At 73.1% G+C, this 56,825-nt stretch carries 49 protein-coding genes (1 of these 49 running past the window's edge); 20 read left to right on the top strand and 29 right to left on the bottom strand.

Translation table 11 applies throughout. The features are described 5' to 3' along the window. The 4 genes from ilvD to ACWDNY_RS16490 all read right to left on the bottom strand — a co-directional run. Positions 1-1,369: the 5' portion of a dihydroxy-acid dehydratase gene (gene ilvD / locus ACWDNY_RS16505; RefSeq protein ID WP_451646443.1), read on the bottom strand. It extends 485 nt beyond the left edge of the window; 1,369 of the gene's 1,854 nt are visible here — the first part of the coding sequence; the start codon lies at positions 1,367-1,369; its stop codon lies off the left edge, out of view. Between the two features lie 274 nt (positions 1,370-1,643). Further along, positions 1,644-2,249 carry a TetR/AcrR family transcriptional regulator gene (locus ACWDNY_RS16500; RefSeq protein ID WP_451646442.1) on the bottom strand — a complete coding sequence of 202 codons (606 nt, stop codon included), beginning with the start codon at positions 2,247-2,249 and terminating at the stop codon, positions 1,644-1,646. After that, positions 2,246-3,070 carry a sugar phosphate isomerase/epimerase family protein gene (locus ACWDNY_RS16495; RefSeq protein WP_451646441.1) on the bottom strand — a complete coding sequence of 275 codons (825 nt, stop codon included), beginning with the start codon at positions 3,068-3,070 and terminating at the stop codon, positions 2,246-2,248. Before ACWDNY_RS16495 ends, ACWDNY_RS16500 begins: the two co-directional genes overlap by 4 nt. Positions 3,071-3,490: 420 nt before the next feature. Continuing rightward, on the bottom strand, positions 3,491-4,420 hold the full coding sequence (locus tag ACWDNY_RS16490; RefSeq protein ID WP_451646440.1) for a Ppx/GppA phosphatase family protein: 930 nt from the start codon (positions 4,418-4,420) through the stop codon (positions 3,491-3,493). 96 nt (positions 4,421-4,516) lie between these two features. On the opposite strand from ACWDNY_RS16490, the gene ACWDNY_RS16485 reads away from it, so the two are divergent. Next, positions 4,517-5,419, top strand: coding sequence for a hypothetical protein (locus tag ACWDNY_RS16485; RefSeq protein ID WP_451646439.1), 903 nt, complete (start codon positions 4,517-4,519; stop codon positions 5,417-5,419). Positions 5,420-5,560: 141 nt separating this feature from the next. On the opposite strand, the gene ACWDNY_RS16480 is transcribed toward ACWDNY_RS16485, so the two are convergent. Next, the gene (locus ACWDNY_RS16480; protein WP_451646438.1) at positions 5,561-7,252 is read right to left on the bottom strand and encodes a BACON domain-containing protein; all 1,692 of its coding nucleotides are present in this window, start codon (positions 7,250-7,252) and stop codon (positions 5,561-5,563) included. An 812-nt stretch (positions 7,253-8,064) separates the two neighbouring features. Here ACWDNY_RS16480 and radA point away from each other — a divergent pair. After that, on the top strand, positions 8,065-9,474 hold the full coding sequence (radA, locus tag ACWDNY_RS16475) for a DNA repair protein RadA (protein WP_451646437.1): 1,410 nt from the start codon (positions 8,065-8,067) through the stop codon (positions 9,472-9,474). 82 nt (positions 9,475-9,556) lie between these two features. Then, complete coding sequence (gene disA / locus ACWDNY_RS16470; RefSeq protein ID WP_451646436.1) at positions 9,557-10,681, top strand: DNA integrity scanning diadenylate cyclase DisA; 1,125 nt, start codon at positions 9,557-9,559, stop codon at positions 10,679-10,681. Positions 10,682-10,940: 259 nt separating this feature from the next. Here the strand turns inward: disA and ACWDNY_RS16465 are convergent, their stop codons facing one another. Beyond that, positions 10,941-11,768, bottom strand: a complete 828-nt coding sequence (locus ACWDNY_RS16465; protein WP_451646435.1) for a hypothetical protein — start codon at positions 11,766-11,768, stop codon at positions 10,941-10,943. Positions 11,769-12,296: 528 nt separating this feature from the next. Between ACWDNY_RS16465 and ACWDNY_RS16460 the strand changes: the two genes are divergently transcribed. The 5 genes from ACWDNY_RS16460 (at position 12,297) to cseC (ending at position 17,245) form a co-directional block, all read left to right on the top strand. Beyond that, positions 12,297-13,271, top strand: a complete 975-nt coding sequence (locus ACWDNY_RS16460) for an A/G-specific adenine glycosylase (RefSeq protein ID WP_451646434.1) — start codon at positions 12,297-12,299, stop codon at positions 13,269-13,271. Between the two features lie 342 nt (positions 13,272-13,613). Beyond that, entirely contained in the window at positions 13,614-14,153 is a 540-nt protein-coding gene (locus ACWDNY_RS16455) for a SigE family RNA polymerase sigma factor (protein WP_451646433.1), read from the top strand. Beyond that, entirely contained in the window at positions 14,141-14,797 is a 657-nt protein-coding gene (locus ACWDNY_RS16450) for a hypothetical protein (RefSeq protein WP_451646432.1), read from the top strand. Before ACWDNY_RS16455 ends, ACWDNY_RS16450 begins: the two co-directional genes overlap by 13 nt. 377 nt (positions 14,798-15,174) lie before the next feature. After that, positions 15,175-15,876 carry a two-component system response regulator CseB gene (gene cseB, locus ACWDNY_RS16445; RefSeq protein ID WP_451646431.1) on the top strand — a complete coding sequence of 234 codons (702 nt, stop codon included), beginning with the start codon at positions 15,175-15,177 and terminating at the stop codon, positions 15,874-15,876. Between the two features lie 13 nt (positions 15,877-15,889). Then, positions 15,890-17,245 carry a two-component system sensor histidine kinase CseC gene (gene cseC, locus ACWDNY_RS16440; RefSeq protein WP_451646430.1) on the top strand — a complete coding sequence of 452 codons (1,356 nt, stop codon included), beginning with the start codon at positions 15,890-15,892 and terminating at the stop codon, positions 17,243-17,245. Positions 17,246-17,309: 64 nt separating this feature from the next. On the opposite strand, the gene ACWDNY_RS16435 is transcribed toward cseC, so the two are convergent. Further along, the gene (locus ACWDNY_RS16435) at positions 17,310-18,914 is read right to left on the bottom strand and encodes an MDR family MFS transporter (protein WP_451646429.1); all 1,605 of its coding nucleotides are present in this window, start codon (positions 18,912-18,914) and stop codon (positions 17,310-17,312) included. A gap of 169 nt (positions 18,915-19,083) precedes the next feature. On the opposite strand from ACWDNY_RS16435, the gene ACWDNY_RS16430 reads away from it, so the two are divergent. Next, positions 19,084-19,668 (top strand): TetR/AcrR family transcriptional regulator, encoded by a 585-nt coding sequence (locus tag ACWDNY_RS16430; RefSeq protein ID WP_451646428.1) that lies wholly within the window; start codon positions 19,084-19,086, stop codon positions 19,666-19,668. Positions 19,669-19,726: 58 nt separating this feature from the next. Here the strand turns inward: ACWDNY_RS16430 and ACWDNY_RS16425 are convergent, their stop codons facing one another. Further along, the gene (locus tag ACWDNY_RS16425; RefSeq protein ID WP_451646427.1) at positions 19,727-20,443 is read right to left on the bottom strand and encodes a M23 family metallopeptidase; all 717 of its coding nucleotides are present in this window, start codon (positions 20,441-20,443) and stop codon (positions 19,727-19,729) included. A gap of 453 nt (positions 20,444-20,896) precedes the next feature. Between ACWDNY_RS16425 and ACWDNY_RS16420 the strand changes: the two genes are divergently transcribed. Further along, positions 20,897-21,574: an HAD family acid phosphatase gene (locus tag ACWDNY_RS16420; protein WP_451646426.1), complete on the top strand. Its 678-nt coding sequence runs from the start codon at positions 20,897-20,899 to the stop codon at positions 21,572-21,574. A gap of 102 nt (positions 21,575-21,676) precedes the next feature. Here the strand turns inward: ACWDNY_RS16420 and ACWDNY_RS16415 are convergent, their stop codons facing one another. After that, positions 21,677-24,202 carry an ATP-dependent Clp protease ATP-binding subunit gene (locus ACWDNY_RS16415; protein WP_451646425.1) on the bottom strand — a complete coding sequence of 842 codons (2,526 nt, stop codon included), beginning with the start codon at positions 24,200-24,202 and terminating at the stop codon, positions 21,677-21,679. Between the two features lie 430 nt (positions 24,203-24,632). On the opposite strand from ACWDNY_RS16415, the gene ACWDNY_RS16410 reads away from it, so the two are divergent. Next, the gene (locus tag ACWDNY_RS16410; protein ID WP_451646424.1) at positions 24,633-25,238 is read left to right on the top strand and encodes an SCO3374 family protein; all 606 of its coding nucleotides are present in this window, start codon (positions 24,633-24,635) and stop codon (positions 25,236-25,238) included. On the opposite strand, the gene ACWDNY_RS16405 is transcribed toward ACWDNY_RS16410, so the two are convergent. The 10 genes from ACWDNY_RS16405 to ACWDNY_RS16360 all read right to left on the bottom strand — a co-directional run bounded on the left by ACWDNY_RS16405 (position 25,217) and on the right by ACWDNY_RS16360 (position 34,313). After that, on the bottom strand, positions 25,217-25,555 hold the full coding sequence (locus tag ACWDNY_RS16405; RefSeq protein WP_451646423.1) for a histone-like nucleoid-structuring protein Lsr2: 339 nt from the start codon (positions 25,553-25,555) through the stop codon (positions 25,217-25,219). The genes ACWDNY_RS16410 and ACWDNY_RS16405 overlap by 22 nt on opposite strands. A gap of 249 nt (positions 25,556-25,804) precedes the next feature. Beyond that, a complete protein-coding gene (locus ACWDNY_RS16400) occupies positions 25,805-26,338 on the bottom strand; it encodes an amino-acid N-acetyltransferase (protein ID WP_451646422.1) in 534 nt (177 codons plus the stop codon). Between the two features lie 9 nt (positions 26,339-26,347). Continuing rightward, a complete protein-coding gene (locus ACWDNY_RS16395) occupies positions 26,348-26,851 on the bottom strand; it encodes a BlaI/MecI/CopY family transcriptional regulator (RefSeq protein ID WP_451646453.1) in 504 nt (167 codons plus the stop codon). A 331-nt stretch (positions 26,852-27,182) separates the two neighbouring features. Then, on the bottom strand, positions 27,183-27,362 hold the full coding sequence (locus ACWDNY_RS16390) for a hypothetical protein (protein ID WP_451646421.1): 180 nt from the start codon (positions 27,360-27,362) through the stop codon (positions 27,183-27,185). 93 nt (positions 27,363-27,455) lie between these two features. After that, positions 27,456-28,100: a hypothetical protein gene (locus ACWDNY_RS16385; protein ID WP_451646452.1), complete on the bottom strand. Its 645-nt coding sequence runs from the start codon at positions 28,098-28,100 to the stop codon at positions 27,456-27,458. 500 nt (positions 28,101-28,600) lie between these two features. Continuing rightward, positions 28,601-29,398 carry a type III pantothenate kinase gene (locus ACWDNY_RS16380; RefSeq protein WP_361509466.1) on the bottom strand — a complete coding sequence of 266 codons (798 nt, stop codon included), beginning with the start codon at positions 29,396-29,398 and terminating at the stop codon, positions 28,601-28,603. Between the two features lie 5 nt (positions 29,399-29,403). Next, a complete protein-coding gene (gene nadC, locus ACWDNY_RS16375) occupies positions 29,404-30,396 on the bottom strand; it encodes a carboxylating nicotinate-nucleotide diphosphorylase (RefSeq protein WP_451646420.1) in 993 nt (330 codons plus the stop codon). Between the two features lie 5 nt (positions 30,397-30,401). Continuing rightward, positions 30,402-32,273, bottom strand: a complete 1,872-nt coding sequence (locus ACWDNY_RS16370; protein ID WP_451646419.1) for an L-aspartate oxidase — start codon at positions 32,271-32,273, stop codon at positions 30,402-30,404. Next, positions 32,270-33,262 (bottom strand): pantoate--beta-alanine ligase, encoded by a 993-nt coding sequence (panC, locus tag ACWDNY_RS16365; RefSeq protein WP_451646418.1) that lies wholly within the window; start codon positions 33,260-33,262, stop codon positions 32,270-32,272. Before panC ends, ACWDNY_RS16370 begins: the two co-directional genes overlap by 4 nt. A gap of 91 nt (positions 33,263-33,353) precedes the next feature. Further along, positions 33,354-34,313 carry a Rossmann-like and DUF2520 domain-containing protein gene (locus tag ACWDNY_RS16360; RefSeq protein ID WP_451646417.1) on the bottom strand — a complete coding sequence of 320 codons (960 nt, stop codon included), beginning with the start codon at positions 34,311-34,313 and terminating at the stop codon, positions 33,354-33,356. 160 nt (positions 34,314-34,473) lie between these two features. Between ACWDNY_RS16360 and ACWDNY_RS16355 the strand changes: the two genes are divergently transcribed. After that, positions 34,474-35,712, top strand: a complete 1,239-nt coding sequence (locus ACWDNY_RS16355; protein ID WP_451646416.1) for a threonine aldolase family protein — start codon at positions 34,474-34,476, stop codon at positions 35,710-35,712. A 194-nt stretch (positions 35,713-35,906) separates the two neighbouring features. Beyond that, positions 35,907-37,013, top strand: coding sequence for a DUF5937 family protein (locus ACWDNY_RS16350; RefSeq protein ID WP_451646415.1), 1,107 nt, complete (start codon positions 35,907-35,909; stop codon positions 37,011-37,013). A 95-nt stretch (positions 37,014-37,108) separates the two neighbouring features. Here the strand turns inward: ACWDNY_RS16350 and ACWDNY_RS16345 are convergent, their stop codons facing one another. Together ACWDNY_RS16345 and ACWDNY_RS16340 are read right to left on the bottom strand one after the other, a co-directional pair. Beyond that, positions 37,109-37,780, bottom strand: a complete 672-nt coding sequence (locus ACWDNY_RS16345; protein ID WP_451646414.1) for a response regulator — start codon at positions 37,778-37,780, stop codon at positions 37,109-37,111. A gap of 145 nt (positions 37,781-37,925) precedes the next feature. Continuing rightward, a complete protein-coding gene (locus ACWDNY_RS16340) occupies positions 37,926-39,131 on the bottom strand; it encodes a sensor histidine kinase (RefSeq protein ID WP_451646413.1) in 1,206 nt (401 codons plus the stop codon). Between the two features lie 398 nt (positions 39,132-39,529). On the opposite strand from ACWDNY_RS16340, the gene ACWDNY_RS16335 reads away from it, so the two are divergent. Next, complete coding sequence (locus ACWDNY_RS16335; RefSeq protein ID WP_451646451.1) at positions 39,530-40,480, top strand: SAM-dependent methyltransferase; 951 nt, start codon at positions 39,530-39,532, stop codon at positions 40,478-40,480. A 186-nt stretch (positions 40,481-40,666) separates the two neighbouring features. Here the strand turns inward: ACWDNY_RS16335 and ACWDNY_RS16330 are convergent, their stop codons facing one another. From ACWDNY_RS16330 to ACWDNY_RS16320, 3 genes are all read right to left on the bottom strand, one after another. Then, positions 40,667-41,818 carry an NADH-quinone oxidoreductase subunit D gene (locus ACWDNY_RS16330; RefSeq protein WP_451646412.1) on the bottom strand — a complete coding sequence of 384 codons (1,152 nt, stop codon included), beginning with the start codon at positions 41,816-41,818 and terminating at the stop codon, positions 40,667-40,669. A gap of 260 nt (positions 41,819-42,078) precedes the next feature. Further along, positions 42,079-43,407 carry a hypothetical protein gene (locus ACWDNY_RS16325; protein WP_451646411.1) on the bottom strand — a complete coding sequence of 443 codons (1,329 nt, stop codon included), beginning with the start codon at positions 43,405-43,407 and terminating at the stop codon, positions 42,079-42,081. A 121-nt stretch (positions 43,408-43,528) separates the two neighbouring features. After that, the gene (locus ACWDNY_RS16320; protein WP_451646410.1) at positions 43,529-44,656 is read right to left on the bottom strand and encodes an alpha/beta hydrolase; all 1,128 of its coding nucleotides are present in this window, start codon (positions 44,654-44,656) and stop codon (positions 43,529-43,531) included. A 213-nt stretch (positions 44,657-44,869) separates the two neighbouring features. On the opposite strand from ACWDNY_RS16320, the gene ACWDNY_RS16315 reads away from it, so the two are divergent. The 6 genes from ACWDNY_RS16315 (at position 44,870) to ACWDNY_RS16290 (ending at position 50,084) form a co-directional block, all read left to right on the top strand. Continuing rightward, positions 44,870-46,705: a phosphatidylglycerol lysyltransferase domain-containing protein gene (locus ACWDNY_RS16315; protein WP_451646409.1), complete on the top strand. Its 1,836-nt coding sequence runs from the start codon at positions 44,870-44,872 to the stop codon at positions 46,703-46,705. Between the two features lie 143 nt (positions 46,706-46,848). Then, entirely contained in the window at positions 46,849-47,802 is a 954-nt protein-coding gene (gene folP / locus ACWDNY_RS16310; protein ID WP_451646408.1) for a dihydropteroate synthase, read from the top strand. Next, positions 47,799-48,302, top strand: a complete 504-nt coding sequence (locus tag ACWDNY_RS16305) for a nuclear transport factor 2 family protein (protein ID WP_451646407.1) — start codon at positions 47,799-47,801, stop codon at positions 48,300-48,302. Before folP ends, ACWDNY_RS16305 begins: the two co-directional genes overlap by 4 nt. A gap of 251 nt (positions 48,303-48,553) precedes the next feature. Further along, positions 48,554-48,913 carry a dihydroneopterin aldolase gene (folB, locus tag ACWDNY_RS16300; protein WP_451646406.1) on the top strand — a complete coding sequence of 120 codons (360 nt, stop codon included), beginning with the start codon at positions 48,554-48,556 and terminating at the stop codon, positions 48,911-48,913. Beyond that, complete coding sequence (gene folK / locus ACWDNY_RS16295) at positions 48,910-49,521, top strand: 2-amino-4-hydroxy-6-hydroxymethyldihydropteridine diphosphokinase (protein WP_451646405.1); 612 nt, start codon at positions 48,910-48,912, stop codon at positions 49,519-49,521. The genes folB and folK overlap by 4 nt, the downstream gene beginning before the upstream one ends. Before the next feature lie 74 nt (positions 49,522-49,595). After that, on the top strand, positions 49,596-50,084 hold the full coding sequence (locus ACWDNY_RS16290) for a DUF3180 domain-containing protein (RefSeq protein WP_451646404.1): 489 nt from the start codon (positions 49,596-49,598) through the stop codon (positions 50,082-50,084). Between the two features lie 61 nt (positions 50,085-50,145). Here the strand turns inward: ACWDNY_RS16290 and folE are convergent, their stop codons facing one another. The 5 genes from folE to ACWDNY_RS16265 form a co-directional block, all read right to left on the bottom strand. Continuing rightward, positions 50,146-50,751 (bottom strand): GTP cyclohydrolase I FolE, encoded by a 606-nt coding sequence (gene folE, locus ACWDNY_RS16285; RefSeq protein WP_451646403.1) that lies wholly within the window; start codon positions 50,749-50,751, stop codon positions 50,146-50,148. A gap of 144 nt (positions 50,752-50,895) precedes the next feature. Then, positions 50,896-52,935 carry an ATP-dependent zinc metalloprotease FtsH gene (gene ftsH / locus ACWDNY_RS16280; RefSeq protein ID WP_451646402.1) on the bottom strand — a complete coding sequence of 680 codons (2,040 nt, stop codon included), beginning with the start codon at positions 52,933-52,935 and terminating at the stop codon, positions 50,896-50,898. A gap of 186 nt (positions 52,936-53,121) precedes the next feature. Further along, positions 53,122-53,682, bottom strand: a complete 561-nt coding sequence (gene hpt, locus ACWDNY_RS16275) for a hypoxanthine phosphoribosyltransferase (protein ID WP_361509543.1) — start codon at positions 53,680-53,682, stop codon at positions 53,122-53,124. A 76-nt stretch (positions 53,683-53,758) separates the two neighbouring features. Further along, positions 53,759-55,024: a tRNA lysidine(34) synthetase TilS gene (tilS, locus tag ACWDNY_RS16270; protein WP_451646401.1), complete on the bottom strand. Its 1,266-nt coding sequence runs from the start codon at positions 55,022-55,024 to the stop codon at positions 53,759-53,761. 197 nt (positions 55,025-55,221) lie between these two features. Then, a complete protein-coding gene (locus ACWDNY_RS16265; RefSeq protein WP_451646400.1) occupies positions 55,222-56,352 on the bottom strand; it encodes a zinc-dependent metalloprotease in 1,131 nt (376 codons plus the stop codon). Positions 56,353-56,825 lie beyond the last annotated feature (473 nt).

The raw sequence follows: 56,825 nt of genomic DNA, 5'->3' as shown, positions 1-56,825 counted from the left end.
GGCCCTCGAAGGTCCAGATCGACTCGTCGACGCCGGCCGTCTTCACCACGCAGCCGTCCACGGCCAGGTTGCCCCTGAGGACCGCCAGGCCGCCGTCCTTGGAGTACGCGTGCTCGGCGGAGCGGATGCAGCCGTTCTCGGCGTCGTCGTCCAGGGACGCCCAGCGCTCGGACTGGGAGAACGCCTCGGCCGACCGCACGCAGCCCGGGGCCGCGTGCCACAGCTCCACGGCCTCGGCCGACGGGGAGCCGCCGCGCACGTCCCAGGTCTTCAGCCAGTCGGCCAGGGACGGGCTGTGGACCGCGTGGACGTCCTCGTTCAGCAGGCCGGCCCGGTGCAGCTCGCCGAGCAGGGCGGGGATGCCGCCGGCGCGGTGCACGTCCTCCATGTAGTACGTGCGGTCCTTGGCGACGTTCGGGGCCACCTTCGCCAGGCAGGGCACGCGGCGGGAGACCTCGTCGATCTCCTCCAGGCCGAAGGGCACGCCGGCCTCCTGGGCGGCGGCCAGCAGGTGCAGGATCGTGTTCGTCGAGCCGCCCATCGCGATGTCCAGCGCCATCGCGTTCTCGAAGGCGGCGACGGAGGCGACGGAGCGCGGCAGGACGGAGTCGTCGTCCTGCTCGTAGTAGCGGCGCGTGAGGTCCATCACCGTGCGGGCCGCGTTCTCGTACAGGGCCCTGCGGGCGGTGTGGGTGGCGAGGACCGAGCCGTTGCCGGGCAGGGACAGGCCGATCGCCTCGGTCAGGCAGTTCATCGAGTTGGCGGTGAACATGCCGGAACAGGAGCCGCACGTCGGACAGGCGTTCTCCTCGATGCGGAGGATGTCCTCGTCCGAGATCCTGTCGTTGGCGGCGTCCGCGATCGCGTCGATGAGGTCCAGCGTGCGGACCGTCCCGTCGACCAGCGTGGCGCGGCCGGACTCCATGGGGCCGCCGGAGACGAAGACCGTCGGGATGTTGAGGCGCAGCGCGGCCATCAGCATGCCCGGCGTGATCTTGTCGCAGTTGGAGATGCAGACCAGGGCGTCGGCGCAGTGGGCCTCGACCATGTACTCGACGCTGTCCGCGATCAGGTCACGGGAGGGCAGGGAGTAGAGCATGCCGCCGTGGCCCATGGCGATGCCGTCGTCGACGGCGATCGTGTTGAACTCGCGCGGGATGCCGCCGGCTTCCCGGACCGCCTCGCTGACGATGCGGCCGACGGGCTGCAGGTGCGTGTGGCCGGGCACGAACTCGGTGAAGGAGTTGGCGATCGCGACGATCGGCTTCCGTCCGATGTCCGCACCGGGTACACCGGAGGCGCGCATAAGGGCGCGGGCGCCCGCCATGTTGCGGCCGTGGGTGACAGTGCGGGACCTCAGCTCGGGCATCGTCGCTCGCTCCTTCGGAAGGTTCTGCCGTGTGCGTTCCGGCAGATACTGACGAAGTCGAGCGTACGCCGGTCATCCAGGGAGCGGGACGCGGTGTCCGCGATACGGGACACATGTCTCAGCGTGCCACCACCCCGAAAGCGGCGCCCCCGGCACGTCAGGCGCCTGCGGGATGCCACCGGCGCGCTTCTTCACCGCGTCGCGGGGTCCCGGCGTGCCTCACGGTCGCGTGGGGCCCCGGCGCGGCTCACAGCTCCGGTGGTGACCGCGCCGCTCACGGCCCCGTGAGGTGGCCCTGCACCACCGGCGCCACCCGCGCGATGATCTGCTCCAGGTCCGCCGAGGCCAGCGGTTCGACCCGGATCACGTACCGCAGCATCGCGCAGCCCACCAGCTGCGCGGCGGCCAGTTCCGCGCGCAGCTCGGCGTCCGGGGCGTCGACCTGGGCGGCGACGCGGCGCAGCAGCTGCGCGGCGACCAGACGGCGGAAGACGGCGGCGGCGGTCTCGTTGTCGACGGCCGAGCGGACGATCGCCAGCACGGGCGCCCGGGTGGCCGGGTTCTCCCAGACGCCGAAGATGAAGCGGGCCAGCCGCTCGCCGACCCCGTCGAGCGGACCGTCGGCGAGCGCGCCCGGCGCTTGGAGAGCCGGGGCGAAGGCGACCTCGATCGCCGCCTCGAAGACCTGCTCCTTGGTGCCGAAGTAGTGGTGGACGAGGGCCGGGTCGACGCCGGCCGCCTTGGCGATGCCGCGTACGGACGTCTTCTCGTAGCCGCGCGCGGAGAACTCCTCGCGGGCCGCGGCGAGGATGCGCTCGCGGGTGCCGGCGGACTCCGTGCCCGGGGGCCTGCCCCGGCGCCGGCCGGTGGCCTCGCTCATGGCCTCGGCACCTTCACGGCCGACGCCAGGTGGAGCCGGGTGAAGGCCAGCGCCTCGGCCAGGTCCGCCTCGCGCTCGGCGCTGGACATGGCGCGCCGGGTGTTGACCTCGATGACGACGTGGCCGTCGAAGTCTGACGTGGCGAGACGTTCCAGCAGCTCGGCGCAGGGCTGGTTGCCGCGGCCGGGCACGAGGTGCTCGTCCTTGGCCGACCCCTTGCCGTCGGCGAGGTGGACGTGGCCGAGGCGGCCGCCCATGCGGTCGACCATCTGCAGCGCGTCGGTGCGGGCCGTCGCGGCATGGCTGAGATCGATCGTGAAGTGGCGGTAGTCGTGCTTCGTCACGTCCCAGTCGGGGGCGTAGGCGAGCATCTCGCGGTCGCGGTAGCGCCACGGGTACATGTTCTCGACGGCGAACCGGACGTCGGTCTCGTCCGCCATCCGCCAGATTCCGGCGACGAAGTCGCGCGCGTACTGCCGCTGCCACCGGAACGGCGGATGGACCACGACGGTGGTCGCGCCGAGCTTCTCGGCGGCCGCCCGGGCGCGCTGGAGCTTGACCCAGGGATCGGTCGACCACACCCGCTGCGTGATGAGCAGGCAGGGGGCGTGAACGGCGAGGATGGGGACGCCGTGGTAGTCGCTGAGTCTGCGCAGCGCCTCGATGTCCTGGCTGACGGGGTCCGTCCACACCATGACCTCGACGCCGTCGTAGCCGAGGCGTGCGGCGGTCTCGAAGGCCGTCGCCGTCGACTCCGGATACACCGAGGCGGTCGACAGCGCGACCTTCGCATCCGGGATGCGCACCGCTGGTTCTGCCACGAGACACAGGGTACGGGGACGTGCCGGGCCCCGGAGGCCCACGCATCGCGGGGGTGCGGCATCCGGCCACAGCGTCTCACGAGGGCATATGCCCGTTTCAGGCCGCCGCTGCGGGCGGGCGGGGTGTGGCGGGGTTCACGCGCCGACGCCCCGCGGAGGCGGCGGGAGCGAGGGGGAGCCGCACCACCGAGGGGCCCGCCGGGCCCCGCCGGGCCCGTTGTCCGGATCGGGCCGGCTCTTGGGCGCGTGCCTTTCCACAGTCCCGGTCGCGTGCGGCTGCGAGGGCCGGGGGCGCCGGCCATCGAGGTCCGCTCGCGTGCGGCTGCGAGGGCGGAGGGGGCACCGACGCGCAGGGGCGGCAACCGGCCCGACGCGGCGGACGCGCGTGCCGCGACGCCTGAGTGGCCCCAACGGCAGGGCTCAGGCACCCGGCAGGTGGTCGAGCCTCCTGAGGATCACGCCCTCGCGCAGTGCCCACGGGCAGATCTCCAGCGTCTCGATGCCGAACAGGTCCATCGCGCCCTCGGCGACCAGCGCGCCCGCGAGGAGCTGTCCCGCCCGCTCCTCCGCGACCCCGGGCAGCTCCGCGCGCTCGGCGGCCGTCATCCCGGCGAGGCGGGACACCCAGCCCTCCAGGGACTGCCGCTTCAGCTCGCGCTGGACGTACGGGCCCTCGGCGGAGCGTGCGGCGCCGTTGATGCGCGCGAGCTGCTTGAACGTCTTCGACGTGGCGACCACGTGGTCGGGCGTCCCGAGGCGGGTGAACTCCCCGACCGTGCGGGCGATCTCCGCGCGCACATGGCGGCGCAGCGCTCTGACGTCCTCCGACCGTGGCGGGTCACCGGGCAGCCAGCCGGCGGTGAGCCGGCCCGCGCCCAGAGGCAGCGACACGGCCGCGTCGGGCTCCTCGTCGATGCCGTACGCGATCTCCAGGGAACCGCCGCCGATGTCGAGCACCAGCAGCTTCCCGGCCGACCAGCCGAACCAGCGGCGGGCGGCGAGGAACGTGAGCCGGGCCTCCTCCTCGCCGGTGAGGACCCGCAGTTCCACGCCGGTCTCCTGCCGCACGCGCGTGAGGACGTCGTCGGCGTTGCGGGCCTCGCGCACGGCGGAGGTGGCGAACGGCAGCAGGTCCTCGACGCCCTTGTCCTCGGCGGCCTGGAGCGCGTCCTTGACGACCGCGACCAGCCGGTCGACGCCGTGCGGCCCTATCGCGCCGTCCTCGACGAGCTGGGCCAGGCGCAGCTCCACCTTGTGCGAGTGCGCGGGCAGCGGGCGGGCGCCGGGGTGCGCGTCGACCACCAGCAGATGCACCGTGTTCGAACCCACGTCGAGGACACCGAGTCTCATATACGGCACGCTACTGCCCGCCGCGGCGCGAGCGGCCCTCCCTGCGCGACTCGGGACGGTGCCGGGGAACGGCGTTCGGCGGCATACCCTGGACGGGTGCCAAAGACGAAAAAGGCGAAGAACGACAACTCGGTTAAAACGACCACGTCGACAAGGGGGACGGGGGCTGACCAGATGGCCGCGGCGGCCGGGCCGGCCCGGGGTTCTTCGCAGGTGACGCCGCCGAAGAAGGCGAAGAACAAGCCGGAGCCGGACGAGAAGGGCCTGGACTTCGCCCGCGCGTGGGTGGAGTTCCCGGATCCCGCGAACGACGAGCAGGTCTTCCGCTGCGACCTGACATGGCTGACCTCTCGCTGGAACTGCATCTTCGGTAGCGGCTGCCAGGGCATCCAGGCGGGCCGCGCGGACGACGGGTGCTGCACGCTCGGCGCGCACTTCTCCGACGAGGACGACGAGAAGCGGGTCGCGGAGCACATGGCCAGGCTCACCCCGGACATCTGGCAGAACCACGCCGAGGGCACGCGCAACGGCTGGGTCTCCGAGGACGACGAGGGCTCCCGGCAGACCCGGCCCTTCCAGGGGTCGTGCATCTTCCAGAACCGGCCCGGCTTCGCCGGCGGGATGGGCTGCTCGCTGCACATCCTGGCGCTGCGGGAGGGCCGCGAGCCGCTGGAGACCAAGCCGGACGTGTGCTGGCAGCTGCCGATCCGGCGGACCTACGAGTGGATCGACCGGCCGGACGACACCCGCGTGCTCCAGGTGTCGATCGGGGAGTACGACCGCCGGGGCTGGGGTCCGGGCGGTCACGACCTGCACTGGTGGTGCACCTCGGCGACGTCGGCCCACGGCGCGGGCGACCCGGTGTACGTCTCCTACCGGGCCGAGCTGACCGAGCTGATGGGCAGGGCCGGCTACGACCGCCTGGTCGAGCTGTGCGAGGAGCGCCTGGCCTCCGGGCTGCCCCTGCTGGCGCCGCATCCGGCAGATCCGACTGCCTGACCGGCTCCGCGGCGCCGCGGAGCCCCGAGGCCCTGGCAGGAGCACGACGGGGGCCTGGCAACTCGCCGGGACGGCAACCTGTCCGGCGCGTCGCCGCAGCGCGCGTACGCGCCGGTGCGGCCCGACCGGCCGGGCCGGCTCTCAGGACTCGTCCTCCTGCGTCGTGCCGCCGCCCTCGGAGGGCGGATCCGACGCGGCCGGGTCGGACGGCGACGGGTCGCTGGGCGTCGCGGTGGGGCCGGACGTGGGCGGCTCGCTCGGCGACGGCTCAGCGGGCGCCGGAACGGTAGGTGTCGGCCGCGGGCGGGACGTCGGCGGCGGGCTTCCGGGGCGGGTCGGTGCGGCGCCGGAGGGGCTGGGGGCCGTGCCGTAGCCGTCGATGGTCACCACGGCTCCGGCGGGCGCGACGGCCACGCGCGCCCGCCAGCGACCGGCCGGCTCGCGCAGGGGGTCGACGTAGACCTTGATCGTCACCGATTCGCCGGGCCGCAGCGTGCCCGAGGACATGCTGAGGTAGAGCCAGGACGCCGCGGTGGTCGCGGACCAGCGGACCGGCTCGGGCCCGGACGCGGTCAGCGTGATCAGCGTGGTGTTGCCCTGGTTCCCGGCGGTCACGGCGAGATGACCGCCCCGGTCGCCGGCGCCGGCGGCGCTGACCACCTCGACGGAGACGTCGGGCCGGCCGCCCCGGGTGAAACGGGCGTCGGGCCTGGCGGCGGCGTTGCCCGCGTTCTCGTAGCCGGCGGTGGCGCCGTCGGCGTCCTGCGCCTCCTGCGTGGTGGCGGACGCGCCGCCGGGGCCCTCCCCCGTCGGGGTGCCGCGGTAGGCGGCCCACAGCGCCAGCACCGGGGCGGCGACCACCGTGGCGACCACGGTGGTGGTCACCGCACGCGCGCGGAGCCGGTCCCGGCGGGCCGCGCGGTCCTTGGGGTCCATCGGGAAACCGCGCCGGTCGAAGCGGGGCGCTGCGCCCCGCACGCGGGAGTGGTCCGCCATGGCGGCGCGCAGGGCCGCGCGGGGCGCCGGGAGCACCGGCAGCTCGGCGGGCGTGACGGTGGCGCCGGGCCACCGGCCAGGCACCGCGCGTTCGGCGGTGCGGCGGCAGCGCGGACAGTCGTCGACGTGCCGCACGAGCTCGCGCCGCAGTGCCGCGCTGAGCACGAACTGCTGGTCGCCGGTGAGTCCGGCCACACTCGGGCAGGAGCCGGTCTCGACCACGGCCAGGGCCGCGCGGGTGCGTTCGACCTCGCAGGCCGCGGAGGCGAGCAGCTCGCGGGCGACGGTGGCGTCCAGGCCGAGGACCGCGGCGACCTCGTGGGGGGCCAGATGGTGGCGTACGGCGAGTTCGAGCGCCTCGCGCTGCTCGGGGGTGGTGCCGGCGGCCTCCGGCCAGGCGAGCAGGGAGAGTTCGCGCCGCCGCTGTCGCTCGACCTCCTCGGGGACGGGCGGCGCGGCGGGCCCTGAGGAGCGCTGCCGGGCCTCGTCGGAGCGGCCCGCGGCGTGCGCGCCCGGACGTTTCTGCTTGGCCTCGGCCAGCTTGCGCAGGCAGGCCCAGCGGGCCAGCGCGTACAGCCAGGCCCTGCGTTCCCCCACGGTCTCCGGCACCCGGTGCCCGCGCCGCTCGGCGAGCGCGAGGGCGTCGCCCAGGGCGGCGGTCGCCGCGTCGTGGTCGCACAGCACCGACAGGCAGTAGGTGAACAGGCCGTCCAGGTACGAGTCGTGGGGCACGGGGGGACGCTGTGCCAGCGTGCGCGCGGCAGCGCGGTCGCGCGCCTCGCGGTGCGCCCGGTGCGTACCGGTCCTGCGGGTCGAGGTCTCCGGACTGCTGCTCATCACCCGTGCGACCGTAGGGGCCAGGGAAGGGGCCATTCCTCTACCTTGAGCACATTTAATCCGTACGGGTGAAACGATCCCTCATAAGGGGACAGGAACGTTCCCCCACATGGCAGACACGGCCCCCGACCCGGGCCCGCCGTGGGCCCCGCGGGCCGCCGCGAGGCCGGCCCCGGGACCGCCGTCCCGCCGCGGACCCCGGCGGGATCGGTGGGCGCGAGAGCGCCGTCCGGCCACGGGGCCCTGCGGAGCCGGGCGCGGGTCCGCCGTCCCGCCGCCGGCCCCCGCCTCGCCGGTCACGAGACCGCCGTCCCGCCGCCGACCCCTGAGGCACCGGCCGCGGGCGATCGCCCGCTCCGGCGCGATCCGGTTCCCCTCGGCTTCGGCGCCCCGGCGCGGGAGCGGCCCGCGGCCGGTACGGTCCAGGGCGTCTGCGGGCGTCCCCGGCGCGGAAACGGCCGAGGGGCGGTGCCGGTCCCACCGCCCGCCCGTGCCGATCCGGCCTCGCCGGCGAGCCCACACCTCCCCACCCCCGCAGCCGGGCGCCGACCGGCGCACGGGCCCGGCGGGGCACCGGTGCCGGACCGGAGCATCGACGGGCGTCGGCCGGCGTGGGAAGGGCCCGCAGCCGGTGCCGGCCCGGTCTCGCGGGCGAGCCCGCAGCCGGGCGTCGGCCGGCCGCGGAGGGGGCGACCGGCCGCCGGTGCCGCCCAGGCCGTCCGCGGGCGTCGGCCGGCGTGGGCGCGGACGACGGTTCCTGCCGGTTCCGGCTCCGCGGACGGGCTGTCAGTGGTGGCGGTTACGGTTTCCCCATGGCTGCCCGTACGAAGACCACCAAGGACCGCCCGTCCTACCGCTGCACGGGATGCGGCTGGCAGACGGCCAAGTGGCTCGGCCGCTGCCCCGAGTGCCAGGCCTGGGGCACGATCGAGGAGTACGGCACGCCCGCGGTCCGCACGACGGCTCCGGGCCGCGTCACCACCTCCGCCCTGCCGATCGGCCAGGTGGACGGCCGGCAGGCCACCGCCCGCTCCACCGGCGTGCCCGAGCTGGACCGCGTCCTCGGCGGCGGCCTGGTGCCCGGCGCGGTGGTCCTCCTCGCGGGCGAACCCGGGGTCGGCAAGTCCACCCTGCTGCTGGACGTGGCGGCCAAGGCGGCCAGTGACGAACACCGCACGCTGTACGTCACGGGTGAGGAGTCCGCCAGTCAGGTGCGCCTGCGCGCCGACCGCATCGGCGCCATCGACGACCACCTCTACCTGGCGGCCGAGACGGATCTGGCGGCCGTCCTCGGCCACCTGGACGCGGTGAAACCGTCGCTGCTGATCCTGGACTCGGTGCAGACGGTGGCCTCTCCGGAGATCGACGGCGCACCCGGCGGCATGGCGCAGGTCCGCGAGGTCGCCGGCGCCCTCATCCGCGCGTCCAAGGAGCGCGGGATGTCGACACTGCTCGTGGGCCACGTCACCAAGGACGGCGCGATCGCGGGGCCGCGTCTGCTGGAGCACCTCGTGGACGTCGTCCTGCACTTCGAGGGCGACCGCCACGCGCGCCTGCGGCTCGTCCGCGGCGTCAAGAACCGCTACGGCGCGACGGACGAGGTCGGCTGCTTTGAACTGCACGACGAGGGCATCACGGGCCTGGCCGACCCCAGCGGCCTGTTCCTGACCCGCCGTGCCGAGCCGGTGCCCGGCACCTGCCTGACGGTCACGCTGGAGGGCCGCCGCCCCCTGGTCGCGGAGGTCCAGGCGCTCACCGTCGACTCGCAGATCCCCTCCCCGCGCCGCACGACCTCGGGCCTGGAGACCTCCCGCGTCTCGATGATGCTGGCCGTCCTGGAGCAGCGGGGCCGGATCACCGCGCTGGGCAAGCGGGACATCTACTCGGCGACGGTCGGCGGCGTGAAGCTGTCCGAGCCGGCCGCCGACCTCGCGGTCGCGCTCGCCCTCGCGTCCGCCGCGAGCGACACCCCGCTGCCGAAGAACCTCGTGGCGATCGGCGAGGTGGGGCTCGCGGGCGAGGTCAGACGGGTCACGGGCGTGCAGCGCCGGCTCGCGGAGGCCCACCGCCTGGGCTTCACGCACGCCCTCGTGCCGGGCGACCCGGGCCGGATCCCGCCGGGGATGAAGGTGCTGGAAGTCGCGGACATGGGGGACGCCCTGCGGGTCCTGCCCCGGTCCCGTCGCCGAGAGGCCCCACGGGAGGCGGAGGACCGCCGGTAGACTTTGCCCTGGTCCCGCCCGTCCGTACGAACCGAGAGTGCGAAACGGGGGCGCCAGAAGAACCTGCGACCGGAGGAGTGCAGTGGCAGCCAACGACCGGGCGTCAGCTCCCGGAAAGTCCGGTGGGAGCTCCGGTGCCGATGGCCTGATGCGCGCCTCGCTGAGCGCCGTGGCACCCGGCACGGCGCTGCGTGACGGCCTGGAGCGGGTCCTGCGCGGCAACACCGGCGGTCTGATCGTCCTCGGCTCCGACAAGACCGTCGAGGCGATGTGCACCGGCGGCTTCGTCCTGGACGTCGAGTTCACCGCGACGCGCCTGCGGGAGCTGTGCAAGCTGGACGGCGGCATCGTGCTGTCGACGGACCTGTCGAAGATCCTGCGGGCGGGCGTGCAGCTGGTCCCGGACTCGACGATCCCCACGGAGGAGACGGGCACCCGGCACCGTACGGCCGACCGCGTGAGCAAGCAGGTCCGCTTCCCGGTGGTCTCCGTCTCCCAGTCGATGCGCCTGATCGCCCTGTACGTCGGCGGTCAGCGCCGCGTCCTGGAGGACTCCGCGGCGATCCTGTCCCGCGCCAACCAGGCCCTGGCGACCCTGGAGCGCTACAAGCTGCGCCTCGACGAGGTGGCGGGGACGCTGTCGGCGCTCGAGATCGAGGACCTGGTGACGGTCCGGGACGTCTCGGCGGTCGCGCAGCGCCTGGAGATGGTGCGCCGGATCGCGACGGAGATCGCCGAGTACGTGGTGGAGCTGGGCACGGACGGGCGCCTCCTGGCCCTCCAGCTCGACGAGTTGATCGCGGGCGTCGAACCGGAGCGCGAACTGGTCGTCCGGGACTACGTGCCCGAGCCCACCGCCAAGCGCTCCCGCACCGTCGACGAGGCACTGGCCGAACTCGACGCCCTCAGCCACGCCGAGCTCCTGGAGATGTCCACGGTGGCGCGCGCCCTCGGCTACACCGGGTCGCCCGAGACGCTGGACTCGGCGGTCTCGCCCCGCGGCTTCCGCCTGCTGGCGAAGGTCCCCCGGCTGCCCGGCGCCATCATCGACCGCCTGGTCGAGCACTTCGGCGGCCTGCAGAAGCTGCTCGCCGCGAGCGTGGACGACCTCCAGACGGTGGACGGCGTGGGGGAGGCCCGCGCGCGCAGCGTCCGCGAGGGCCTGTCGCGGCTGGCGGAGTCGTCGATCCTCGAACGGTACGTCTGAGACACGGACCCGGGTGGGCTGTCCGCGCGGGCGTCGAACTGCGGTGGTGCGGGAGTCGTACGCGCGCGGCGCGGCGGCCGGGCCGGCCCTAAGGGCTGTCCGCAATCCCCGGCGGGCGCACGACGACCGCTACGGCACCTCGTCGCGTTGCCGGATCGCCCGAATACGCCCAGTACGAGGGCGGCCCTCCGCCGTGCGATGCACCGCATCCGACGCCGCACGCCGATCCACCGCGGATCACGGGACCGCGGGACCGCCCTTAGTCCGCTGACAGCACGAACGACGTCTGGAGCTTCGGGAAGCCGGGAACCTTCACCTCGACCAGGTACGTCCCCGGCCCGGCCGTTCCCGCCGGAGGCGTGGCGCACTGCGGGGCGCTCGGCTTGCGGTCCCACCTGACGGTGTACTTGATGCTGCTTCCCCCGGGCACCCGGTACAGCAGGCCGCCGGCCGTCTTCGGGCAGTCGGCCGACGACCAAAAGTCGTCCGCGCTGTCGGACTTGGTGATGGTCAACTCGGCCGTCCTCGGGCCGAGGTCGACCTTGCAGTCACTGCCCGCGGAGTTGGCGGCGGTCAGCTCGAACGTGGGCGTCTCGCCGGGGGCGTAGGAGTTGCGGACGCTGCGCAGGCTCAACCGGACCGCGCCGGTGGTGCAGTTGGGCAGCGTGGTGCCGGCCGGGAGCACGCTGCCCGAGCCGCCGCCCCCCTTGCCGTCGCCGCTCCAGCCGCCGGCGGACCCGGAACCGACGCCGCCGGTCTCCGCGGAGCCGCCGCCCGTCCCGGAACCGCCCGTGCCGGAACCGGAACCGGAACCGCCGGAACCGTCACCGGAACTCCCCGACTCGTCGCGTCCGCCGGGGCGTTGGCTGATCGCGGGTCCGGAATCGGAAGGGCCCGGCGTGATGGTGGAGGGCGCGGGATGCTTGTCGCCGGGCCCGTCGGCCTTGTTGCCGCCGCCTCCGCCGCCCGCGGTCACGATCCATGTGATCAGCAGCGCCAACAGGGCGACCACAGACAGCAGTACGACCCTCCGTCGCCAGTAGATGGAGGAGGGAAGCGGCCCGACCGGATTGCGCAGAGATCCCACGGCGAAAACTGTACGAGAGATCGACGCATTACCTTGCGCCACCCGCCGCGCCGGGCCCAACTTTTCAGGATCATCATTCCGGCAAGTGACGCCAGTGCGGCGCATTTTGCCGAAACTCCCCTCCGACCTGCCGCGCAACACCCTGCCCCTCGTGCCGCACCGCCCCGCTCCCCACCCAACGGACACGGCTCACGGCGTCATGCGGTGCGCGCCCGGCGCGGCGGCCGCTCCCCCACGCGCGACCGCGGACGCGGACGACGTACGCACGACGTGTCCCCCCGCCCCGCCGGCGCCCCGAAGGACCACTGCCCCCGTACCCGGGCGCACCGCGCCCCGCTCCCGGACACCCCAGGTCCCGCGCCCACCCGGCGCCCTCCCGGCCCACGCCCAGTGCCGCCCCGACCCGGCCTTCCCAACCGGCCGCCGGGCTCCCCGCCCCCACCGCATCCCGTCACCCCGACCCACCACACACCGCCCCGCGCCACATCACACGGCGTTCCACCCCCGCATGGCAGGATCGGAAACGTCATGACTGCGCCCACACTGCCCCCGCACGGCACCCCCACCGTCCCCCACACCGCCACCGACACCCCCGCCGAGGACCAGGCCGGGGTCCCGGCCTCCCCCGTCGGGGAGACCCTGCACGGCCCGGTCGTCGCCTGGTTCGACGAGCACGCCCGCGACCTGCCCTGGCGGCGCCCGGAGGCGGGTGCCTGGGGCGTGATGATCAGCGAGTTCATGCTCCAGCAGACGCCGGTGAGCCGCGTCCTGCCCGTCTACGAGCAGTGGCTCGACCGCTGGCCCCGTCCCGCCGACCTCGCCAAGGAGGCACCGGGCGAGGCCGTCCGCGCCTGGGGCCGCCTCGGCTACCCGCGCCGCGCCCTGCGCCTGCACGGCGCCGCCGTGGCGATAGCGGAACGGCACGGCGGCGACGTGCCGACCGATCACGCGCAGCTCCTCGCCCTGCCCGGCATCGGCGAGTACACGGCCGCGGCGGTGGCGTCCTTCGCGTACGGCCAGCGGCACGCCGTGCTGGACACCAACGTCCGCCGCGTCTTCGCCCGCGCGGTCACCGGCGTCCAGTACCCGCCGAACGCCACCACCGCCGCCGAACGCCGCCTCGCCCGTGCCCTGCTGCCCGAGGACGAACGGACCGCCGCCCGCTGGGCCGCCGCCTCCATGGAGCTCGGCGCGCTGGTGTGCACGGCCAAGAACGAGTCGTGCCACCGCTGCCCGATCGCCGCGCAGTGCGCCTGGCGGCTCGCGGGCAAGCCCGCGCACGACGGGCCGCCCCGCCGGGGCCAGACGTACGCCGGTACGGACCGGCAGGTCCGCGGCAAGCTGCTCGCGGTCCTGCGGGAGGCCCACGCGCCCGTCCAGCAGGCGGTCCTCGACCGTGTCTGGCACGAGCCGGTCCAGCGGGCCCGCGCCCTGGACGGCCTCGTCGCGGACGGTCTGGTCGAGCCGCTGCCGGACGGGACCTACCGGCTGCCGCTGACGTGACGACGCACCGGCCCCCGGGCGCGCGACCGTCTCGGGGGCTGCGGGCGACGGTGTCACCCGCCCGCGGCCGTACCCCGGCGTCGCGGTTGCACGACCCCGTCGTCACATAACCGGCTGAACCCACGTCAAGCGGTCGGCACCCCTACCCTGTTACCGCGTCCGTTACACAACCGACGCACAGCCGAGGGCTGCCCGCAGGCTGTCTCGGACAGCGCCGTGACAACGCTTCCCTACTTTGAGTCCGTGCCGACAGGCACCGGACGGCTGCCGACCACAGTCCGTCCGCACGAGGCGGGAACCGGCGGCAGGCGGGCCGGAAACGGGGATCGGAGGCGGTCGATCATGGCGCAGGGCGAGGTGCTCGAGTTCGAGGAGTACGTGCGGACCCGGCAGGAGGCGCTGCTGCGCAGCGCGCGCCGGCTGGTGCCGGACCCGATCGACGCCCAGGACCTGCTCCAGACGGCGCTCGTGCGCACGTACGGCCGCTGGGACGGCATCGCCGACAAGCGCCTCGCGGACGCCTACCTGCGCCGGGTGATGATCAACACCCGGACCGAGTGGTGGCGGGCCCGGAAGCTGGAGGAGGTCCCGACCGAGCAGCTCCCGGACGCCTGTGTCGACGACTCCACCGAACAGCACGCCGACCGTGCCCTGCTGATGGACGTCATGAAGGTCCTCGCTCCGAAGCAGCGCAGTGTCGTGGTGCTGCGACACTGGGAGCAGATGTCCACAGAGGAGACGGCCGCCGCCCTCGGCATGTCGGCCGGAACGGTCAAGAGCACGCTGCACCGGGCGCTCGCCCGGCTCCGCGAGGAGCTGGAGGCGCGCGACCTGGACGCACGCGCGCTGGAGCGTGAGGAGCGGGAGCGTTGCGCGGCCTGACCGGCGCGGGGCCCACACCACGGGCCCGTAACACCGTCCAGGCGGCGATCACGGCGGGGTCCGTGTTCGCCGCCCTCGGCCTTCTCACCTCCGGCTGCGGGACCGGCGGCACCGGCGCCCGCGACGAGGGCCCGGCCCACTCCGACCGGGTGGCGGGCGCCGCGCGCACCGCCTCGCCGAGTCCCAGCGACATCCCCCGGCGCGTGGACGCGGTCAGGCTCATCAAGGAGGACCCGAAGGTCTCGGCCGCGGTCAAGCGGGATCTGAAGCCGTGCGTGGCCGACGAGTACCCCGTCGACGTGTCGTACGGCGACCTGACCGGGGGAGCCGGCGAAGACGTGGTCATCAACGTCCTGACCTGCGGCGACGCCGTGGGCGTGGGTTCGTACGTGTACCGCGAGGAGGACGGCGCGTACCGGAACGTCTTCCGGGTGGAGGAGCCGCCGGTGTACGCGGAGATAGACCGCGGCGACCTCCTGGTCACCAAGCAGGTCTACGAGCGGGGCGACCCGGTGTCGAACCCGTCCGGCGAGGACGTGATCACGTACCGCTGGACCTCCGGCCGGTTCACCGAGGCGTACCGCACCACCAACGACTACGGAAACGCCGTCGGGGGCAGCCAGGCGCCGGCGCCCGACGGCTGACGACCGGCGGACGGCCGTCCGCGACGGGCCCCCGGTTGACCGTCCGGGGGAAGGGGGGGTGTGGACCGATCGGCCCCCCGTACCGATCACCTGCCCGAGGACATCGCCGCGTGAGGGCGTCGCCGGTGAACGCCGGACGCCCGCCGCGCGTCCACCAAGTAGCGCACCGCGCCGGAACGCACCTCGACCGGCAGGGGCGGGCGGGGGCCGGCGCGCCGGCCCCCGCCGGAGAGGCGGACGACGGGCCGGCGCCACGGCACGAGGGACACGAGGACACGAGCAGCAGGGCCGGCGACGGCACGCAGGACACGGCGGCACAGCCCGCCACGCACGACACAGCCGGCACGAGAAGCAACACGAGGACTGAGAGCACCGGGATGGCAGAGCAGACCCACGTCCTGTTCGTCGAGGACGACGACGTCATCCGCGAGGCCACACAGCTCGCCCTGGAGCGGGACGGCTTCGCGGTCACCGCCATGCCCGACGGCCTGTCGGGGCTGGAGGCCTTCCGGGCGGACCGGCCCGACATCGCGCTGCTGGACGTGATGGTCCCCGGCCTCGACGGCGTCAGCCTGTGCCGCCGCATCCGCGACGAGTCGACCGTGCCGGTGATCATGCTGTCGGCGCGGGCGGACTCGATCGACGTGGTCCTGGGCCTGGAGGCGGGCGCCGACGACTACGTGACCAAGCCGTTCGACGGCGCCGTCCTGGTCGCCCGCATCCGGGCGGTGCTGCGCCGCTTCGGGCACGCGAGCGGTGGCGGGGCGGACGCCCGTCCCGCCGCGGTGAACGGCGGGATGCTCGCCTTCGGCGACCTGGAGGTCGACACCGACGGCATGGAGGTGCGCCGGGCCGGACGGCAGGTGGCACTGACGCCGACCGAGATGCGGCTGCTGCTGGAGTTCTCCGCCGCGCCGGGCACCGTCCTGTCCCGCGACAAACTTCTCGAACGGGTGTGGGACTACGGCTGGGGCGGCGACACCCGGGTCGTCGACGTCCATGTCCAGCGGCTGCGCACCAAGATCGGCCAGGACCGCATCGAGACGGTCCGCGGCTTCGGATACAAGCTGAAGGCCTGAACGGGGCGAGGGTATGCGGAGCATCACACGGCGCGTCCTGCCGCGGCGGCTGCGGCGCACGGGCATCCGTACCGGGCTGAGGTGGAAGCTCAGCGCGGCCATCGCGCTGGTCGGCGCGCTGGTGGCGGTGGCGCTGAGCCTGGTCGTGCACAACGCCGCACGGGTGTCGATGCTGGACAACGCGCGCGACCTCGCCGACGAGCGGGTGCAGATCGCCCAGCGCACCTACGAGGTGTCGGGGCGGCCCAACTTCCCCAGTGTCAAGGTCGACGACCCGGAGCTGCCGCCGGCGCTGCACGAGAAGGTGCGGCAGGGCCGACGGGCGACCTACGTGGCCGACCACGGGGGCGAGGTGCCGGACATATGGGCGGCCGTCCCCGTCAAGGACGGGCACGTGCTGTCCCTGCACACGCACTTCACCGACCGCAGCACGGACATCCTCAAGGACCTCGACCAGGCCCTCGTCATAGGCTCCATCGCGGTCGTCCTCCTCGGCAGCGCGCTCGGCGTGCTGATCGGGGGCCAGCTCTCGCGCCGGCTGCGCAAGGCGGCGACCGCCGCGAACCGGGTCGCCGAGGGCGAGACGGACGTCCGGGTGCGGCACGTCATCGGCGGTGTCGTACGGGACGAGACCGACGACCTCGCGCGCGCGGTGGACGCGATGACGGACGCCCTCCAGCAGCGTCTGGAGGCGGAGCGCCGGGTCACGGCGGACATCGCCCACGAGCTGCGCACCCCGGTGACCGGGCTGCTGACGGCGGCCGAGCTGCTGCCGCCGGGCCGCCCCACGGAGCTGGTCCTGGACCGGGCGAAGGCCATGCGCACGCTGGTCGAGGACGTGCTGGAGGTCGCCCGGCTGGACGGCGCCTCCGAGCGGGCCGAGCTGCAGGACATCATGCTGGGCCACTTCGTCACCCGGCGGGTGGCGGCCAAGGACCCGGGCGTCGAGGTGCGCGTGGTGCACGAGTCGGAGGTGACGACCGACCCGCGGCGCCTGGAGCGGGTGCTGTTCAACCTGCTCACCAACGCCGCCCGGCACGGCAGGCCGCCGATCGAGGTGACCGTCGAGGGCCGGGTCATCCGGATCCGGGACCACGGCCCTGGCTTCCCCGAGGAGCTGATCGCGGAGGGGCCGAGCCGGTTCCGCACCGGCAGCAGGGACCGCTCCGGGCAGGGGCACGGCCTCGGCCTGACCATCGCGGCGGGCCAGGCGCGGGTGCTGGGCGCCCGCCTGACCTTCCGCAACGTACGGCCGGCCGGCGCCGCCGCTCACGTGCCGGCCGAGGGCGCGGTCGCCGTCCTGTGGCTGCCGGAGCACGCGCCGACGAACACCGGCAGCTACCCGATGCTGCCGTCGCAGGCGGTGTGAGCCCGGCGGCCGGCCCGCCCGCGTTGCGGCGCGGGCGGGCGACGGCCCGCCCGTCACGGCCGGGTCAGACGGACTCGGCCACCGGTGGCTTCAGCCCGTTCCCGCCGGCGGAGTCGTCGTCCGCCGACGGCTCCGCCGTCTTCGGGCCCGCCCCCTTCAGCGGCACCTCCTTCACGAACACCGCCGCCACCAGCGAGACGACCGCCACGACGGCGCCCAGCAGGAACGCCGAGTGGGTGCCGGCGGACACCGCGTGCTGGTAGGCCTCACGCGCCACCGCCGGCAGCTTGGCCAGGCTCGCCGCGTCCAACTGGGCGGACTGCTCGGTGATCCCCGCTCCCAGGGCGCCGGTCCGCTCGGCCATCACGTCCTGGACCCGGTGGTTGAACAGCGCGCCCATGATGGCGACGCCGAAGGAGGAGCCGAGCGTGCGGAACAGGGTGGTCGACGAGGACGCCACACCCATGTCCCTCATCTCCACGCTGTTCTGCGCGACCAGCATGGTGATCTGCATCAGGCAGCCCATGCCGGCCCCGACGACGGCCATGTACAGACCGGAGGTGAGCCGGGTCGTCTCCGTGTCCATCAGGGACAGCAGGTACAGACCGATGACCATCAGGACGCTGCCCACCACCGGGAAGGCCTTGTACCGGCCGCTGCTGGTGGTCACCCGGCCGGCGATCATCGACACGACGAGCATGGCGCCGAGCATGGGCAGGAGCAGCAGACCCGAGTTGGTCGCGGAGGCGCCCTGCACCGACTGCTGGTACAGCGGCAGGAAGAGCACCGCGCCGAACATCACGAAGCCGGTGATGAAGCCGATGACCGACATGAGGGTGAAGTTGCGGCTGCGGAAGATGTGCAGCGGCACGATCGGCTCGGCCGCCCTGGTCTGCGAGAACACGAACCCGACGAGCGCGGCGACGCCGATTCCGATCAGTTCCGTGATCCGCGCGGAGGTCCAGGCGTACTCGGTGCCGCCCCAGGTGGTGACGAGGACGATCGCGCTGATGCCGACGGTCAGCAGCACGGCGCCCAGATAGTCGATGCGCGCCTGTGCCCGCTTCCTGGGCAGGTGCAGCACCACGCTGACCGCCACGAGCGCCACCGCGCCGAGCGGCAGGTTGATGTAGAAGGCCCAGCGCCAGCCCCAGTTGTCCGTGATGGTGCCGCCGACCAGCGGGCCGCCGATCATCGCCAGCGCCATGACGGCCGCCATCATGCCCTGGTACCTGCCGCGCTCCCGCGGCGGGATGAGGTCGCCGATGATGGCCATCACACCGACCATCAGGCCGCCCGCGCCGAGGCCCTGCAGGGCCCGGAAGCCGATCAGCTGGCCCATGTCCTGCGCCATGCCGCTGAGCGCCGAGCCTGCCAGGAAGAGCAGGATGGAGGTCATGAAGGCGCCCTTGCGCCCGTACATGTCGCCGAGCTTGCCCCACAGCGGAGTGGCCGCCGCGGTCGCGAGGGTGTACGCGGTCACCACCCACGACAGGTGCCGGAGGCCCCCGAGCTCGCCGACGATCGTCGGCATCGCGGTGCCCACGATCATGTTGTCGAGCATCGCGAGCATCATCGCGATCATCAGTGCGAGCAGGACGACCCGCACACTCCTCGGCTTTTCACCGGCCTGTCCGGTGTCCGCGTCGACTGTCGCCGCGTCCGCCATCGGTCACTCCCCCAGCTGCTCTGCCTACTTACTTGCCGACCGGCAAGTTCACTACACTCGGGAAGGTAGAACTTCACTAGCCGGTCGTCAAGTAAGTTTCACGGAGCACCGGTCGGTGAGCTTTCGTGGGAACACGAGAAGCACGAGGAGCACGAGGAGGGGCGGCACGATGGACGGCACCAGGCAGCAGCGCCGAGGAAACACCCGCCAGCGCATCCAGGACGTGGCACTCGCGCTCTTCGCCGAGCAGGGCTACGAGAAGACCTCCCTGCGGGAGATAGCCGAGCGTCTCGGCGTCACCAAGGCCGCTCTGTACTACCACTTCAAGACGAAGGAAGAGATCATCGTCAGCCTCTTCGAGGACCTGACGCAGCCGATCAACGACCTGATCGAGTGGGGCAGCGCACAGCCGCACACACTGGAGACCAAGCAGGAGATCATCCGCCGCTACAGCCAGGCGCTGGCCGACGCGGCACCGCTGTTCCGCTTCATGCAGGAGAACCAGGCGACGGTGCGGGAACTGCGCATCGGGGACACGTTCAAGGACCGAATGCGCGGCCTGCGCGACATCGTCATCGACCCGGAGGCGAGCCTCACGGACCAGGTGCGCTGCGTCAGCGCCCTGTTCACGCTGCACGCAGGGATGTTCGTCATGCAGGACCTGCAAGGCGACCCCGAGGCGCAGCGCAACGCCGTCCTCGAGGTCGCGATCGATCTGGTGACCCAGGCCCACCGGGGCGCCCGGACCTCCTGACCAGGCCGCCGCCCCGCCGGTCGGCGGGGCGGCGCGAGGGATGTCCGGCGTCAGCCGGTCAGAGGGACAGACCCTTGGCGGCCAGGAAGGTCACCGGGTTGACGGCGGAGCCGTAGTTCGGGGTCGTGCGGATCTCGAAGTGCAGGTGGGGACCGGTGGAGTTGCCGGTGTTGCCGGACAGGGCGATGTGCTCGCCGGCGGCGACGCTCTGGCCGATCCGCACGTCGACGCGGGACAGGTGCGCGTACTGGGAGTACGTGCCGTCGCCGTGCTGTATGACGATGGCGTTGCCGTACGCGGGACCGTCACCGGCGCCGTTGGGGCCGGCCTTCACGACGGTGCCGCTGTGCGCGGCGACGACCTCGGTGCCTGCCGGGACGGCGAAGTCCTGGCCGCTGTGCTTGTGCGCCCAGTGGCTGCCGTCCTGGGCGAAGCTCGCGCTGAGCGTGTAGTGCTCCACCGGGTGGACCCAGGAGGCGACGGCCGTCTTGACGGGCACGGCGACCTTGTGGACGGCGGCCGGCGCGGCGACCGCCTTCGTGACGGCGACCGTCTTCGCGACGGGGGCGGCGGCCTTCTGGACGGTCGCCGTCTTGGCGGGGGCGACGGCCTTCTGGGCAGCCACGGTCGTGGGGGCACCGGCCTCCGGCCCGCCCACGGCGACCGCGACGCCGGCCCCCAGCGCGGCCGAGACACCGAGACCGGCGGCCAGGACGGCCGCGCGGGTGCGGAGCTTGGACACGGGGGCAAAGCGGGGCGTGACGCGCTGGGACATGAACACCTCTGCGGGTGGGGGACGTGGGAACCACCCGCAGACAAGGCGTCCGCCGGATGGCCATTACGTGGTAACCCGCCGGCACATCGGACCTCAAACCCCCCTACTACGACGGAAACTAGTACGTCGGATAAAAAAGCCCAGGCGCCCGACAGTGCGGCCATTCAGGACAAAACACCTCAAGACCCAGGGTGCGCGGAGGTCGGGAGGGGTGAAAGTCCGCTTTTGCCGGTCTTGGCCACCCACTAATCGCCCTAGTACGGGGTGAAATGCCTGTGTGCCACGTCACCGAAAGGCGAAGTGCAGGCCTTTCCTTTTGTGACCGGCTCCATATGGCGTGCGTCTCGCCATAGTTACCGATAGGTAATCGCTTGGTTCCCCTCCCGCCACCCTGCCGGACGAGCATGCTCACAACAATCCGGAGCGCGACGGACGCGAGAGGACCCCCCACTCATGACCAGAGGCACCTGGACGCGCCGCACCGCCGTCACCGCCGCCGCCACGGCCGCCCTCACCGCACTGGCCCTTCCCGCCGGGGCACAGGCCGCCGTGGACGGCCCGGCCCCCGCCACAGCCGGCGCCACCGCGGCCGTGGACGTGGACGTGGACGCGGTGGCGGCCGTGGACGTGGCCGTGGGCGTGGACTACGGCACCTGGCAGCAGGACTGCCAGGCGGTGATGGACCAGGCCCTTCCCTATCTGCAGCGGCGCATCGCGAACGGCGCGCCGGGCGAGAAGCGGGCCATCGTCCTCGACATCGACAACACCACGCTGGAGACCGACTTCGGCTTCAGCTACCCCCAGCCGGCCAACAAGCCCGTGCTGAGGGCCGCGCAGTACGCCCAGGAGCACGGCGTCGCCCTGTTCTTCGTCACGGCCCGCCCGGGCATCCTCAAGGCGCCGACGAGGTACAACCTCGAGTACGACGGCTACGACGTGGACGGCCTCTTCGTCCGCGGCCTGGTCGACCTGTTCAAGAACGTCGCCGACTACAAGACCGCCCAGCGGGCCGCCATCGAGGACGAGGGCTACACGATCATCGCGAACATCGGCAACAGCGCCACCGACCTGACCGGCGGCCACGCAGAGAAGACGTTCAAGCTGCCCGACTACGACGGGCAGCTCTCCTAGGGCCTGAAGCTCCCGGAGGCCCCTACGCGGGCCCCACGAGGGCGGGCATGCGGAAGGGGCCGGTGCCCAAAGGCACCGGCCCCTCTCACATGCCGTCGACGCTTACGCGTCCTTGCTCAGGTTGGGACCGGCTCCGCCGGCCGCCTGCTCGATCGGCGGGACGTCCGGCAGCGCCGACTTCTCCTCACCCCGGAAGGTGAAGGTCTGGCTCTCGCCCTCGCCGTCGGTGCCCACGACCACGATGTGACCGGGACGCAGCTCGCCGAAGAGGATCTTCTCCGACAGCGTGTCCTCGATCTCACGCTGGATGGTCCGGCGCAGCGGCCGGGCGCCCAGCACGGGGTCGTAGCCCTTCTTGGCGAGCAGCTCCTTGGCGGACTGGGAGAGCTCGATGCCCATGTCCCGGTCCTTCAGGCGCTCGTCCACCTTGCTGATCATCAGGTCGACGATCCGCAGGATGTCCGACTGAGTCAGCTGCGGGAAGACGACGACGTCGTCGACGCGGTTGAGGAACTCGGGCCGGAAGTGCTGCTTGAGCTCGTCCGAGACCTTGTTCTTCATGCGCTCGTAGTTGGTCTTCGTGTCGCCCTGGGCGGCGAAGCCCAGGTTGAAGCCCTTGGAGATGTCCCGGGTGCCGAGGTTGGTCGTCATGATGATGACCGTGTTCTTGAAGTCCACGACCCGGCCCTGGGAGTCGGTCAGGCGACCGTCCTCCAGGATCTGCAGCAGCGAGTTGAAGATGTCCGGGTGGGCCTTCTCGACCTCGTCGAAGAGGACGACCGAGAACGGCTTGCGGCGCACCTTCTCCGTCAGCTGACCGCCCTCCTCGTAGCCCACGTAGCCGGGGGGCGAACCGAAGAGGCGGGAGACCGTGTGCTTCTCGCTGAACTCCGACATGTCGAGGGAGATCAGCGCGTCCTCGTCGCCGAAGAGGAACTCCGCCAGCGCCTTGGACAGCTCGGTCTTACCGACACCGGACGGGCCGGCGAAGATGAACGAGCCACCCGGACGCTTCGGGTCCTTCAGACCGGCACGCGTACGGCGGATCGCCTTCGACAGCGCCTTGACGGCGTCGTTCTGGCCGATGACCCGCTTGTGCAGCTCCTCCTCCATGCGGAGCAGGCGGCTGGACTCCTCCTCGGTCAGCTTGAAGACCGGGATGCCGGTGGCCGTGGCGAGGACCTCGGCGATCAGCTCGCCGTCGACCTCGGCGACGACGTCCATGTCGCCGGCCTTCCACTCCTTCTCCCGCTTGGCCTTGGCGGCCAGGAGCTGCTTCTCCTTGTCACGCAGGGAGGCGGCCTTCTCGAAGTCCTGCGAGTCGATCGCGGACTCCTTGTCCCGGCGGACACCGGCGATCTTCTCGTCGAACTCGCGCAGGTCCGGCGGCGCGGTCATCCGGCGGATACGCATCCGGGAACCGGCCTCGTCGATCAGGTCGATCGCCTTGTCCGGCAGGAAGCGGTCCGAGATGTACCGGTCGGCCAGAGTGGCGGCCTGGACCAGCGCCTCGTCCGTGATGGAGACGCGGTGGTGCGCCTCGTACCGGTCGCGCAGACCCTTGAGGATCTCGATCGTGTGCGGCAGGGACGGCTCCGCGACCTGGATGGGCTGGAAGCGGCGCTCCAGGGCCGCGTCCTTCTCCAGGTGCTTGCGGTACTCGTCCAGCGTGGTCGCACCGATGGTCTGCAGCTCACCGCGCGCCAGCATCGGCTTCAGGATGGAAGCCGCGTCGATGGCGCCCTCGGCGGCACCCGCACCGACCAGCGTGTGCAGCTCGTCGATGAACAGGATGATGTCGCCGCGGGTGCGGATCTCCTTGAGCACCTTCTTCAGGCGCTCCTCGAAGTCACCGCGGTAGCGGGAGCCGGCGACCAGCGCGCCGAGGTCCAGGGTGTAGAGGTGCTTGTCCTTGAGGGTCTCGGGCACCTCGCCCTTGACGATGGCCTGGGCGAGACCCTCGACGACGGCGGTCTTGCCGACGCCGGGCTCACCGATCAGGACCGGGTTGTTCTTCGTACGGCGGGACAGCACCTGCATGACCCGCTCGATCTCCTTCTCGCGCCCGATGACCGGGTCGAGCTTGGACTCACGAGCGGCCTGGGTGAGGTTCCGGCCGAACTGGTCGAGGACCAGGGACGTCGAGGGCGTGCCCTCGGCAGGCCCGCCGGCTGCGGCGGTCTCCTTGCCCTGGTAACCGGAGAGCAGCTGGATCACCTGCTGCCGCACACGGTTCAGATCTGCGCCCAGCTTGACGAGGACCTGGGCGGCGACGCCCTCGCCCTCGCGGATCAGGCCGAGCAGGATGTGTTCCGTGCCGATGTAGTTGTGGCCCAGCTGAAGGGCCTCGCGGAGCGACAGCTCCAGGACCTTCTTGGCACGGGGGGTGAAGGGGATGTGGCCCGAGGGAGCCTGCTGCCCCTGGCCGATGATCTCCTCCACCTGCTGGCGGACCGCCTCGAGCGAAATCCCGAGGCTCTCAAGGGCCTTGGCGGCGACACCCTCACCCTCATGGATCAAGCCCAGGAGGATGTGCTCGGTGCCGATGTAATTGTGGTTGAGCATCCGGGCTTCTTCCTGAGCCAGGACGACAACCCGCCGCGCGCGGTCGGTGAACCTCTCGAACATCGTTAATCGCTCCTCAGAGCGGTCAGGCAGTGGGGGGAACTTCCCCTCCCTGTCCTTCCGCAGCTTAGTCCCGCAAGCGGGGACCGCTCATTCCAACTGCCGACACCGTCCTTGGCCTCCTGACCCCGAACGCCGACATCTGCTCCAACCCGATGGTGCGAGACGATGTTCCCGCAGGCCAGGCCGTTACCCCAGTCGCCGCTACGCCGATGGCGAACGTGAGACGTCCTTTTCCGCGCGTCGCCCCCTCCCACTAGGCATGTCTTACCCGCTGGGACTGACACTCCATGCCCGTGCGCAGCGGTTCCCTCCGCTATGGGCGAACAACCTTGCGCCTCCCGGCACCCCGGCGGGTCCCCCGAAGGCAACGCTCCGCTCGCTCGGCGGGACGCAGCGTAACGTGCGGGGCCCTCGGGCCGTTGCACCGGACATGGTCGGCAGCCAGCCCTGCGGCTCCTCGGTCCCCCGCCCCCGTCGGCCGCTCGGGCCGGACAGCCGGACGCGGCACTGGTACGAGGACGAACTGGGCTGGCCGACGGCGCCGGGAGAACCGGTGCGGCTGCTCGTGGGGCGCCGCTTCGACGTCCTGGACGTGCCGGCGCAGGCGGGCCGTGCGGCCCTGTGCCGCCTCGGGCCGGGCTCCCCGGTGGCCGTGCAGGGTGAGCGGATGCGGCTGCTGGTGGCCGCGGGCAGCGCCGAGGAACTGCCGGGACTGCTGGAGTGGCTGGAGTGGGGCCGGCTGGTGCCGGACCTGGTCGGGCTGGGCGCGGGCGCCCTGATGGACGGACCACCGCCCCCCTGCGCGGCGCCGGCCCGGGAACGGCCCCATGCGGGCCGTCACGGCGCGCAGGGGGGCGCCGCGTGGTTGCGGCCTCCCGGGCCGGGACGCGAGGTCGAGCCCTCGCTGCCGGCATTGCCAGCCATGGGGGGCGGCGGGAGCGCCCCCGACCTCGTACGGCTCGTGGACACGGTGGCGACGCAGTGCCACCGGATCCGGCTGCGGAGCGCGTGCGCTCAGCCGTTGGCCTTCTCATAGGCCTCGCGGATGGACGCGGGAACACGGCCGCGGTCGTTGACCTCGTAACCGTTCTCCTTCGCCCAGGCACGGATCTGCGCGGTGTCCTGGCTGCCACCACCGGAAGCGGCGCGCGTCTTTCCGCGCCCGCCCGACGCACGGCCTCCGGTACGGCGGCCACTCTTGACGTACGGCTCGAGAAGACCACGGAGCTTGTCCGCATTGGCAGTGGTGAGATCGATCTCGTACGTCTTGCCGTCCAGAGCAAACGTCACGGTCTCGTCCGCCTCGCCGCCGTCGAGGTCGTCGACAAGAAGGACCTGAACCTTCTGTGCCACCGGATTTCCTTTCATCGATAACCTGAGGGCCGGGGGTGCCCGGCATCCGCCGTTTCGCCGTCCCCTGTTATATGCAGTACTGCAGTACGTCGGAAAGCAAACCGCTTTTGCTGGAAAAACACAAACCCCTGGGGAGAGAGCGGTCGGCCGACCCGCCCGGAAACGTGCGCGTTTCGGACATAGGGAACGCGGGCAGGGCCGCTTCGGCGGAATACCGCGTCCACGGCACGGGGGATCGCCGGTGATCGATCACAGATGCAGAAGCATCCGACTGTTGCCCAAGGTGTTGGGTTTCACTCGTTCGAGACCCAGGAACTCCGCTACGCCCTCGTCATAGGAACGCAGTAGCTCGGCGTAGACATCCGTGTCGACGGGTGTCTCACCGATCTCCACGAAGCCGTGCTTGCCGAAGAACTCGACTTCGAAGGTCAGACAGAAAACACGGCGAACGCCCAGCCAGCGCGCGGTCTCGAGCAGCTTCTCCAGCACCCGGTGTCCGACGCCCGCGCCCTTGACGCCCGGCTTCACCGCGAGAGTGCGCACTTCAGCGAGGTCTTCCCACATCACGTGCAGTGCGCCGCACCCGACGACCTCGGCGTCGTCGTCGCGTTCGGCGACCCAGAACTCCTGGATGTCCTCGTAAAGCGTCACCGTCGCTTTGTCGAGCAGGATGCGCTCACGGACGTAGGCGTCGAGGAGCCGGCGCACGGCCGGCACATCGCTGGTCCGGGCCCGCCGGACGGTGATGGCTTTCGCGGTGACTTCGGGGCGTTCCACGGACATGGGCGGACGCTATCGCCCGCGCCCGTCCCGCGCCGAGCCGGGGCTCTCGTCACCGGTTTCGGCTGCTTCGGCGGTATCCGGGACTCGGCCGCCGCCTTCGGCCGCTTCCGGGCCGGCCGCGGGCCGCGCTTCCGATCCGGCTGCCGCTTCGGATGCGGCGGTCGCTTCGGGGGCGGCTTCCGGCGTTCGGGTTCCTTCGACGATCCGTACGGCGTCACGCAGGGCCTGGCGCTGTTCGTCGCTCATCATCCCGAAGAAGGCGACGAGAGCGGCGGCGGCGTTGTCGCTCTGCGACCAGGCGTCGTTCATCAGCGCGGCGGCGTAGGCGGCTCGCGTGGACACCGCCTCATATCGATAGGCCCGGCCCTCGGCCTCGCGGCGCACCCAGCCCTTCTGATGGAGATTGTCCAATACGGTCATCACCGTGGTGTAGGCGATGGTGCGTTCCCGTTGAAGGTCTTCCAGGACTTCTCGAACGGTCACCGGGCGGTTCCACTTCCACACCCGCGTCATGACCGCGTCTTCGAGTTCTCCCAGGGGGCGAGGCACAGTTCAAGACAATACTGGGCGAACGCGACGATGGCGTGCCGAGCGGGCACCGCAAGCGACAGAACCGAACACACGGGACGTACGGGGCGAGGTTGCGGCCGGGTCGCACGGGGCCGTACGCCGATCACGGCGCCGGCTCGGGCCCGGGCGACGTCGCTGCGGGTGGGGCGCCGGCTCGGGCGCCGGTGCCCCTCAGGAGCCAGTGCCCCTCAGGAGCCGGTGCCCCTCAGGAGCCGGTGCCCCGCAGGAGCCGGTGCCCCTTCAGGAGCCGGTGCCGACGGACGCCGGCTCGGGCTCAGGCGTCGGTGCTCGCGGAGGCCTGGCGGACACCGTCGGTACGCGCCACGGCGGCGTCGACGGCCGCGTCCTCCTTGGCCTTGTTCGCCCCGCCCTGGGACTTCACGATCACCCTGATGAGACCGATGAAGAAAACGGCCATGACGACCGGGGGCAGAAGCGCGGAGACGTAGTCCATGCGTCCAGAGTAGTCAGGAAGGCCGCGGGACAGCGGCAGGGGTGGATGTGGCGGACACCGCACGGCGGCGCGGCGCGGTACGCGGGAAGTGCCTCAGCCGGCTGCCACCAGGTGAGGCCGGCGGGACTGGGCGGGCGGCGGGGTGGGCCTGCGGCGGGGGAAGACCTCACCCGGGGTCGGGATGGGGCGGGCGGGCTGCGGGGCCGCCGGGTCGGGGGCCGGACCCGGCCGCTGCGGGGCGGGGCGCCGGACGGGCTTCTGCGCGGGCTTCTCGGCCGGCTCGTTGCCCGCTTGCTCCTCGCCACCGGGAAGGGCGGCGAAGGGGGTACGGCAGGCCGGGACGCTCGCCGCCGGACGGTGACCCGCCCCGGCGGCGGGGCGGGCGTGACCGTCCGGCTCGGCCGGTCCCTGGCACCGGCGCAGGAGCGCGCTGGCGGCCGGGTTGCCGCGCAGGGCCCGCAGCGCGGCCAGGTCGTCGGGGTTCGGCCGGTATCCCGCGCCCAGCGCCTCCTGGAGCAGGGAGAGGTAGCCGGCGACGGTGCCCGGCAGCGCGGCGCGGTACCGGGCGACGTCGGCCACCAGGAAGGCGCGCAGCCGGGCCCCTTCCCGCATCGCCTCGTCGAGCGACTCGGCGAGCCGGAGACAGTCCTGCACGTCCCGGCCGGAGGCGGGACGGGGGTCGAGGGCGAGGGCGAGAGCGCGACGGAGCACACGCAGCTCCTCCGCACCGAACGCCATGCCGCCGCGGGTTCCGTATGGCGTGGGCATGAGCCGACGATACGAGCTAATCAGACAAATTCGTCATACCGGACGGGCGTGGCGCGACGCGGCCACCCGCGCGGCCGGTGCCCCACCCGCCGACCGCCCGCCGGGCACCGGACGGGACGGAAGCCGCGGCGAGCGACCGGCGGGCAGGATCGCCGCCTGGCCGGTGCCCGGCCCCAGGCCGGCCGCCGGCCAGGCGGCGCGAGACTCCGCGCGCCGGACGGCACGGAAGCCGCCGCGAGGGGACGCGGGCGAGCCGAGCCACCGGACTCCGCACGGCAACCCGTGTCCAGCACGGGCCGACCGCCAACCGGGCGGCGCGGGCTCCCGTGCCGGACGGGACGAAGCCGCCGCGGGCGAGGGGCGGGCCGGGGCGCCGGGCGGCCGGTGCCCGGCGCGGGCCGGCCGCCGGCTGGGCGGCGTGAGGGCCGGCGCGGGCCGGCGGAAGGCCGCCGCGGCGGGGGGGGGCGTCGTCAGGTGCGGGAGACGTTCCGTTCGTACACCAGGCGCAGGCCGATCAGCGTCAGCCACGGCTCGTGCTCGTCGATCACCGAGGACTCGCCCAGCACCATCGGCGCCAGCCCGCCCGTGGCGATCACCGTGACGTCGTCCGGGTCGTCGGCCAGCTCGCGTGCCATCCGGTTCACCACGCCGTCGACCTGGCCGGCGAACCCGAACACGATGCCGGCCTGCATCGCCTCGACCGTGTTCTTGCCGATCACCGCGCGCGGCCGGGCCAGCTCGATCTTTCGGAGCTGGGCGCCGCGCACACCGAGCGCCTCGACCGAGATCTCGATGCCGGGAGCGATCACACCGCCGACGTACTCCCCGCGCGCGGAGACCGCGTCGAACGTCGTCGCCGTGCCGAAGTCCACGACGACCGCCGGCCCGCCGTAGAGCTCGACCGCGGCGACCGCGTTGATGATGCGGTCCGCGCCGACCTCCTTGGGGTTGTCCATCAGGATCGGCACGCCCGTCTTGACACCCGGCTCGACGAGGACCGCCGGCACGTCCCCGTAGTAGCGCCGGGTCACCTCGCGCAGCTCGTGCAGGACCGACGGCACGGTCGCGCAGATGGCGATGCCGTCGATGCCGTCGCCCAGCTCGTCGCCGAGGAGCGGGTGCATCCCCATGAGCCCCTGCAGGAGCACCGCCAGTTCGTCGGCCGTGCGGCGCGCGTCCGTGGAGATGCGCCAGTGCTCGACGATGTCCTCCCCGTCGAACAGGCCGAGGACGGTGTGCGTGTTGCCCACGTCGATCGTGAGGAGCATGGCCGTTACTCCGCCTCGCGCAGGTCGAGTCCGATGTCCAGGACGGGCGAGGAGTGGGTCAGGGCACCCACCGCCAGGTAGTCGACCCCGGTCTCGGCGTACGCACGCGCGTTCGCCAGCGTCAGCCGGCCCGAGGCCTCCAGCTGGGCCCGCCCGTGGACGATGCCCACCGCCTCCGAGCACTCGTCGGGCGTGAAGTTGTCCAGCAGGATCAGGTCGGCGCCGGCGTCCACGACCTCCCGCAGCTGGTGCAGGGTGTCGACCTCCACCTCGATCGGGACGTCCGGGAAGGTCTCGCGCACGGCCCGGAACGCCTGGGCCACCCCGCCCGCGGCGACCACGTGGTTGTCCTTGACCAGGGCGGCGTCCGACAGGGACATGCGGTGGTTCACGCCGCCGCCGCACCGCACCGCGAACTTCTCCAGGGAGCGCAGGCCCGGCGTGGTCTTGCGGGTGTCCCGCACCTTCGCCTTCGTGCCCTCCAGGGCGTCCGCCCACGCGCGGGTGGCCGTCGCGATGCCGGACAGCCGGCACAGCAGGTTCAGGGCGCTGCGCTCGGCGGTCAGGAGGTCGCGTGCGCGCGTGGTGACGGACAGCAGCTTCTGCCCGGCCTGCACGCGGTCGCCCTCCTCGACGTGCCGCTCCACTTCGAACTCCTCCGTGCAGACCACCGAGAGCACCGCCTCGGCGACCCGCAGGCCGGCCACCACGCCCGCCTCGCGCGCGGTGAAGTCGCCGGTGGCCTCGGCGTCCTCGGGGATGGTGGCGACCGTCGTCACGTCCACGCCGTGGGCGAGGTCCTCCTGGATGGCGACGTTGGCGATGTCCTCGACCTCGACGGGGTCGAGCCCGGCCTCGGTCAGGAGTTCGGCGAGCGCGGGGTCGAGCCCGCACTCCGCGTACTCGGACCCGGTGTGGTCCTCGTCCGGCTCCGCGCCGCAGCCGCAGCCGTCGCCGCAGCCGCCGTTCGGGGCGAGGGGAAGGTCGTCGGTGCTCACTTGTGTCACTGCTCCTGGGGACGCGGGTGGTGCCGGGTGGGCCGGCTCGGGGGGAAGTCTGCGGTGTCGGTGACGCGCACGGCCAGTCCGGCGGACGCGGCGCGACGCGGGTCCTGGGGCTCCCCGGCGCCGGGCACCGGGGCGGCCTGCGGCACGTGGCCGCCGGGGACGGACGCGGGGTCCGCCTGCAGCCGTACGACGATGTGGCGGCGCCAGTTCGCGTCGTCGCGGTCGGCGTGGTCCTCGCGCCAGTGGCAGCCGCGCGTCTCCTCGCGCAGAAGGGCGGCGGCGACCAGGGCGCGGGACACGCACAGGAGGTTGGTGGCCTCCCAGGTGTCGACGCCCGGCTCGGCCGTCTTGCCGTGCTCGTGGAGGGTGCCGCGGGCTTCGTCGTGCAGCCGCTGGAGCTGGTCGGCGGCCCGCGCGAGGGACTCGGCGGAGCGCAGGACCCCCGCGCCGCCGGTCATGATCCGCTGGATTGCGAACCGGGCCTCGGGGGCGAGCAGCGGGTGGGCCGGCTGCTCCGGGTGGGCCACGGGCTCCGGCAGCCGCGCGCGCAGGCCGTCCCCGGCGCGGCCCGCGGCGATGTCGGCGGCGATGCGCTCGGCGTAGACGAGCCCCTCCAGCAGGGAGTTCGAGGCGAGCCGGTTGGCGCCGTGCACGCCGGTGCAGGCGACCTCGCCGCACGCGTACAGGCCGGGCACGGTGGTGCGGCCGTGGGAGTCGGTACGGACGCCGCCGGAGGCGTAGTGGGCGGCCGGGGCGACGGGGACGGGCTCGGTGACCGGGTCGATGCCGTGGGCGCGGCAGGCGGCCAGGATGTTCGGGAAGCGCTGCTCCCACATCCGTGCGCCGAAGTGCCGGGCGTCGAGGTACATGTGCTCGGCGCCCTGCTCCCTCATGCGGCGCATGATGCCCTTGGCGACGATGTCCCGGGGCGCGAGTTCGGCCAGTTCGTGCTGTCCGACCATGAAGCGCACGCCGTCGGCGTCGACCAGGTGGGCGCCCTCGCCGCGCACCGCCTCGGAGACCAGCGGCTGCTGTCCCTCCGCGTCCGCGCCGAGGAAGAGCACCGTCGGGTGGAACTGGACGAACTCCAGGTCGGAGACCTCCGCGCCCGCCCGCAGGGCGAGCGCCACGCCGTCGCCGGTGGAGACCGCCGGGTTGGTCGTCGCGGAGAACACCTGCCCCATGCCACCGGTCGCGAGGACCACGGCCGGGGCGTGCACGGCGCCGACGCCGTCGTGCTGGCCCTCGCCCATCACGTGCAGGGTCACTCCCGCGGCACGGCCGTCGGCGTCCGTGAGCAGGTCGAGCACCAGCGCGTTCTCGATGAGGCGCAGCCCCGCCCGTCGCCCGCCGCCGGCCCGGTCCGGGAGCGCTTCGCGCTCGCCTCTCCTGACCGCGCGGACCGCCTCGCCCAGGGCGCGGGAGATCTCCGCGCCCGTCGCGTCGCCGCCGGCGTGCGCGATACGGCGGCGGTGGTGGCCGCCCTCGCGGGTCAGCTGGATGCCGCCCTCGTCGTCGGTGTCGAAGTGGGCGCCGGTGGTGATCAGCCGCCGCACGGCGTCGGGGCCCTCGGTGACGAGGATGCGCACGGCCTCCTCGTCGCACAGGCCCGCGCCCGCCACCAGGGTGTCGTCCAGGTGCTGCTCGGGGGTGTCGCCCGCGCCGAGGGCCGCGGCGATGCCGCCCTGCGCCCAGCGGGTGGACCCGTCGTCGAGGCGGGCCTTGGTGACGACGACGGTCTCCAGCCCGGCGGCCTCGCAGCGCAGGGCCGCGGTCAGGCCTGCGACGCCGGAGCCGACGACCACCACGTCCGCGGAGATGGACCAGCCGGGGGCGGGCGCGTGCAGTCGTATGCCTGTGGTGGTCACGAGGCGGCTCCGAAGGTGAGGGGGAGGTTGTCGATCAGCCGGGTCGCGCCGACCCGGGCGGCGACGGCGAGGACGGCCTCGCCGGTGAAGTCGTCGTCGATCTCGGTGAAGTCGGACGGGTCGACGAGGGCGAGGTAGTCCAGTTGCAGCGGCGGGTCGAGGCGGGCGGCCTCGTCGAGGACCAGGCGGGCGGCCGCGCGGACGGCGGCGGCCGCGCCGGGGGACGCCTTGGCGACGGCGGCCGCGTCGGCGGCCGCGCGGGACTCCCCGAGCGCGCTGAGGGCCTCGGCACGCGCGCGGGTGGAGGGCACCTCACGGGCGCGTGCGCACAGCGCCTCCTGGGCGGCGTGCCGGTCCCGGCCCGCGAACAGGGCCTGCGACAGCGCGAGCGCGGTGCGCCGCTCCTGCGGGGAGAGATAGCGGTTGCGGCTGGACAGGGCCAGGCCGTCCTCCTCGCGCACGGTGGGCACGGCGACGATGTCCACGCCGAAGTCGAGGTCCCGCACCATGCGGCGGATCAGGGCCAGCTGCTGGGCGTCCTTCTGGCCGTACAGGGCCGCGTCGGGCCGGGTGAGGTGCAGCAGTTTGCCGACGACGGTGAGCATGCCGTCGAAGTGGCCGGGGCGCGAGGCGCCCTCCAGGCGCTCACCCATGGGCCCGGCGGTGATGCGCACCTGCGGCTCGCCGCCCGGGTAGACCTCGTCCACGGACGGGGCGAACACCACGTCCGCGCCCGCCTGCTCGGCGATCTTGAGGTCGGCGTCCAGAGTGCGCGGGTAGCGGTCCAGGTCCTCGCCGGCGCCGAACTGCAGCGGGTTGACGAAGACGGTGACGACGACCTCCCCGTCGCCGCCCGCTATGCCGCGCGCCGTGCGGATCAGGGTGGCGTGGCCCTCGTGCAGCGCGCCCATGGTCATCACGACGGCACGGCGACCGCGCCGCACGCGTGCGTGCAGCTCGTCGGCGGTGCGCAGCAGGGCTGTGGTCATCGGGCCTCTCCGTTCTCGGGCACGCGCGTCACCGGGCGGCCGAGGTCTGCGTGTCGGTGCCGCACCCGGCTCGTCGTGAGCGCCGCGCGGGTCATCGCGGGTCCCCTTCGGGCCCGTCGGCGGTGCCCGTGCCGCCGGTGCCGCCGCTCCCCTCGCCGGCGAGGGCGCCCAGCAGGTCCTCGGCCAGCTCGGGCTTGAGCAGGCCGTGCGCGAGGGCGCGGTCGGCGGTCGTACGGGCCATCGCCACGTACCCGGCGACCGCCTGCGGGGCGTGCCGGCGCAGCTCGGCCAGGTGCGCGGCCACCGTGCCCGCATCCCCGCGCGCGACGGGGCCGGTCAGCGCGGCGTCGCCGGAGCGCAGGGCGTTGTCCAGGGCGGCGCCGAGCAGGGGTCCGAGCATGCGGTCGGGTGCCTCGACGCCGGCCTCGCGCAGCAGTTCCATGGACTGCGCCACCAGCGTCACCAGATGGTTGGCGCCCAGCGCGAGCGCCGCGTGGTAGAGCGGCCGCATGTCCTCGGCGATCCACTCCGGTTCGCCGCCCATCTCGATGACCAGGGCCTCGGCGGCCAGCCGCAGCTCCTCGGGGGCGGTGACGCCGAAGGAGCACCCGGCCAGGCGCTGCACGTCCACGGGCGTGCCGGTGAAGGTCATCGCCGGGTGCAGCGCCAGCGGGAGGGCGCCCGCGCGCAGGGCGGGGTCCAGCACCCTGGCGCCGTAGCGCCCGGAGGTGTGCACCAGCATCTGCCCCGGCCGGACGGAACCGGTCTCCACCAGTCCCGCCACGAGCCCCGGCAGGCTGTCGTCCGGGACGGTCAGCAGCACCAGTTCGGCCCGGGCCAGCACCTCGGCGGGCGGTACGAGCGGCACGTCGGGCAGCATGGCGGCGGCGCGGCGCCGGGAGGTGTCGGAGACCCCGGAGACGGCCACCGGGCGGTGCCCGGCGAGTTGGAGCGACGCCGCCAGCGCGGGACCCACACGGCCGGCGCCCACGACGCCGACGGTGAGCCGCGCGGGACGGTCCTTGGGGTCTGGCAGAGGGGATGTGTTCACGCGACGACGGCCTTCCCGTTCCAGCCCGCTCGGGGTACCGGACGATTTCTCGTCATGTTAACGCTATCGGCGTGACGGGCGTTCGGCTGTCCACAGGCTGTGGGTTCTCGCCGGGAAATACGGGTGCCCGCCGGCATCCGTCCGAGGGATGATCCGGCGCATGAGCGATACGGCGGAGCGGGACGACGACAACGACACCATGGAGCAGGTGGAGCGGCAGTCGGACGAGGACCGGCGCAAGCACCTCCGCGAGCGGCGCCGGGAGGCGAACCGGCACGCGGAGCGCACGCTCGGGCGCCCCGGTTCCCTGGGGACGCTCCGGGAGCGGCTGGCGCTGCTTCAGCGCGCGGAGGACGTGTACGACCTCGACGAGCCCTCCGACATGTACGGCGACGGCGTCGTCGAGGCCCTGGAGGACAAGGTCGCCGCGCTGCTCGGCATGGAGGCCGCCGCGTTCTTCCCGACCGGCACCATGGCGCAGCAGGTCGCCCTGCGCTGCTGGGCCGGCCGCACCGGCGACCCGGCCGTCGCGCTGCACGCGCTGGCCCACCCCGAAGTGCACGAGCGGCACGCGCTCAGCCAGGTCAGCGGACTGCGCACGGTACGGGTGACGGATGAGCCCCGGCTGCCGACCGCCGAGGAGGTGCGCGGCGTCGAGGAGCCCTTCGGCACGCTGATGCTGGAACTCCCGCTCCGCGACGCCGGTTTCGTCCTGCCGTCCTGGCAGGAGCTCACCGAGGTGGTCGAGGCGGCGCGCGAACGGGACGCGGTGGTGCACTTCGACGGCGCGCGCCTGTGGGAGACCACCGTCCACTTCGGCCGTCCGCTGGACGAGATCGCCGGGCTGGCGGACAGCGTGTACGTGTCGTTCTACAAGTCCCTCGACGGCTACGCCGGCGCGGCGCTCGCCGGGCCGCGCACGCTCGTGGAGGAGGCGAAGGTCTGGCGTCACCGCTACGGCGGGATGATGTTCCAGCAGTTCCCGACGGCGCTGGCCGCGCTGGCCGGGCTGGAGCGGGAGCTGCCCCGGCTGCCCTCGTACGTGCGGCACGCGCACCTGGTGGCCGCCGCGCTGCGTGAGGGGTTCACGGAGGCCGGGGTGCCGTGGTCCGCCGTCCACCCGGCGAAGCCGCACACGCACCAGTTCCAGGTCTGGCTGCCGTATGACCCCGACGTGGCCGCCGCGGCCGCGGTCCGCACGGCCGAGGAGACGCGCACCGTCCTCTTCGGCGGCGGCTGGGAGGCCCGGGGCCCGGGCATCGCCGCGACCGAGGTCTCCGTGCAGGCTCCGGGTCTGGAGTGGACGGCGGACGACGTGAAGGCCGCGGTCGCGGACTTCGTGGCCCGGCTCACCGAGGAGGCGGGCCGACGGGACCCGGGCACGGGGGCGGGCGGCTGAGGGCTGTCCCGTGGCCCCGGCGGGCGCACGACGACAGCCACGCGCCGGCAGTCGCGGCGGCTACGCGTCGGCGTGGGCGCACCGGCGTCGGCGGCGCCGCGGTCCACGGCCGGCGCCCGAGGGCTGTCCGCTGCCGGCTGCCGGCTGCCGGCTGCCGGGGCCGTGTTGTCGGTGGCGGGGTGCACCATGAGGGCATGAGCGTGCGCATCGACATCGCGGGGCTGCGGCCGGAGAGGGTCACCGTCGTGCCCTCGCCCCTGGCCGAGCTGGGCATGGCGCTGCACGCGCTGTCCGAGCCGGGTCACCACCCGGGACTCCAGGGCTGGGTGACGACGGTGACGGCCCGGCTCGACTGCCATCTGGCCGACCGGATGTGCGAGGCCGACTTCCTGTGGCGGACGACGTTCTCCGACCTCTTCCTGCCGTGCGCCGGCCTGCCCGGCGGCACCGCGCTGCCGGGCCGGACGCTGGCGGAGGAACTGGACCTGCTGGACAAGCTGACGGACGAGCAGTTCGTGGACGCGGCACTGGAGTTCACCTGCGCGTTGCCCTACAGCACACCGGGGCCCGGCCCGCTCTCCGACACCGCGCTGCGCCGCCGCGCGCTGGAACTGGCCGCCGCGCGCGGGCCGCAGCAGGCGCGCTTCAGCGAGCGGCTGCTGGCCGACCCGCCCCGCATCCGGGCCTGGCTGCGGCAGTTCCTCCAGGACTGCGACGAGGCGTTCTTCGCCGAGACCTGGGCACGGCTGCACCGGCAGCTCGCGGCCGACGCCCGCCACAAGACCGAACTGCTGCGCCGCAAGGGCCTGGCCGATGCACTGGCGGCGGTGTCGCCCGCGGTGGCTCTGGACGAGGCCGCCGGGCGGATCACCGTGGACAAGCTGGGCGAGGGCCGCACGGCCACCGCGGACGGCGGTCTGCTGCTCGTCCCGACGAGCCTCGGCCGGCCGCACCTGATGGTGCTGCACCGGTACGGCTGGCAGCCGGTGCTGCACTACCCGGCCGGCGCCTCCGATCCGGCCGGCCCGCCCTCGGTGGAGCAGCTGACCCTGCGGATGACCGCGCTGTCCCATCCCGTACGGATGCGGCTGTGCCGCAGCCTGGCCCGCAGCGCCTTCACCACCGGCGAGCTGACCCAGATGCACGGCATGACGGCGCCGGAGATATCGCGGCACCTGGGCGTGCTGAAGAAGGCGGGCCTGGTGACCACCCGGCGCCGCGGCCGGTACGTGCTCCACCAGCTGGACGTCGCGATGGTGGCCCGGCTGGGCAGCGACTTCCTCGAGGCGCTCCTGCGGTAGCGGACGGGCCCGCCGGACGTGTCCTCGGCCGCGCCGGCCCCGTGCCGTCGATCCGCAGCGGCACGCACGGACCCCACGGGCGTGCGCGGCACGGATCAGCCGTGTCCGCCGGCCCGCACGATCCCCGTCTCGTAGGCCAGGACGACCACCTGCACCCGGTCGCGGAGGCCCAGCTTGGTCAGGATGCGGCCGACGTGCGTCTTCACCGTCGCCTCCGACAGCACCAGCCGGGCGGCGATCTCGCCGTTCGACAGGCCCTGCGCGACGAGGACCATGACCTCGCGTTCGCGGTCGGTGAGCCGGTCCAGCTCGCTGTGCCGGGGCTCCTTGGCCGCGCTGGGCAGCATCGGCGCGAAGCGGTCGAGCAGGCGGCGGGTGGTGGAGGGCGCGACGACGGCGTCACCGCTGTGCACGGCGCGGATGGCGGCGAGCAGGTCGGCCGGGGGAACGTCCTTGAGCATGAAGCCGGAGGCGCCCGCCTTCAGCCCGGTGAAGGCGTACTCGTCGAGGTCGAAGGTGGTCAGGATGAGCACCTTCGGCGGTTCGGGCTCCGCGCAGATCCGGCGGGTGGTCTCCACGCCGTCCAGCTTCGGCATGCGCACGTCCATGAGGATCACGTCGACCTGGGTGGCGCGCAGCACCTGGAGGGCCTCGACGCCGTCGCCCGCTTCCGCGACGACCTCCATGTCCGGCTGGGCGGCGAGCACCATCCGGAACCCGGTGCGCAGCAGCACCTGGTCGTCGACGAGCATCACGCGGATCGTCATCGGGTCCTCTTCCATCGGTGTCCACGGGTGTCCATGGGTGTCCATCGGTGTCCATCGGGGCCCGCCGGTCCCACGACGGTGCGGGGCAGCGGTGGCGGCGGGGCCGGGGCCGCTCGTGCCGGGAGGCGGCGGCTCCCCGGAGTGGTCAGTGTGCCGGTTTCAGCGGCAGCAGGGCACTGATGCGGAAGCCCCCGCCGGGACGCGGGCCCGCGTCCAGGGTGCCGCCGACCATGCCGACCCGTTCGCGCATGCCGATCAGACCGTGCCCCTGTCCGTCGGCGCCGCCCTCCTCGTACAGCTCGTGCGGGGCGCCCTTGCCGTCGTCCTCGACGAGCAGGCCGAGGCCGTCGTCGAAGTAGACCAGCCGCACGCTCGCACCCGCGTTCGGGCCTCCGTGCTTGCGCGTGTTCGTCAGCGCCTCCTGCACGATGCGGTACGCGGTGAGCTCGACGCCGCTGGGCAACGGCCGCGCAGTGCCCTCGACCCGGAAGTCGACGGGCAGTCCCGAGCCCCGGCACTGCTCGACGAGGTCCTCGATCTGCTCGACGTCGGGCTGGGGGACGTACTCGCCGCCCTCCTGGTGCTCACCGGTGCGCAGCACGCCCAGCAGGCGGCGCATCTCGGCCAGCGCCTGGCGGCCGGTGGAGGAGATGGTCTCCAGGGCCTTCCTCGCCTGGTCGGGCGCGGCGTCGAGGACGTAGGCGGCGCCGTCGGCCTGCACCACCATGACCGACACGTTGTGCGCGACGACGTCGTGCAGCTCGCGTGCGATCCGGGCGCGCTCGGCGGCGACGGCGACCTTGGCCTGCGCCTCACGCTCCTTCTCCAGGCGGGCGGCGCGCTCCTCCAGCTGCGCGAAGTAGGCGCGGCGGGTGCGCATGGAGTCGCCGAGCACCCAGGCCAGCGCGAACGGCACCGTCTGGAAGACGGCCATCGCGACGTGGCCCACGACGCTCGTGCCGGTCTGCGGCCAGCGGATCTGCGCCAGGGTCGCCGCGCACAACCCGCCCACCAGGGCGAACCGGGACGCCCAGCGGGCGCCGATCGCGGCGACCGTGTAGATGATCACCAGCATCGCGAAGTCGGCGGGCGTCGTCTCGACGTCGAGCACCAGCTGCGCCACACCCGTCGCGACCGCGAGCAGCAGCATCTTCTCCGGCATGCGACGGCGCAGCGCCACGACCACGCTCAGCACCACGCAGACGGCCAGTCCCCCGGCGAGGGATCCGTGGTGGTCCCGCACCCTGTTGACGCCGAAGGTGCTCACCGCGGAGAGCCCGAGCAGGACGAGGGCCCAGAAGCCGTCGACCCATGCCGGGTTCCTGCGGAGGAAGTCATAGAGGCGCTGCACGTGACCCAGCGTAGGGATACGAGATGAGCGCAGGGGTCAACCGGAGGGCCGATACGTGTACCGCCCTCGTACTCCGCAAGGTGGATGCCATGATCACCTGTGCGCCTGGGGAGTGTCCGGCAAACGAGCGCGGGAGGGGGAGCGGCGTCCGGTGCGTGCGACCGCAAGGCGCCGGAGCGTCCTCGTAGCGGAGCCACCAGGACGTTTCGGCACCGCCGCGAGCATGCGTGCCGGGCGCCGCGACACCGCGGGCTGTGTCGGACACCCCCTAGTCTGGCGGCGTGGTGGACGACACGGCGGACGGACCGGAGGCCGGAACGGCGGACAGCGCGGCGGACGGCCCGGCCGGCGGGTCCGGGGGCCAGTGGCGCGGCTGGCGGGCGGCGGCGGAGGCGGCCCTGTACGGACCCGGCGGCTTCTACCGGCGGCCCGAGGGGCCGGCCGGGCACTTCCGTACGTCGGTGCACGCCTCGCCGTTGTTCGCCGGCGCCGTCGCCCGGCTGCTGTGCCGGGTGGACGAGGCGCTGGGCCGGCCCGCCGCCCTCGACTTCGTGGACATGGCAGCCGGGCGGGGTGAACTGGCCGGCGGGGTGCTGGCCGCGCTGCCCGCCGACGTGGCGGCCCGCACGCACGTGTACGCCGTGGAGATCGCCGGCCGGCCCGCGGGGCTGGACCCGCGGATCGAGTGGCTGAGCGCACCCCCCGAGGGCGTCACCGGGCTGCTGTTCGCCAACGAGTGGCTGGACAACGTGCCGGTGGAGGTGGCGGAGGTGGACTCCGCGGGCGTGCCGCGCCTCGTGCTGGTCCGGCCGGACGGCACCGAGCGGCTCGGGGATCCGGTCGCGGGGCCGGAGGCTCAGTGGCTGGCGCGCTGGTGGCCGGCGGCGGCGGCCGAGCCGGGTCTGCGGGCGGAGATCGGCCTCCCCCGGGACACCGCGTGGGCCGACGTGGCCGCCCGCGTCGCCCGGGGCCTCGCCGTCGCCGTCGACTACGCCCACACGGCACACACCAGGCCGCCCTTCGGCACGCTCACCGGCTTCCGGCAGGGGCGGGAGACGGCGCCCGTGCCGGACGGCTCGTGCGACATCACGGCCCATGTGGCCCTGGACGCGTGCGCCGCCCGCGTCCCCGGCGGCGGCGCACGCCTGCTCACGCAGCGCGAGGCCCTGCACGCTCTGGGGATCACCGGCGCGCGCCCCTCCCTCGCCCTCGCCTCCACGCGCCCGGCGGACTACGTACGCGCCCTCGCGCGCGCCGGAGAGGCCGCCGAACTGACCGCGCCCGGCGGGTTGGGCGACTTCGGGTGGCTGCTGCAGCCGGTGGGCATCGCGGACGTCCTGCCCGCCTGACCGGCCGGCCGTGCGTCCGTCCCCGAGTGCGCCACGGCGGCACCGGCCCGGCCCCGCCCGCGCGCCCCCCGGCCCGCTTGGGCCTGCCCAGGCCCGCTCGGCCCGGCCCCAGTTGGCCCGCCTCGCCCTATCGGCCCTACTCGGCTCTGCTTGGCCCTACTTGGCCCTACTTGGCCTTACTTGGCCCTACTTGTCTATGTCGCCCACCACGAAGAACATCGAGCCGAGGATCGCCACCATGTCGGCGATCAGTGTGCCGGGCAGCAGCTCGGTCAGGGCCTGGATGTTGTTGTACGAGGCCGAGCGCAGCTTCAGCCGGTACGGCGTCTTGTCACCCTTGCTGACCAGGTAGTAGCCGTTGAGGCCGAGCGGATTCTCGGTCCACGCGTACGTGTGGCCCTCGGGCGCCTTCAGCACCTTCGGGAGCCGCTGGTTGATCGGGCCCGGGGCCAGCCCGGCCAGCCGGTCGAGGCAGACGTCGGCGAGGTCGAGGGCGTTGTGCGTCTGCTCCAGCAGGCACTCGAAGCGGGCGAGGCAGTCGCCCTCCCGCCGGAGCACCACCTTCAGGGTGTCCTGGAGCTCCCCGTAGGCCAGGTACGGCTCGTCACGCCGCAGGTCGAAGTCGACACCCGAGGCGCGCGCGACCGGCCCGCTCACGCCGTACGCGTGCACCGTCTCCGGCGTGAGCACGCCCACGCCGCGTGTGCGTGCCCGGAAGATCTCGTTGCCCAGCACCAGGTCGTCGAAGACGTCCATGCGCGAGCGGACGGCGGCGACGGCGGCACGCGCGCGCGTGGTCCAGCCGGCGGGCAGGTCCTCCTTGAGGCCTCCGACCCGGTTGAACATGTAGTGCATCCGGCCGCCGGACACCTCCTCCATGACGTTCTGGAGGACCTCGCGCTCGCGGAACGCGTAGAAGACCGGTGTGATCCCGCCGAGTTCCAGCGGGTAGGAGCCGAGGAACATCAGGTGGTTGAGCACCCGGTTCAGCTCGGCGAGGAGCGTGCGGGTCCACACCGCGCGCTCCGGAACCTCCATGCCGAGCATCCGTTCGACGGCGAGGACGACGCCCAGCTCGTTGGAGAAGGCCGACAGCCAGTCGTGGCGGTTGGCCAGCATGATGATCTGGCGGTAGTCCCGTGCCTCGAACAGCTTCTCCGCGCCCCGGTGCATGTAGCCGATCACCGGCTCCGCGCGGGTGATGCGCTCGCCGTCCAGCACCAGCCGCAGCCGCAGCACGCCGTGCGTGGACGGGTGCTGGGGCCCGATGTTGAGCACCATGTCGGTGCTCTCCGCGGCGCCGCCGATTCCGACCATGGTCTCCGTCGTAGGAGTCATGCACACAGTCTCCCCTACGTACGCCTGCCCCGCGGAGACGGGGAGCCGGGACGGCCTGCGGGCGGCGGACGAACCGGTGTGGACCGGGCCGCACCCGCGGCCGCTGCGGCAGCAGGCGGACCGGTCCCGCACGGGCCGGAGAACGGCTCGTCCGGACCGCTGGACGACCTGACCGCCCCACCGATCCGGACGGCCGGCCCTTGCCCCGGACGGCCCGCCGTTCCTCCGTGCCGACCCGGCCGGGGCATCGGCTCCGGCCGTCAGGACGCCGCGCTGCGCAACCGGTGCACGTCGATCTGCTCGGTCTCGTCGTGCGCCGTCAGGTCGATGACCTGGCCCACGCCCCGCGCGCCCTCGTCGACCGGCTTGAACCGCGCCTCGGACTCGGCCTTGTGCAGGGCGAGTGCCTCCTGGCCCACCACGTCGGCGAGGTCCTCGTTCTGGACGGCGTCCAGGGCGGCGGCCGGCGCGCCCTTCTGCGTCCCGAAGAAGTCGAAGCCGCCCTCGACCACCGGCCGCGCCGGCGCGGCCGGTACGACGGCCACCGCGGTCGGCACGGTGAAGTGCCCGGCGGGCTGCCGCGCGGGCTTGGCCGGCTCGGCCGGGCCCGCGGCGGGAGCGGCGTCCGCGTGCGCGTGCTCGCCGGCTGCCTCCGGCCGCGCCCCGGCCTCGGGCTCCGGTGCGGGCACCACCTCGTCCGTCGCGGCGTCCGGCTCCGTCGCGGGCCCGCCGTCGTGCTCCCCGTCGTCTTCGCCGACCGGCCTGCCGTCGCTCACGGGGTCGTCGTCCCCGGAGACCCCGTCCTCGGCGTCCTCGGCGTCGTCGGCGGCGGCGTCCGGCCGGTCCGTCGCGTCCCCGTCGGCGCCGAAGCGCGCCAGCGCGGCGGCGGCCCGCAGGTACAGCCGCGACCCCTCGGACGAGAACACGCCCGCGCCCGTCCCCGGCGCCTCCTCGCCGACGCCCCCGGCGGCCGCGGAGTCCCCGACAGCCTCGGGCGCCTCGGCGCTCCGCGCGGACCCGGTGTCCTCGCCGTCCCGGCCGGCGGTGCCGGTGCCCGGTGCGGCAGCCGGAGCCCCGGCCTCCGCCCGCGTCGCCGTCCCGGACGTACCGGGCGGCAGCGCCAGGTCGTCGGACGCGGCCTCGATCTCGAGCAGGCGGCGGCCCTCCAGGGCACTCGCGCGTTCGGTCTCCGCCGTGGCGTAGCGCCGCAGCAGGGCCGCGTGCTCGTTGCGCAGCCCGGCCAGCTCGGCCCGCTTGGCCCGCAGCTTGTGCTCGAGACGGAGGCGCAACTCGCGGGACTCCTCGAGGTCGGTCTCCAGTTCGGCGACCCGCTCCTCGTAGCGCCACTCGTCGCTCGCACGCGCGCGCGTGAGGTCGGCTACCCGCCTGCCCGCCTGGGCGTCCCACCGTCGCATGACGACGGCGCCGGTGACCGCGGTGGCCGCCGCGACCGCGGCGAGCGGGCGCAGTACCGACGGAGCCGTGAACATCCATGGGCCGAGGGCGCAGACGAGGGAGACGCCGGCGATCGCCGAAGGAGGCAACAGCCTGTGCAAAGGTGGGGAATGGCGGTGACGTCCACGTGGCATGGCCAGAAACTTACCGCGCGTAGGCAAATGATGGTGGCCCCGGCCGTAAAAAGACAGCCATACCGAAACCTTCACACTTCATCAGGAGTGCGCGCCCGTCCGGGAATTGCGGAAGATCATTTCAGCGGTCGCCCAGTCGTCCGCTCATCCACTGCAACGCCCCCGGGATCTCCCGCCGCCAGGTGTTGAAGTTGTGCCCGCCGCTGTCGAGGATGATCGAGGCGATCCGGGTCCGGTGCGTGGCCTTCACCTGCTGCACGAAGCCGAGCGTGTCCTGGTAGTTGGACTCCCCGACCCGGCTGCTGCTGACCAGCAGCGAGGTGTCGGGAGCGGGCCGGTGTTCGAGGCACCACCGCAGGTCGGCGCGGTTTCGAAGGTCCGCGTTCCCATGGAAGAGGTCGCCCGTCGTGGGATCGATCGGCGCCTTGTAGTAAGGGGAGAGACCGGCTCCGGCCGCGTACACCTGCGGATGGTGCATCGCGAGTTTCAGTGCGCAGTAACCGCCCGTGGAGTCGCCGATGACGCCCAGGCCGCCCGGCTTCCTGCCGACCCGGTAGTGCGCGAGCAGCGCCTCGGGCAGGTCCTTCGCGAAAAACGACTCGGTCTGCGGACCGCCCGGGATGTCCACGCACTCCGTGTCACGCGGCGGCGCCACCGTCGGCCGCATCATGACGAGAATCATCGGTTGCGTCCGCCCGTCCTTGGCGAGTTCCCGGGCCGTGTGCGGATAGTGCAGTTTGTCGACGAGCGCCTGGGCGGTGCCCGGATATCCGGTGAGGACGACGGCCGCGGGGAACGTGCGCGTCCGGTACTGCGGCTGGAAGTACTCCGGCGGCAGGTAGACCAGCGCGGGCGTGGCGATCCGGGTCGTCCGGCCCACGATCTCGACCTTCTGGATCTGGCCCGCGCTCTGCGGCAGCGACGGCCCGCCCCGCACCGCCCGCTGCGTGCCGATCACCTGGAGCGGTCCCCCGGAACCACCACCGCCGGCGTGCTCGACGACGACGCCCTGGTCGGTCTCCCGCCCCAGCAGGTCCGCCCAGCTGGCGTAGAACCCGAAAGCCTGGTTGACGGCGAGGCCCGCGCAGGCGAAGAGCGCCACCTGGGTGGCCAGCAGCATGCCGACGCGTCCGCCGACGGGCCGCCAGCCGGCGCCCGCCAGACGCGGCCACAGCCAGACCGTACCGACGAACAGCAGCAGCGCGCACAGCGCCGCCAGAACCAGCACTTCGTTGCTCGTGAGACCCATGGGCCCTTCCTGCCTGCGCTTGCCGCCCGGACCGGGGCGCCCTCCCCGGAGGAGCGGTTCCCCCGACTTTTCCCGGGCTTTCCCCGGTCTTTGAACTGGCTTTCCTTCGGGGTGCGAACCTGTCTCCCCGAGACACCGTCCTAGAGGGCGCAATGTCGCCGGATGCCCGGATCGGCACCGGATTCACGATCTCTCGCAGAACTACGGGATGCGATGTCTGTCAGGATAGATGGGGAATTGTCGGACGGGGTTCCGAGCCGATCGAGCCGGGTGCGGCGCGTACTCCGCGGCCCGCGTCCCGAGGCCGTCCCCGCCGTGGTCGGCAGGGCCTGCGCCCTCGTGGGCGTCCTGGACATCGCCGCGGGCGTGTTCCCGCGCTTCCGGCACAGCCGTATGCACGCCCTGGCGGAGGTCCTGCCGGGCTCCTTCGGCCCGTTCGCCGCCGCCCTCTCGCTGAGCGCCGGCGTGCTCCTGCTGCTGCTCGCGCACGGCCTGAAACGCCGCAAGCGCCGGGCCTGGCGGGCGGCCGTGGCCCTGCTGCCGGCCGGCGCGGCGGCACAGTTCGTCTACCGGCACTCCGCCGTGGGCGCGCTGCTCTCGCTCGCGCTGCTCGCTCCCCTGCTGGTCCACCGGGCCCAGTTCGCGGCCCTGCCCGACCCGCGCAGCCGCTGGCGGGCACTGGCCAACTTCGTCCTCATGGGCGCCGGTTCACTCGCCCTCGGGCTGGTCATCGTCAGCGTCCACCCGCACCACGTGGTCGGCGACCCGAGCCTCGCCGACCGCCTGACCCACGTGGTCTACGGCCTGCTGGGATTCGAGGGCCCGGTCGCCTACCAGGGCAACACCTCCTGGACCGTGGCCTTCTCCCTCGGCGCCCTGGGCTGGCTCACCGCGGCCACCACCGCCTACCTGGCCTTCCGCCCCGAACACCCGGCCGCCCGCCTGACGGAGGAGGACGAGGCCCGGCTGCGCGCCCTGCTGGACAAGCACGGCCGCCGGGACTCCCTCGGCCACTTCGCGCTGCGCCGCGACAAGGCCGTCGTCTTCTCGCCCAGCGGCAAGGCGGCCGTCACCTACCGCGTCGTCTCCGGTGTCATGCTCGCCAGCGGCGACCCGATCGGCGACGTCGAGGCCTGGCCCGGCGCCATCGAGCGCTTCATGGACGAGGCCAGGGCCCACTCCTGGACGCCCGCGGTCATGGGCTGCTCCGAGACCGGCGGCGAGGTGTGGACCCGGGAGACCGGCCTGGACGCCCTGGAACTGGGCGACGAGGCGGTGGTGGACGTCGCGGATTTCTCGCTCGCCGGACGCGCGATGCGCAACGTCCGCCAGATGGTGAAGCGGATCGAGCGGGCCGGCTACGAAACCCGGGTACGGCGCATCCGTGACCTCGGCGACGCGGAACTGGAGCGGATCCGCCGCGCCGCCGAGGACTGGCGCGGCACCGACACCGAACGCGGGTTCTCCATGGCCCTCGGCCGCATCGGCGACCCGGCCGACGGCGACTGCCTCATCGCCACAGCGCACAAGCAGGACGCCGAACCGGGCCCCTACGGCGACGTGAAGGCGATCCTGCACTTCGTCCCGTGGGGCACCGACGGGGTGTCGCTCGACCTGATGCGGCGCGACCGCTCGGCCGACCCGGGGATGAACGAACTGCTGATCGTCGCCGCGCTGCAGGCCGCGCCGAAGTTCGGCATCGCCCGCGTCTCGCTGAACTTCGCCATGTTCCGCTCGGCGCTGGCACGCGGCGAGAAGATCGGCGCGGGGCCGGTGCTGCGGGCCTGGCGCGGACTGCTGGTGTTCCTCTCCCGCTGGTTCCAGATCGAGTCCCTGTACAAGTTCAACGCCAAGTTCCAGCCCCGCTGGGAACCGCGCTTCGTGGTCTACCGCGCCTCCGCCGACCTGCCCCGCATCGGCTTCGCCGCCATGCAGGCGGAGGGCTTCCTCGACCTCGCCCTGCCGCTGCCGCGCTTCCTGCGCCGCCGCACGACCGCCGCCCGGCCCTGCGCGCACAGGGTGACGGAAGGCGACGCCCGCGCGGCGTGAGGGGACCGGCAAGCGGGAGCCCGCCTCCTCCGGCCGGGGCGTCCGCTCGGGCCGCCCCCGCCCGCGGCACACGGGTCCGCACCCCGGCGGCCCCGCGCCCGCCCGCGGGAGAACACCCGGCGCCCGGGGCCTACGCTGAACACATGAGCAAGCAGACCGGCCGCCGCCCTGTGGCGGGCCTCCCCGCATGGGACCGCTGCGCGGTCATGGGAGTCGTCAACGTGACCCCCGACTCCTTCTCCGACGGGGGTCGCTGGTTCGACACGACCACCGCCGTCAAGCACGGCCTCCACCTGGTCGAGGAGGGCGCGGACCTGATCGACGTCGGCGGCGAGTCCACCCGCCCGGGCGCCACCCGCGTCGACGAGGCCGAGGAGCTCAGGCGGGTCGTCCCCGTCGTCCGCGAACTGGCCTCCGAGGGCGTCACGATCTCCGTCGACACCATGCGGGCCTCCGTCGCCGAGCAGGCGCTGGCGGCCGGCGCCACCCTCGTGAACGACGTCAGCGGCGGCCTCGCCGACCCGGCCATGATCCCCGTCGTGGCGGAGGCCGGCGCCCCCTTCGTCGTCATGCACTGGCGCGGCTTCCTGGAGGGCGGCAACGTCAGGGGCGTGTACGCCGACGTCGTCGGCGAGGTCGTCGACGAGCTCCACGCCCGCGTGGCGGCCGTCCTGGAGGGCGGCATCGCCCCCGAGCGCATCGTCGTCGACCCCGGCCTCGGCTTCTCCAAGGGAGCCGAACACGACCTCGCCCTGCTCGCCCACCTCGGCCGGCTGCAGGACCTCGGGTACCCCGTGCTCGTCGCCGCCTCCCGCAAGCGGTTCCTCGGCCGCGTCCTGGCCGGCCCCGGCGCCACCCCGCCGCCCGCACGCGAACGCGACGCCGCCACGGCCGCGGTCTCCGCGCTCGCCGCGGACGCCGGCGCCTGGGCCGTGCGCGTGCACGACGTGCGCGCGACCGCGGACGCCGTAAGGGTCGCCCGCGCCCTCGAAGGAGCGCGCACCCGCGGGCCCACGCCCGACGCCGCCGCCACGCCCGGGACGACCCGGGCGGCCGGACGGGCCGGGGGCGCGGCACCCACCGAAGGAGCCCGGTGAGCGCCCCGCACACGGACGTGGAGCAGGTGGAGGCCGCGAACACGGCCTTCTACGAGGCGCTGGAGAGCGGCGACTTCGACCTGGTCACCTCGATCTGGCTCACGCCGGCCGACCTCGGCGTCGACGAGGAGTACCACGACCCCGCCGACACCGGCGTGATCTCCTGTGTGCACCCCGGCTGGCCGGTGCTCAGCGGCCGCGGCGACGTCCTCAGGTCGTACGCCCTGATCATGGCGAACACCGACTACATCCAGTTCTTCCTCACCGACGTGCACGTCTCGGTCACCGGCGACACCGCCCTGGTGACCTGCACCGAGAACATCCTCAGCGGCGGGCCCGCGCCCGCCGAGGGCGACGAGCTGGGGCCCCTCCTCGGACAGCTCGTCGTCGCCACGAACGTGTTCCGGCGCACCCGCGCCGGCTGGAAGCTGTGGTCCCACCACGCCTCCCCGGTGCTGGCCGAGAACGGCGAGGACGAGGACGACGACACGCCCGCCTGAGTGGGGTGCCGGCTGCGCACGGACCACGAAGTGGTTGGAATCACGCGGACGCGGGTAAGGGCGGCTACCGACCCGTAAGCAGGTGCGTTCCCCAGGGAAAACGCGCACCGGACCCCTCGACGACAGTGTCGGGGCCGTGTCCCGGTGGCCCGGCACTGTCGGTGCCCGCAGGTAGATTTCATGTGTGGCCGGTGTGCCGACCGCACCCGGCGGCGACCGGCCGCCACCCGACGATTGCAGGAGTGATTCGCGTGGATCGTGTCACGCTGCGCGGCCTGAAGGCCCGCGGGTACCACGGTGTGTTTCCCAAGGAGCGGGAGGAAGGCCAGACGTTCATCGTGGACCTCGTCCTCGGTCTGGACACCCGGCCGGCCGCGGCCGCCGACGACCTGGCGAAGACCGTGCACTACGGCATCGTGGCCGAAGAGGTCGTCGCCGTCGTGGAGGGCGACCCGGTGGACCTGATCGAGACGCTCGCCGAGCGCATCGCCCAGGTCTGCCTGAAGCACCAGGGGGTCGACGAGGTGGAGGTCTGCGTCCACAAGCCGGACGCCCCGATCACCGTCCCCTTCGACGACGTGACCGTCACCATCATCCGGAGCCGAGCATGACCCGACCCACCACCGGGGGTCACGGCGACCCGACCGTCCAGCCGGTACCCGCCGCCGTCGTCGAGCAGGTCGACGCCGCCGACACCACGCTGCAGAACCCCAAGCGGGCCGTGCTCTCCCTCGGCTCGAACCTGGGCAATCGCCTGGAGACCCTCCAGGGAGCCGTCGACGCCCTGGAGGACACGCCGGGCGTCCGCATCAAGGCGGTCTCGCCGGTGTACGAGACGGAGCCGTGGGGCGTCGAGCCCGGCACACAGCCCTCGTACTTCAACGCGGTGGTGGTCCTCAGGACGACCCTGCCCCCGTCCTCCCTCCTGGAGCGGGCGCACGCCGTCGAGGACGCCTTCAACCGGGTGCGCGACGAGCGCTGGGGCCCGCGCACCATCGACGTCGACATCATCGCCTACGCCGAGGTCGTCTCCGACGACCCGCGGCTCACCCTGCCCCACCCCCGCGCCCACGAGCGCGCCTTCGTCCTCGCCCCCTGGCACGACGTCGACCCGCACGCGCAGTTGCCTGGACACGGCGCCGTGGCCGATCTGCTGGCCGAGGTCACCCGCGAAGGTGTGGAGGCCCGCCCGGACCTGGAACTCCGGCTGCCCGAATAGCCGTTAAGGTCAGGACCGCACAGGACGGACGGGCAGGCCGCCGAGCCACAGTCCGGGGGAGCTGAAGGGACAACGTGAAAGAGCTGCGCATCAGGGTGCTGGCCGGAGTGTTCGTCGTCGCGGGAGTGCTGTCCTGGGCCGGCGCACGCCTGTGGAACTCGGTGGGGACGCTCCCCAGCGTGCCCCTGGCCGCCCCCATCGTCCTCGCCCTGATCGCCGCCGTCCTGGTGGCCACGGCACTCTCGCTGCGGGTCCGGCTGAAGGCCCAGCGCGAGCGCCGCCCCGAGGCCAAGGCCGTCGACCCGCTGATGGCCGCCCGCGCGGTCGTCTTCGGCCAGGCCAGCGCCCTGGTCGCCGCCCTCGTCGCCGGCATGTACGGCGGCACCGGCGTCGTCCTGCTGGAACTGCTGGACATGCCGACCCGGCGCGACCAGGCCGTCTACGCCGGTTTCTCCCTGCTGGCCGGCCTGGCCGTGATAGCGGCCGCCCTGTTCCTGGAACGCGTCTGCAAGCTCCCGGAGGACGAGGACAACGACCGCGACGACGCCCAGCCGGCGGCGTGAACCACCGCGTCGATCGGCGCGCACGGACCAGGCGCCGCGGCTCCCGGGCGGCGGCGCCCCGTCAGCGCGCCATGATCAGGCTCATGGCCTCGTTGCGCGTCGCCGCGTCGCGCAGCTGACCGCGCACCGCGGACGTGAGGGTCTTCGCGCCGGGCTTGCGGATACCGCGCATGGACATGCACATGTGCTCGCACTCCACGACCACGATCACGCCCCGCGGCTCCAGGATCTCCATCAGCGAGTCCGCGATCTGTGTGGTCATGCGCTCCTGTACCTGGGGACGGCGGGCGTAGACGTCCACCAGCCGGGCCAGCTTGGACAGCCCGGTGATCTTCCCGCTCGCCGACGGAATGTACCCGACGTGGGCGACACCCCTGAAGGGCACCAGGTGGTGCTCACAGGTGCTGTACACCTCGATGTCCTTCACGAGCACCATCTCGTCGTGCCCGATGTCGAACGTCGTCGTCAGGACGTCCCGGGGCTGCTGCCACAGTCCGGCGAAGATCTCCTTGTAGGCGCGTGCCACCCGGGCCGGTGTCTCCTGGAGGCCCTCGCGGTCCGGGTCCTCGCCGACCGCGATCAGGAGTTCCCGTATGGCGTTCTCGGCGCGCTTCTCGTCGAACTCGCCGATCGAGCCCTCACCGTCCAGCGTCACGGGGTCGGTCATCTTCTGGTGCCTCGTTCCTGTGGGTACCGCGTGGAGGGCACGCGTCTTCCTCGCGGACATGCGAAAGCCGCGCCCCCCAGGCTAGAACCTGGGGGGCGCGGCATCCATTCCGGGCCCGGTGTGCCCACCGGGTGAGCAGACGGGTCAGTTGTCCCGGCGGTCCTCCGCGGACTGCTCCGGTGCCGGGGCGGACTCCGTCGCCGTCGACTTGACGGTGCTGATCGCCGGCGTCGCGCCGTTCGCACCGTTGGTCAGCGCCAGCTCCTTCGGGGAGAGCACCGGCGGGCGGGTGGACGGGGTGCGCCGCGAGGAGCCGGTCCACGCGGGCCGCGGCGGGCGCTTGACCACGGAGGCGAAGATCTCGGCGATCTCCTCCTTGCCCAGGGTCTCCTTCTCCAGCAGCGCGAGAACGAGGTTGTCGAGGATGTCGCGGTTCTCGACCAGGATCTCCCAGGCCTCGTTGTGCGCGTTCTCGATGAGCTTCTTGACTTCCTCGTCCACCAGCGCGGCGACCTCTTCCGAGTAGTCGCGCTGGTGCGCCATCTCACGGCCGAGGAACGGCTCGGTGTTGTCGCCGCCGAACTTGATGGCGCCCAGACGCTCGGTCATGCCGTACTGCGTGACCATCGCGCGGGCCGTGGCGGTGGCCTTCTCGATGTCGTTCGCGGCGCCCGTGGTCGGGTCGTGGAAGACCAGTTCCTCGGCCGCGCGGCCGCCCAGCATGTAGGCGAGCTGGTCGAGCATCTCGTTGCGCGTGGTGGAGTACTTGTCCTCGTCCGGCAGGACCATGGTGTAGCCGAGGGCCCGGCCGCGCGACAGGATGGTGATCTTGTGTACCGGGTCGGAGTTCGGCGAGGCCGCCGCGACCAGGGCGTGTCCGCCCTCGTGGTACGCGGTGATCTTCTTCTCCTTGTCCGACATGATCCGGGTCCGCTTCTGCGGGCCCGCGACCACACGGTCGATCGCCTCGTCCAGCATGTGGTTGTCGATCAGCTTCTTGTCGCTGCGGGCCGTGAGCAGCGCCGCCTCGTTGAGCACGTTCGACAGGTCCGCGCCGGTGAAGCCGGGGGTGCGGCGGGCGACGGCGGCCAGGTCGACGTCGGGCGCGACCGGCTTGCCCTTCTGGTGGACCTTGAGGATCTCCAGACGGCCCTGCATGTCGGGGCGGTCGACCGCGATCTGGCGGTCGAAGCGGCCGGGACGCAGAAGGGCCGGGTCGAGGATGTCGGGCCGGTTGGTGGCGGCGATCAGGATGACGCCGCCCTTGACGTCGAAGCCGTCCATCTCGACGAGCAGCTGGTTCAGCGTCTGCTCGCGCTCGTCATGACCGCCGCCGAGGCCGGCGCCGCGGTGACGGCCGACGGCGTCGATCTCGTCGACGAAGACGATGGCCGGGGCGTTCGCCTTGGCCTGCTCGAACAGGTCACGGACCCGGGAGGCACCGACACCGACGAACATCTCGACGAAGTCGGAACCGGAGATCGAGTAGAACGGGACGCCCGCCTCGCCCGCCACGGCACGCGCGAGCAGCGTCTTGCCGGTGCCGGGCGGGCCGTACAGCAGCACACCCTTGGGGATCTTGGCACCGACGGCCTGGAACTTGGCCGGCTCCTGCAGGAACTCCTTGATCTCGTGGAGCTCCTCGACGGCCTCGTCCGCGCCGGCGACGTCCGTGAACGTCGTCTTCGGGGTGTCCTTGGTGATGAGCTTGGCCTTGGACTTCCCGAAGTTCATCACCCGGGAGCCGCCGCCCTGCATCTGGTTCATCAGGAACAGGAAGACGACCACGATGAGGACGAAGGGCAGAAGGGAGAGCAGGACGCCGAGGAACGGGTTCTGCTTGGACGGCGAGACCGTGTAGCCCTTCGGGATCTGCTTGTTCTGGTACTTGTCCTGCAGCGTGTTGGCGATGGTCACGCCCTGGTCGCCGATGTAGCTCGCCTGGATCTTCGAGCTGCCGTTGACCTTCACACCGTCCTTGAGCTCGACCTTCACGGTCTGCTCGTCACCGGTGGTGAGCTTGGCCGACTCGACCCTGTTGTCATTGATCGCCGCAACGACCTGGCCGGTGTCCACCGTCTTGTAGCCGCCGGACGAGCCGACGACCTGCATCAACACGACCACGGCAAGGACGGCCAGCACGATCCACATGACCGGCCCACGGAAGTATCGCTTCACGTCCATCCATACGGAGCGGTGCCGCCCCGTCCCTCCTGCCACAGTTAGTTTGATAAAGACAGTTCTTCTGACGGTACCCCAGCATTGTCACCCGAAGCGGTACGGGCCGGCTGGGATTCCCGTCTGCATGCTTCAACGGCGCGGGACCCGCGAGGGTTCCCGATCACCGCTCGGGGCTCGGCCCCTCGGGGTTCAGCCGCCGTAGACGTGGGGCGCGAGCGTGCCGACGAACGGCAGGTTGCGGTACTTCTCGGCGTAGTCGAGGCCGTAGCCGACGACGAACTCGTTGGGGATGTCGAAGCCGACCCACTCCACGTCGATGGCGACCTTGGCGGCCTCGGGCTTGCGCAGCAGCGTGCACACCTTGAGCGACGCCGGCTCGCGCGAGCCGAGGTTGGAGATCAGCCAGGACAGGGTCAGCCCGGAGTCGATGATGTCCTCGACGATCAGGACGTGCTTGCCCTTGATGTCGGTGTCGAGGTCCTTCAGGATCCGCACCACGCCGGAGGACTGGGTGCCCGCGCCGTAGGAGGACACGGCCATCCAGTCCATGGTGACGGGGGTGGACAGCGCCCGGGCGAGGTCGGCCATGACCATCACCGCGCCCTTGAGAACACCGACGATCAGCAGGTCCTTGCCTGCGTACTCCGCGTCGATCTTCGCGGCCAGCTCGGCCAGCTTCGCGTCGATCTCTTCCTTGGTGATGAGCACCCGCTGGAGGTCGGCACCCATGTCTTTCGCGTCCACCCGCATCACTTTCGGTCGTCCTACCGGCTGTCCGGTCCCGCCCGGGGAGGACGGACCCGCCGCCTCCCCGGGGGGAGGCTTCTCAGCCTTGCCGAATCACCAGTCTGCCACCCTGCCGCTGGACGACGACCTTGCCGGGGAGGTTGATGGCTCCCTGACCGCGCCAGCCGGTGATCAGCCGGTCGACTTCCTCGATGTGGCGGGCGAACAGGGAACCGGCCGGGGCGCCGGCCTCGATGGCGGCCCGGCGCAGGATGCGGCGGCGTACGGCGGGCGGCAGGGCGTACAGCTTGGCGCACTCGAGGCCGCCGGCCGCGTCGACGACGGCGGACTCGGCCTGGCGGGCCCAGGCGTCGAGCGCGTCGGCGTCGTCGCGGGAGAGCTGGGCGGTGCGGGCGAGGGCCTCGACGACGCCCTTGCCGAGCGCCTTCTCCAGCGCGGGCAGGCCTTCGTGGCGGAGCCGGGAGCGGGTGTAGGCGGGGTCGGCGTTGTGGGGGTCGTCCCAGACGGGGAGGGACTGGACCATGCACGCCTTGCGCGCGGTCTGCCGGTCGAGGTGCAGGAAGGGACGCCGGTAACGGCCGCCGGCCCCCGAGACCGCGGCCATCCCGGACAGGGAGCGGATGCCGGAGCCCCGGGCGAGGCCCAGCAGGACGGTTTCCGCCTGGTCGTCCCGGGTGTGGCCGAGCAGGACGGCGGCGGCACCGTGGCGTTCGGCGGCGGCGTCGAGGGCGGCGTAGCGGGCGTCGCGGGCGGCGGCCTCCGGGCCCACGCGCCGTCCGGCGCCGCCGGTGTAGGAAGCGCCGTGCGCCGCTTTCTCGGAGGTGCTGCCTACGGTCACGGCGACGGCCTCGACCGGGTCGAGGCCGAGTTCGCGCAGGCGCAGGGCGACCTCTTCGGCGCGCAGGCCGGAGCCGGGCTGCAGGCCGTGGTCGACGGTGACGCCGCCGGCGCGGACGCCGAGCTTGGGCGCCTCGAACGCGAGGGCGGAGGCGAGCGCCATGGAGTCGGCGCCGCCGGAGCAGGCGACGAGGACGAGCGGCGGCGACGGGCTGGGGGGCGGGGCCGTGTCGTGGGCGCGTGCGTTGTGCGGGCTTGCGTCGTGTGGGGGTGCGCTGAGCGGGCTCGTGTCGCGCGCGTGTGCGTCGTGGACGCGTCCGTCACGCGGGCGTACCGCGCGGGCGCCGGGCTCGCCGCGGGCGGGCTCCGACATCGAGAACGCACGGGGGACGGCGGACGCGTCGGACGGCTCGGTGCCGCCCGGGACGGTGGTCCGCTCGATGAGGATGTCGTGGAGGACGCGGCGTACCGCCAGGCGTATCGCCGCGACCGCAGGATGGGGACCCATGTCCGGTTCCCTTCACGGAAGTCTTCGGGGGGTGAGCCCGATATCGGTCACTCTCGGTACGTAGATGGTGACAGAAACGGGCCGGTGCCCCGAGCATCGCACGCCTACGCCTGCTGTACGGTCCCTCGGACGGGTGATTGGCGGGGCGTTCGCCTGCCATCGGCCGGATTCGATTCACCCCGTCGCCACGCTTCCCCCTACTCGGCCCTGCGGTGCACCCGCGCGATCCAGTCCGCCGGTTTGGCGATCTCCGCCTTGGTGGGGAGGGTGTTCGGCGAGGTCCACACACGGTTGAAGCCGTCCATGCCCACCTCGTCGACGACCGCGCGGACGAACCGCTCGCCGTCGCGGTACTGGCGCAGCTTGGCGTCCAGGCCCAGCAGCTTGCGCAGGGCCATGTCCAGGCGCGAGGCGCTCCTGGCACGGCGCTGCTGGAACTTCTCGCGGATCTCGGCGACGCTCGCGACCACGTCGGGGCCGACGCCGTCCATCACGAAGTCGGCGTGCCCCTCCAGCAGCGACATCACCGCGGTGAGGCGGCCGAGGATCTCCCGCTGGGCCGGCGTCTGCACCAGTTCCACCAGGGACCGGCCCTCGTCGCCCTGCTCGCCCTCGGGGCGGCCGCCGACGAGCGACTGCGCGGCGTCCCGGATGCGCTCCAGGACGGCCATGGGGTCGACGTCGGTCTCCGCGAGGAAAGACTGGATCTCGCCCTCGAGGTGGGCGCGCAGCCAGGGCACCGCCGTGAACTGTGTGCGGTGCGTCTCCTCGTGCAGGCAGACCCAGAGGCGGAAGTCGTGGGGCTCGACGTCCAGCTCGCGCTCCACGTGGACGATGTTCGGCGCCACCAGCAGGAGCCGGCCGCCGCCGTTCGCGCCGGCGGGCAGGTCGCCGGTGGCCGGGGCGAAGGTCTCGTACTGGCCGAGGACGCGGGAGGCCAGGAACGACAGGAGCATGCCCAGCTCCACGCCGGTCACCTTGCCGCCGATGGTGCCGAGGACCGCGCCGCCGGCCGTTCCGCTGCGTCGCTCCTGCATCTTGCCGAGCAGGGGTTTGAGGATCTCGCGGAAGCCCGCGACGTTGGCGCGGACCCAGCCGGGGCGGTCGACGACCAGGACGGGGGTGTCGTGGGTCTCGTCGGTGCCCAGACGGGTGAAGCCCCGGACGTGCTCCTCCGAGGACTTGGCATGCCGGCGCAGTTCCGCGACCACGGCCCGGGCCTCGTCGCGGCTCACCTCGGGGCCCGGCCGTACCAGGCGGGTCGCGGTCGCGACCGCGAGATTCCAGTCGACCATCCCGGGAGATGCGGCACCACCGATGCTCGTCATGCGTCAACGGTACGTGAGCGCTGCCGCTTGGGGCAGGCGTGAGCCTCCGGCTCGGGGTACGTGCGTTCGTCCGGGGCCGGGGGTGGGTCGGGGGGTGGCGGGGGCGGGCGTGGGGGCGCTTCGGGTGGTTGGGCTGCCGGGGGTGCGGGGCGCGCTTGGGCTGCCGGGGGTGCGTGGCTCGGGCTGCCGGGGGTGCGTTCGGCTGGGTGGGTGGGGGCGTTGCGCGTTCGGTGTGCCGGGGCCGGGTTGGCGGGCGGGGCCGCTTGTGCGGGCGGGCCGCGAGTGCGGGCGGGTTGGGGCCGCGGGTGCGGGCAGGTTGGGGTCGCGTGTGCGGGGCCGCGGGTGCGGGCGGGGGGCCGCGAGTGCGGGCGGGGGGTGGGGCGGGGCCGCGCCGGGGGGTGCCCGTCCTCGGACCGGCGCGAACGAGGTTTCTCAGCAGCGCTGGCGTGCTCGCTCATCTCCAGGCGGCGGTT

The sequence above is a fragment of the Streptomyces sp. NPDC003697 genome (genome assembly GCF_053587115.1).
The sequence above is the reverse complement of the archived record's forward strand: the minus strand, read 5'-3'. Positions and strand labels throughout refer to the sequence as shown.

What these genes read in the sequence shown, in the direction of transcription:
- ACWDNY_RS16500 (WP_451646442.1), bottom strand. Translation starts at nt 2,249, where the DNA reads ATGAGCGAGGCCACCGGCCGGCGCCGGGGCAGGCCCCCGGGCACGGAG.
- ACWDNY_RS16490 (WP_451646440.1), bottom strand. Translation starts at nt 4,420, where the DNA reads ATGAGACTCGGTGTCCTCGACGTGGGTTCGAACACGGTGCATCTGCTG.
- ACWDNY_RS16480 (WP_451646438.1), bottom strand. Translation starts at nt 7,252, where the DNA reads ATGAGCAGCAGTCCGGAGACCTCGACCCGCAGGACCGGTACGCACCGG.
- radA (WP_451646437.1), top strand. Translation starts at nt 8,065, where the DNA reads ATGGCTGCCCGTACGAAGACCACCAAGGACCGCCCGTCCTACCGCTGC.
- ACWDNY_RS16460 (WP_451646434.1), top strand. Translation starts at nt 12,297, where the DNA reads ATGACTGCGCCCACACTGCCCCCGCACGGCACCCCCACCGTCCCCCAC.
- ACWDNY_RS16455 (WP_451646433.1), top strand. Translation starts at nt 13,614, where the DNA reads ATGGCGCAGGGCGAGGTGCTCGAGTTCGAGGAGTACGTGCGGACCCGG.
- cseB (WP_451646431.1), top strand. Translation starts at nt 15,175, where the DNA reads ATGGCAGAGCAGACCCACGTCCTGTTCGTCGAGGACGACGACGTCATC.
- cseC (WP_451646430.1), top strand. Translation starts at nt 15,890, where the DNA reads ATGCGGAGCATCACACGGCGCGTCCTGCCGCGGCGGCTGCGGCGCACG.
- ACWDNY_RS16435 (WP_451646429.1), bottom strand. Translation starts at nt 18,914, where the DNA reads ATGGCGGACGCGGCGACAGTCGACGCGGACACCGGACAGGCCGGTGAA.
- ACWDNY_RS16430 (WP_451646428.1), top strand. Translation starts at nt 19,084, where the DNA reads ATGGACGGCACCAGGCAGCAGCGCCGAGGAAACACCCGCCAGCGCATC.
- ACWDNY_RS16425 (WP_451646427.1), bottom strand. Translation starts at nt 20,443, where the DNA reads ATGTCCCAGCGCGTCACGCCCCGCTTTGCCCCCGTGTCCAAGCTCCGC.
- ACWDNY_RS16420 (WP_451646426.1), top strand. Translation starts at nt 20,897, where the DNA reads ATGACCAGAGGCACCTGGACGCGCCGCACCGCCGTCACCGCCGCCGCC.
- ACWDNY_RS16415 (WP_451646425.1), bottom strand. Translation starts at nt 24,202, where the DNA reads ATGTTCGAGAGGTTCACCGACCGCGCGCGGCGGGTTGTCGTCCTGGCT.
- ACWDNY_RS16410 (WP_451646424.1), top strand. Translation starts at nt 24,633, where the DNA reads ATGGTCGGCAGCCAGCCCTGCGGCTCCTCGGTCCCCCGCCCCCGTCGG.
- ACWDNY_RS16400 (WP_451646422.1), bottom strand. Translation starts at nt 26,338, where the DNA reads ATGTCCGTGGAACGCCCCGAAGTCACCGCGAAAGCCATCACCGTCCGG.
- ACWDNY_RS16395 (WP_451646453.1), bottom strand. Translation starts at nt 26,851, where the DNA reads ATGACGCGGGTGTGGAAGTGGAACCGCCCGGTGACCGTTCGAGAAGTC.
- ACWDNY_RS16390 (WP_451646421.1), bottom strand. Translation starts at nt 27,362, where the DNA reads ATGGACTACGTCTCCGCGCTTCTGCCCCCGGTCGTCATGGCCGTTTTC.
- ACWDNY_RS16385 (WP_451646452.1), bottom strand. Translation starts at nt 28,100, where the DNA reads ATGGCGTTCGGTGCGGAGGAGCTGCGTGTGCTCCGTCGCGCTCTCGCC.
- ACWDNY_RS16380 (WP_361509466.1), bottom strand. Translation starts at nt 29,398, where the DNA reads ATGCTCCTCACGATCGACGTGGGCAACACGCACACCGTCCTCGGCCTG.
- panC (WP_451646418.1), bottom strand. Translation starts at nt 33,262, where the DNA reads ATGACCACAGCCCTGCTGCGCACCGCCGACGAGCTGCACGCACGCGTG.
- ACWDNY_RS16355 (WP_451646416.1), top strand. Translation starts at nt 34,474, where the DNA reads ATGAGCGATACGGCGGAGCGGGACGACGACAACGACACCATGGAGCAG.
- ACWDNY_RS16350 (WP_451646415.1), top strand. Translation starts at nt 35,907, where the DNA reads ATGAGCGTGCGCATCGACATCGCGGGGCTGCGGCCGGAGAGGGTCACC.
- ACWDNY_RS16345 (WP_451646414.1), bottom strand. Translation starts at nt 37,780, where the DNA reads ATGACGATCCGCGTGATGCTCGTCGACGACCAGGTGCTGCTGCGCACC.
- ACWDNY_RS16330 (WP_451646412.1), bottom strand. Translation starts at nt 41,818, where the DNA reads ATGACTCCTACGACGGAGACCATGGTCGGAATCGGCGGCGCCGCGGAG.
- ACWDNY_RS16325 (WP_451646411.1), bottom strand. Translation starts at nt 43,407, where the DNA reads ATGCCACGTGGACGTCACCGCCATTCCCCACCTTTGCACAGGCTGTTG.
- ACWDNY_RS16320 (WP_451646410.1), bottom strand. Translation starts at nt 44,656, where the DNA reads ATGGGTCTCACGAGCAACGAAGTGCTGGTTCTGGCGGCGCTGTGCGCG.
- ACWDNY_RS16315 (WP_451646409.1), top strand. Translation starts at nt 44,870, where the DNA reads ATGTCTGTCAGGATAGATGGGGAATTGTCGGACGGGGTTCCGAGCCGA.
- folP (WP_451646408.1), top strand. Translation starts at nt 46,849, where the DNA reads ATGAGCAAGCAGACCGGCCGCCGCCCTGTGGCGGGCCTCCCCGCATGG.
- folK (WP_451646405.1), top strand. Translation starts at nt 48,910, where the DNA reads ATGACCCGACCCACCACCGGGGGTCACGGCGACCCGACCGTCCAGCCG.
- folE (WP_451646403.1), bottom strand. Translation starts at nt 50,751, where the DNA reads ATGACCGACCCCGTGACGCTGGACGGTGAGGGCTCGATCGGCGAGTTC.
- ftsH (WP_451646402.1), bottom strand. Translation starts at nt 52,935, where the DNA reads ATGGACGTGAAGCGATACTTCCGTGGGCCGGTCATGTGGATCGTGCTG.
- hpt (WP_361509543.1), bottom strand. Translation starts at nt 53,682, where the DNA reads ATGCGGGTGGACGCGAAAGACATGGGTGCCGACCTCCAGCGGGTGCTC.
- tilS (WP_451646401.1), bottom strand. Translation starts at nt 55,024, where the DNA reads ATGGGTCCCCATCCTGCGGTCGCGGCGATACGCCTGGCGGTACGCCGC.
- ACWDNY_RS16265 (WP_451646400.1), bottom strand. Translation starts at nt 56,352, where the DNA reads ATGACGAGCATCGGTGGTGCCGCATCTCCCGGGATGGTCGACTGGAAT.